This is a genomic window from Gammaproteobacteria bacterium (assembly GCA_013696315.1).
Lineage (GTDB): Bacteria > Pseudomonadota > Gammaproteobacteria > JACCYU01 > JACCYU01 > JACCYU01.
In genome coordinates this window covers 1-43,253 of sequence record JACCYU010000037.1, presented here as the reverse complement: position 1 = coordinate 43,253, position 43,253 = coordinate 1, and the positions used below count along the sequence as shown (strand labels likewise).

At 61.4% G+C, this 43,253-nt stretch carries 43 protein-coding genes; 18 read left to right on the top strand and 25 right to left on the bottom strand.

Annotated features, from left to right (window positions below; all coding sequences use genetic code 11):
• A partial coding sequence (locus H0V34_02395) for an SDR family oxidoreductase (protein MBA2490585.1) occupies positions 1-590 on the top strand: 590 nt, incomplete at its 5' end.
• A gap of 39 nt (positions 591-629) precedes the next feature.
• Here the strand turns inward: H0V34_02395 and H0V34_02390 are convergent.
• On the bottom strand, positions 630-1,433 hold the full coding sequence (locus H0V34_02390; protein ID MBA2490584.1) for a pseudouridine synthase: 804 nt from the start codon (positions 1,431-1,433) through the stop codon (positions 630-632).
• A gap of 198 nt (positions 1,434-1,631) precedes the next feature.
• Here H0V34_02390 and H0V34_02385 point away from each other — a divergent pair, with 198 nt between their 5' ends.
• The gene (locus tag H0V34_02385) at positions 1,632-2,006 is read left to right on the top strand and encodes a PGPGW domain-containing protein (GenBank protein ID MBA2490583.1); all 375 of its coding nucleotides are present in this window, start codon (positions 1,632-1,634) and stop codon (positions 2,004-2,006) included.
• Between the two features lie 27 nt (positions 2,007-2,033).
• Here H0V34_02385 and scpB read toward each other — a convergent pair whose 3' ends face one another.
• The 4 genes from scpB to H0V34_02365 all read right to left on the bottom strand — a co-directional run bounded on the left by scpB (position 2,034) and on the right by H0V34_02365 (position 5,708).
• Positions 2,034-2,675, bottom strand: coding sequence for an SMC-Scp complex subunit ScpB (gene scpB / locus H0V34_02380; protein MBA2490582.1), 642 nt, complete (start codon positions 2,673-2,675; stop codon positions 2,034-2,036).
• On the bottom strand, positions 2,675-3,505 hold the full coding sequence (locus H0V34_02375) for a segregation/condensation protein A (GenBank protein ID MBA2490581.1): 831 nt from the start codon (positions 3,503-3,505) through the stop codon (positions 2,675-2,677). Before H0V34_02375 ends, scpB begins: the two co-directional genes overlap by 1 nt.
• A gap of 277 nt (positions 3,506-3,782) precedes the next feature.
• On the bottom strand, positions 3,783-5,000 hold the full coding sequence (locus H0V34_02370) for a tryptophan--tRNA ligase (GenBank protein MBA2490580.1): 1,218 nt from the start codon (positions 4,998-5,000) through the stop codon (positions 3,783-3,785).
• An 81-nt stretch (positions 5,001-5,081) separates the two neighbouring features.
• Entirely contained in the window at positions 5,082-5,708 is a 627-nt protein-coding gene (locus H0V34_02365; GenBank protein MBA2490579.1) for a threonylcarbamoyl-AMP synthase, read from the bottom strand.
• Positions 5,709-5,862: 154 nt separating this feature from the next.
• Between H0V34_02365 and H0V34_02360 the strand changes: the two genes are divergently transcribed.
• The 5 genes from H0V34_02360 to H0V34_02340 all read left to right on the top strand — a co-directional run bounded on the left by H0V34_02360 (position 5,863) and on the right by H0V34_02340 (position 11,079).
• Complete coding sequence (locus H0V34_02360; protein MBA2490578.1) at positions 5,863-6,492, top strand: septation protein A; 630 nt, start codon at positions 5,863-5,865, stop codon at positions 6,490-6,492.
• Positions 6,493-6,526: 34 nt separating this feature from the next.
• Positions 6,527-6,826, top strand: a complete 300-nt coding sequence (locus tag H0V34_02355) for a YciI family protein (protein MBA2490577.1) — start codon at positions 6,527-6,529, stop codon at positions 6,824-6,826.
• 104 nt (positions 6,827-6,930) lie between these two features.
• Positions 6,931-7,782 (top strand): peptidylprolyl isomerase, encoded by an 852-nt coding sequence (locus tag H0V34_02350; protein MBA2490576.1) that lies wholly within the window; start codon positions 6,931-6,933, stop codon positions 7,780-7,782.
• 279 nt (positions 7,783-8,061) lie between these two features.
• The gene (locus H0V34_02345) at positions 8,062-10,089 is read left to right on the top strand and encodes a sodium-translocating pyrophosphatase (protein MBA2490575.1); all 2,028 of its coding nucleotides are present in this window, start codon (positions 8,062-8,064) and stop codon (positions 10,087-10,089) included.
• 345 nt (positions 10,090-10,434) lie between these two features.
• A complete protein-coding gene (locus H0V34_02340) occupies positions 10,435-11,079 on the top strand; it encodes a LamG domain-containing protein (GenBank protein ID MBA2490574.1) in 645 nt (214 codons plus the stop codon).
• 374 nt (positions 11,080-11,453) lie between these two features.
• Here H0V34_02340 and H0V34_02335 read toward each other — a convergent pair whose 3' ends face one another.
• The 4 genes from H0V34_02335 to smc all read right to left on the bottom strand — a co-directional run bounded on the left by H0V34_02335 (position 11,454) and on the right by smc (position 18,674).
• Entirely contained in the window at positions 11,454-12,065 is a 612-nt protein-coding gene (locus H0V34_02335; GenBank protein ID MBA2490573.1) for an inorganic pyrophosphatase, read from the bottom strand.
• Between the two features lie 75 nt (positions 12,066-12,140).
• The gene (ligA, locus tag H0V34_02330) at positions 12,141-14,168 is read right to left on the bottom strand and encodes an NAD-dependent DNA ligase LigA (GenBank protein ID MBA2490572.1); all 2,028 of its coding nucleotides are present in this window, start codon (positions 14,166-14,168) and stop codon (positions 12,141-12,143) included.
• A gap of 79 nt (positions 14,169-14,247) precedes the next feature.
• On the bottom strand, positions 14,248-15,087 hold the full coding sequence (gene zipA, locus H0V34_02325; protein MBA2490571.1) for a cell division protein ZipA: 840 nt from the start codon (positions 15,085-15,087) through the stop codon (positions 14,248-14,250).
• A 53-nt stretch (positions 15,088-15,140) separates the two neighbouring features.
• Positions 15,141-18,674, bottom strand: coding sequence for a chromosome segregation protein SMC (gene smc / locus H0V34_02320; protein MBA2490570.1), 3,534 nt, complete (start codon positions 18,672-18,674; stop codon positions 15,141-15,143).
• 82 nt (positions 18,675-18,756) lie between these two features.
• Here smc and queF point away from each other — a divergent pair, with 82 nt between their 5' ends.
• The 6 genes from queF to H0V34_02290 all read left to right on the top strand — a co-directional run bounded on the left by queF (position 18,757) and on the right by H0V34_02290 (position 22,409).
• Positions 18,757-19,146 carry an NADPH-dependent 7-cyano-7-deazaguanine reductase QueF gene (gene queF / locus H0V34_02315; GenBank protein ID MBA2490569.1) on the top strand — a complete coding sequence of 130 codons (390 nt, stop codon included), beginning with the start codon at positions 18,757-18,759 and terminating at the stop codon, positions 19,144-19,146.
• A 176-nt stretch (positions 19,147-19,322) separates the two neighbouring features.
• Complete coding sequence (cysZ, locus tag H0V34_02310; protein ID MBA2490568.1) at positions 19,323-20,090, top strand: sulfate transporter CysZ; 768 nt, start codon at positions 19,323-19,325, stop codon at positions 20,088-20,090.
• 79 nt (positions 20,091-20,169) lie between these two features.
• Complete coding sequence (locus H0V34_02305) at positions 20,170-20,571, top strand: hypothetical protein (GenBank protein MBA2490567.1); 402 nt, start codon at positions 20,170-20,172, stop codon at positions 20,569-20,571.
• Positions 20,572-20,586: 15 nt separating this feature from the next.
• A complete protein-coding gene (locus tag H0V34_02300; protein ID MBA2490566.1) occupies positions 20,587-20,949 on the top strand; it encodes a hypothetical protein in 363 nt (120 codons plus the stop codon).
• Positions 20,950-21,103: 154 nt separating this feature from the next.
• On the top strand, positions 21,104-21,805 hold the full coding sequence (locus H0V34_02295; protein ID MBA2490565.1) for a dienelactone hydrolase family protein: 702 nt from the start codon (positions 21,104-21,106) through the stop codon (positions 21,803-21,805).
• Between the two features lie 94 nt (positions 21,806-21,899).
• Positions 21,900-22,409: a transposase gene (locus tag H0V34_02290; protein MBA2490564.1), complete on the top strand. Its 510-nt coding sequence runs from the start codon at positions 21,900-21,902 to the stop codon at positions 22,407-22,409.
• 189 nt (positions 22,410-22,598) lie between these two features.
• On the opposite strand, the gene H0V34_02285 is transcribed toward H0V34_02290, so the two are convergent.
• From H0V34_02285 to H0V34_02275, 3 genes are all read right to left on the bottom strand, one after another.
• Positions 22,599-22,997, bottom strand: a complete 399-nt coding sequence (locus H0V34_02285) for a hypothetical protein (protein MBA2490563.1) — start codon at positions 22,995-22,997, stop codon at positions 22,599-22,601.
• A gap of 38 nt (positions 22,998-23,035) precedes the next feature.
• Complete coding sequence (locus H0V34_02280) at positions 23,036-23,740, bottom strand: hypothetical protein (GenBank protein ID MBA2490562.1); 705 nt, start codon at positions 23,738-23,740, stop codon at positions 23,036-23,038.
• Positions 23,741-23,963: 223 nt separating this feature from the next.
• A complete protein-coding gene (locus tag H0V34_02275) occupies positions 23,964-25,100 on the bottom strand; it encodes a pyridoxal phosphate-dependent aminotransferase (protein MBA2490561.1) in 1,137 nt (378 codons plus the stop codon).
• Positions 25,101-25,233: 133 nt separating this feature from the next.
• Between H0V34_02275 and H0V34_02270 the strand changes: the two genes are divergently transcribed.
• Positions 25,234-26,073: a peptidoglycan DD-metalloendopeptidase family protein gene (locus tag H0V34_02270; GenBank protein ID MBA2490560.1), complete on the top strand. Its 840-nt coding sequence runs from the start codon at positions 25,234-25,236 to the stop codon at positions 26,071-26,073.
• A gap of 221 nt (positions 26,074-26,294) precedes the next feature.
• Entirely contained in the window at positions 26,295-27,848 is a 1,554-nt protein-coding gene (locus tag H0V34_02265; GenBank protein MBA2490559.1) for a hypothetical protein, read from the top strand.
• Positions 27,849-27,905: 57 nt separating this feature from the next.
• On the opposite strand, the gene der is transcribed toward H0V34_02265, so the two are convergent.
• The 13 genes from der to H0V34_02200 form a co-directional block, all read right to left on the bottom strand.
• Positions 27,906-29,309, bottom strand: coding sequence for a ribosome biogenesis GTPase Der (gene der, locus H0V34_02260; GenBank protein ID MBA2490558.1), 1,404 nt, complete (start codon positions 29,307-29,309; stop codon positions 27,906-27,908).
• 69 nt (positions 29,310-29,378) lie between these two features.
• Entirely contained in the window at positions 29,379-30,650 is a 1,272-nt protein-coding gene (gene bamB / locus H0V34_02255; protein MBA2490557.1) for an outer membrane protein assembly factor BamB, read from the bottom strand.
• A complete protein-coding gene (locus tag H0V34_02250) occupies positions 30,647-31,285 on the bottom strand; it encodes a tetratricopeptide repeat protein (GenBank protein MBA2490556.1) in 639 nt (212 codons plus the stop codon). Before H0V34_02250 ends, bamB begins: the two co-directional genes overlap by 4 nt.
• Positions 31,286-31,314: 29 nt before the next feature.
• Complete coding sequence (gene hisS, locus H0V34_02245; protein ID MBA2490555.1) at positions 31,315-32,589, bottom strand: histidine--tRNA ligase; 1,275 nt, start codon at positions 32,587-32,589, stop codon at positions 31,315-31,317.
• 39 nt (positions 32,590-32,628) lie between these two features.
• Positions 32,629-33,786: a DUF4115 domain-containing protein gene (locus H0V34_02240; protein MBA2490554.1), complete on the bottom strand. Its 1,158-nt coding sequence runs from the start codon at positions 33,784-33,786 to the stop codon at positions 32,629-32,631.
• Entirely contained in the window at positions 33,776-34,546 is a 771-nt protein-coding gene (gene pilW, locus H0V34_02235; protein ID MBA2490553.1) for a type IV pilus biogenesis/stability protein PilW, read from the bottom strand. Before pilW ends, H0V34_02240 begins: the two co-directional genes overlap by 11 nt.
• Positions 34,546-35,670, bottom strand: coding sequence for a 23S rRNA (adenine(2503)-C(2))-methyltransferase RlmN (gene rlmN, locus H0V34_02230; protein ID MBA2490552.1), 1,125 nt, complete (start codon positions 35,668-35,670; stop codon positions 34,546-34,548). The genes pilW and rlmN overlap by 1 nt, the downstream gene beginning before the upstream one ends.
• Before the next feature lie 17 nt (positions 35,671-35,687).
• Complete coding sequence (ndk, locus tag H0V34_02225; GenBank protein MBA2490551.1) at positions 35,688-36,116, bottom strand: nucleoside-diphosphate kinase; 429 nt, start codon at positions 36,114-36,116, stop codon at positions 35,688-35,690.
• Between the two features lie 250 nt (positions 36,117-36,366).
• Positions 36,367-36,690 (bottom strand): iron-sulfur cluster assembly protein IscA, encoded by a 324-nt coding sequence (gene iscA / locus H0V34_02220; GenBank protein MBA2490550.1) that lies wholly within the window; start codon positions 36,688-36,690, stop codon positions 36,367-36,369.
• Between the two features lie 147 nt (positions 36,691-36,837).
• Positions 36,838-37,302 carry an Rrf2 family transcriptional regulator gene (locus H0V34_02215; protein ID MBA2490549.1) on the bottom strand — a complete coding sequence of 155 codons (465 nt, stop codon included), beginning with the start codon at positions 37,300-37,302 and terminating at the stop codon, positions 36,838-36,840.
• Positions 37,303-37,353: 51 nt separating this feature from the next.
• Positions 37,354-38,130: a serine O-acetyltransferase gene (cysE, locus tag H0V34_02210; protein ID MBA2490548.1), complete on the bottom strand. Its 777-nt coding sequence runs from the start codon at positions 38,128-38,130 to the stop codon at positions 37,354-37,356.
• 50 nt (positions 38,131-38,180) lie between these two features.
• Positions 38,181-38,909: an RNA methyltransferase gene (locus tag H0V34_02205; GenBank protein ID MBA2490547.1), complete on the bottom strand. Its 729-nt coding sequence runs from the start codon at positions 38,907-38,909 to the stop codon at positions 38,181-38,183.
• A gap of 27 nt (positions 38,910-38,936) precedes the next feature.
• Complete coding sequence (locus tag H0V34_02200) at positions 38,937-40,067, bottom strand: DUF3187 family protein (protein MBA2490546.1); 1,131 nt, start codon at positions 40,065-40,067, stop codon at positions 38,937-38,939.
• Positions 40,068-40,196: 129 nt separating this feature from the next.
• Between H0V34_02200 and H0V34_02195 the strand changes: the two genes are divergently transcribed.
• The 3 genes from H0V34_02195 to H0V34_02185 all read left to right on the top strand — a co-directional run.
• Positions 40,197-41,009, top strand: a complete 813-nt coding sequence (locus tag H0V34_02195) for an inositol monophosphatase (protein ID MBA2490545.1) — start codon at positions 40,197-40,199, stop codon at positions 41,007-41,009.
• A 352-nt stretch (positions 41,010-41,361) separates the two neighbouring features.
• Positions 41,362-42,105, top strand: a complete 744-nt coding sequence (locus H0V34_02190) for a hypothetical protein (GenBank protein ID MBA2490544.1) — start codon at positions 41,362-41,364, stop codon at positions 42,103-42,105.
• Between the two features lie 133 nt (positions 42,106-42,238).
• The coding region (locus H0V34_02185; protein MBA2490543.1) for a glycosyltransferase family 9 protein at positions 42,239-43,253 on the top strand (1,015 nt) is incomplete at its 3' end.

The following is a 43,253-nucleotide window of genomic DNA, read 5'->3' as shown; positions in this document are numbered from 1 at the left end:
AGCTGGAACAGGTCTATGACGAAATCGAATCCGCCGGCTACCCGCAGCCGGCGATTTTCCCGCTGAACCTGGAGACGGCGACGGCCAAGGACTACGACGATCTGGGCGACAACATCAAGAACGAATTCGGCCGGCTCGACGGCCTCCTCAACAACGCCGCGCAGGTCGGCGGCCTGACCCCCATTCAGCACTACGACATCGGACTGTGGGCCCAGATCATCAATGTCAATCTCAACGCGCCGTTTCTCATCTGCCAGGTGTGCATACCGCTTCTGGAACAGGGCGCGGATTCCGCGATCGTATTTTCGACCGATCACTGCACGCGCGCGAACTGGGGCGCTTACGCCGTCGCGAAGCACGGTCAGGAGGCGCTTTTGAATATCCTGGCGGACGAACTGGACACCGATCGCCCGGTGCGGGTCAATGGGATCGACCCGGGGCCCGTACAGACCCACCTGCGTGCGCAGAACTACCCAGGCGAAGACGCGACCAAGCTGCCCATGCCAGAGGACGTAATCGCGCCTTACCTGTATTTCATGGGCCCGGACAGCAAGGACATTACCGGACAGAACTTCAGGTGGGCGCGATAACGGTCACTGCCGCGATCGATCGGCGCGTGACTCTTCGGGTCACTGCGGCCGGCGCCTGCTGTGCGCCGGAGTCGGATCCCTCGCGGCCCGCGGGACGGGCGCGGATTCGTGCGCGTCCAGACCGGCCTGCCCGTACAACGTCCGCAGCTCGTCCGCCGCCAGTTCGCGCCAGCGTCCGGGCCGCAACCACCGGCCCAGGGTCAGCGAACCATAGCGAATGCGAATGAGCCGGCTGACCGTCACGTTCTGACTGTCCCACAGCCGCCTGACTTCGCGGTTGCGTCCTTCGCGCAGCATCACGTGGTACCAGCGGTTGGCGCCACCGCCGCCGGCCTCCAAAACGGTCTCGAAGCGCGCGGGACCATCGTCCAGTATCACCCCCTGCTGCAGTCGCCCGAGCACCTTCGTGCTGATCTCGCCGCGCACGCGCGCGGCATATTCGCGCTCGACGCCGCACGACGGGTGCATGAGCCGGTTCGCCAACGCGCCATCGGTGGTGAACAACAGCAGACCCGAGGTGCTCGCGTCCAGACGGCCCACCGCGATCCAGCGACCCGCGTGCAGGTACGGCAGCCGCGCGAATACCGTCGGGCGCCCTGCCGGATCTTTGCGCGTGGTCAACTCGCCCTGCGGCTTGTGATATGCGATCACCCGCGGGCGCACGTGCCTGGACAGGCGCACGGGTTTGCCACGCACGCGCACCCGGTCACCGTCTCCCGCCCGATCACCTAGCTGCGCGACGTGGCCGTTGACTTTGACCTGTCCTGCCGTGATCCAGCCCTCGATTTCGCGGCGTGAACCCAGGCCCTCGCGCGCCAGCAGTTTTTGTAAGCGTTCTTTCATTTGAATCTGTTAACAATACCGGTGAATTTGTTAACAATACCGGATCGGGAGCGGACAGCGGTGGCACGGATATCGATACGCGCTGTATCGCCCAGGTAGAACCTGTTTTAATAGCCGAGCATCAACCACCCGGTCTGGAACATCCAGGATCGGAAATTTCGGGACACAGTGATTACGGATTACTCAATGGGAAGCCCAATGTACAAACCACAGGATACAGACCACCCACGCGCCGCCGTAGCGCAGCCGGCGCTCAAGCCACAGGCGGCGGCGCACCAGGCACAGGCAGCACCGGGCGACGGACTGTTCGTCACCGGGCTGCGCCAGGTGAGGCGTATTGCGGTGCTGCTCGTAGGCGGTGTGGTGCTGCTGGCGGGTATCATCATGCTGGTCACGCCCGGCCCCGGGCTGCTCGGAATCGCAGTGGGCTTAGGCATTCTGTCGATCGAATTCGCCTGGGCGCGTTCGCTGCTGCACACGTTCAAACAGAAGTACATGGATGCGCGCGAATCCTTCAGCGGCAGGAAAACCAACAAACCGAAGTCGGAAAAAGAGCACCCTCCCGGGAGATAACACGCCTTCGTTCCAGCGTTGTGGCGCTTACTCCCCTTGACCGATTTGTGTGCGCTGCGCGGGCTTGCATGACTCCGCCTGCGATCCAGCCTCGGGCGGAATATCCGAGTCAACCAGATCAAGCTGCGGCTGCGCCTTGTCCAGACCCACCAGTTCAGCGAGCGCCGGCAGTGCGTCCAGCGAACCGAGATTGAAATAATCCAGAAACTGGTGGGTAGTGCCGTACATCGCCGGCCGGCCGGGCACGTCGCGATGCCCCACCACTCTTATCCACTCCCGCTCCTGCAAGGTGTTCACGATGCCGGTGCTGACGGCCACCCCGCGTATGGCCTCGATATCGCCGCGCGTGATGGGCTGGCGATACGCGATCAGCGCGAGCGTCTCCAGCAGCGCGCGCGAGTAGCGCGGCGGCTTTTCTTCCCATAATCGCGAAATCCAGGAACTCATTGCCTGACGCACCTGATAGCGGTAACCGCTGGCCACTCTTTTGAGTTCCACGCCGCGCTCGTCGCAATCCGCCTCCAGCATGCCCAGCGCCTCGCGAATCGCGTCGCGACTGTATTGACCCTGGTCGTCGGCCACCAGTTGCGCGAGCTGCTCGACGCTTAGCGGGCGATCGGCCGCCAGCAGCGCGGCCTCGATTATACTTTTGAGTTTACGCAGTTCCATTACTCGACGCCCGTTGCTGCCGATCCGGAGTCGCACGCGGCGGGTCGCAGATAAATCGGCGCGAACGGTTCGGCTTGAACGAGATCGATCAAGCGCTCGCGGATCAGCTCCAGCACCGCCAGCAAGGTCACGTTGACGCCGGCGCGGCCTTCCTGCGGCGTGAAACAGGCGGTAAAAGCCGTGAATTGCTCGTCCTTCAGCCGGCTCAGCACGCTGGACATGCGTTCGCGCACCGACAGCGATTCGCGCCGGATGTGGTGATGGGAGAACATCTCCGCACGCTGCAGGACTCCTTTGAAGGCGGCCAGCATGTCCTTGAGGCTGACTTCGGGCAGCGGCCGCGGCGCGCTGACCTCGGGCGGCAGCGCCGCGACGTTAAAGATATCGCGCTCCAGCCGGGGCAATGCGTCGATATCCTCGGCCGCCTGGCGAAAGCGCTCGTATTCCTGCAGGCGGCGCACCAGTTCGGCGCGCGGATCGGCCTCATCGTCGATCTCCACCGGCCGCGGCAGCAGCATGCGCGACTTGATTTCGGCCAGCATAGCCGCCATGAGCAAATATTCGGCCGCGAGATCCAGTTGCAAGTCCTTCATTATCTCGACGTATTCCATGTACTGGCGGGTAATGTCGAAGATGGGGATGTCGAGAATGTCGAGATTATGGCGCTTGATCAGATAGATCAGCAGATCCAGCGGCCCTTCGAAGGCTTCGAGGAAAACCCGCAGCGCATCCGGAGGAATATATAGATCGACCGGCAATTCGGTGAGCGGCTCGCCGCGCACCACCGCTAGTGGCGACGGACCCGGAGACTTCACAAGCTTGAGATGCATGCTCTCTTTTTCTCAGGAATGCGCCGGGGAAATATCAATAGGGGCATTGTTGTTGAGACAAGTCTTAAAACACTCAGCGTGACAATACCAAACCTGCCATTTTTGCTGCGACGTTTCGACAGTGAGCGAGCATGGATCAATATAAGTTTCCATAATTTCTAAACCGCAAATGCAACAAGGTCCCCATGCGACATTCAGGGCTGTCTCGCCGAGCGCCGAACCCTTTTTATGCGCCAGCGATTGAACCGACCCAGTATAGCTTTCATAGATACCGAATTTATTGATATCCCAACCCCATCACCCGCCGCACCTCCGTTAGCGTCTTAGCCGCGATGCCGCGCGCGGTCTCGCAGCCATGGGCCACGATCTCACGCACCGAATCCACATCGCGCTCGTATTCCCTTGCGCGTTCCTGGATCGGCGCGAGCTCCGCCTTGATCGCGTCGATCACCGGCTGCTTGCAATCCAGGCAGCCAATGCCGGCGGTGCGGCAGCCGTGCTGCACCCACGCCTGTATCTCGTCGCTGGAATATTGTTGATGCAGCGGCCACACCGGGCACTTCTCCGGTTCGCCGGGATCGGTACGACGCACGCGTGCCGGATCGGTAGGCATGGTGCGCAGCTTCCGTTCAACGTCTTCCGGCGGTTCGCGCAGCTCGATGGTGTTGCCGTAGGATTTGGACATCTTGCGGCCATCCAGGCCTGGCATCTTCGAGTCTTTGGTCAATAGCGGCTGCGGTTCGGGCAGTATTATCTTGCCGGTACCTTCAATGAACCCCAGCAGGCGTTCGCGATCCGCGGCCGATAGATTGACGCTCTCCTCCAGCAGCGCGCGCGCACGCTCGAGCGCCTGCGGCTCGCCCTGCTCCTGATGCGCCCGGCAAAAGGCATGAAATTGCCTGGCTGATTTCTTGCCGAGCTTGTGGGCCGCGGCTTCGGCCTTCGCGGCGAAATCGGGCTCGCGCCCGTACAAAAAATTGAAGCGCCGCGCGATCTCGCGGGTGAACTCCACGTGCGGCACCTGATCCTCGCCCACCGGCACGTGCCCGGCCCTGTAGACAAGAATATCGGCGCTTTGCAGCAGCGGGTAACCCAGAAATCCATAGGTCGCGAGGGCCCGTTCCCTGAGCTGCGCCTGCTGATCCTTGAAGCTGGGCACGCGCTCCAGCCATGAAAGCGGGGTCAGCATCGACAGCAGCACATGCAGCTCGGCATGTTCGGACACGTGCGACTGAATGAACACGGTCGCGGCCCGCGGGTCCAGCCCGGCCGCCAGCCAGTCGATGACCATCTCCCAAACGCTGCTGCCGATCACCCGCGGGTCTTCGTAGTGCGTGGTCAGCGCGTGCCAGTCGGCGACGAAGAAAAAGCAATCGTGCGTGCGCTGTAGCGCTATCCAGTTTTTAAGCACACCGTGATAATGACCCAGGTGCAGACGCCCCGTGGGTCGCATGCCGGACAGCACGCGCCGGTTTTGATTCAACAAGGAACTCAAGGAAGGCCCTGATTTGATTATTATTTAAAGCGGTTCGGGTACGCGCGCATCACGTAGCGTTGACGGGTATAGATCATCAAATCAATAGCCCGCCAGGTCATCGACCGCGCCCCGGCCCTGGCGGATGATCGTCGGCGTGCCGTCGATCAGGTCGATAACGGTGGTCGGTTCAATCCCACAGTAACCGCCGTCGATTATGAGATCCACCTGATGCTCCAGCTGCTCGCGCATCTCCTCGGGTTCAGTCATCGGCAGGTCGGAGCCCGGCATCAGCAGGGTGCTGCTCATCAGCGGCTGGTCGAGCTGCATCAGCAGCGCATGCGTCACGGTATGATCCGGCACGCGGATGCCGATGGTGTTGCGCTTGGTGGTTTGCAGCCGGCGCGGCACCTCGTGGGTGGCCTTGAGCAAGAATGTATAAGGCCCCGGCGTGCGCGCCTTGAGCAGTCGGTACGCGGTGTTGTCCACCTTGGCGTAGGTCGCGATCTCGGACAGATCGCGGCACACCAGGGTGAAATGATGCTTTTCGTCCACGTCTCTGATGCGGCGCATGCGCTCCATGGCGGACTTGTTGCCGATCAGGCAGCCAAGCGCGTAGCACGAGTCCGTGGGGTACACGATCAGTCCGCCATCATTGAGTATCTCAACGGACATTTGCACCAGCCGAGCTTGAGGATTATCAGGATGTATCGCGAAAAACTGGCTCACGGCAGCGCCTCTTTTCGGGCCATGGGAACTTGGCGTCGATTCTACCCTGCCTTGCGTGGTGAACCAATGGCGGCCGCGCATGGCCAAAGCGTGTTCAGCGCGCCATGCATGCGCTACCATAAGCCCAAGTCAGCACGGGTCAACGCCACTCTCAATGAAGTTTCTGTACGATTTTTTTCCTGTTCTGCTGTTTTTTATCGTCTACAAGTTTTATGGTGCCATACCGTCAGGCGTCGTAAACGCGTTCGACGCTCTGCCGCTGCTCGCGCTGATACCCGGCAAGGCGCAGCACGCGATCTATCTCGCCACGGCGGTCGCCATTATGGCGTCGCTGCTGCAGGTATCCTTTTATTACGCGCGTTTTCGCCGCTTCGAGAAGTCGCACCTGATCTCGCTGGCGCTAATCACCGTATTCGGCGGCGCGACCCTGGCGCTGCACGATCCGCTGTTCATAAAATGGAAGCCTACCATTCTCAACTGGCTGTTCGCCGCGGCGTTCTTGGTCAGCCAGTTCGTCGGCAACAAGACCTTGGTCGAACGTATGATGGAACACGCGGTCACGGTGCGCACGGTAATCTGGCGGCGGGTGAATCTGGGCTGGGTCACGTTCTTTCTCATCGCCGGCCTGGCCAATATTTATGTGGCCTATAATTTCAGCGAAGGGGCCTGGGTGGACTTCAAGCTGTTCGGACTGATGGGAATGACCCTGGCCTTCGTGTTCGGCCAGGCGCTTTATCTGTCCCGTTACATGGAGCCCGCCGAGAGTGAGACCCGGGAAAGTTGAGCCCCACGAAAATTAACGTCCAGGATACTTAGCGATGTTATACGCGGTCCTCAGTGAGGACGTCGAAAACAGCACGGAAAAACGCAAAGCCGCGCGCGAGGCGCATATCGGACGGCTGGTGGCGCTAAAAGCGCGCGGTCGCCTGATTCTGGCCGGTCCGCATCCGGCTATCGACAGCCCGGATCCGGGCCCGGCCGGCTTTACCGGCAGCCTGGTTGTGGCGGAGTTCGATTCGCTGGAAGCGGCGCAGGCCTGGGCCGATGAAGATCCTTACGTCGCCGCGGGGGCATATCAGCGCGTGACGGTCAAACCATTCAAAAAAGTTCTGCCCTGACGTCTATCGCCACGTTTTCATAAGCCCGGAATCTCGCGCGGGCGCGTCACACGCCTCGCGCAGTGCATTTGCCGGACCGCCTTTTAATCATCAGGAAAAAAATCATGAATCTAGCGACTGCTCGATGGACATCAACCCTGCTGCTGGGCGCTGTGCTCGTCGCGGGCTGCGATCAGAACAACAGCGAACCGGCGGCGCCCACTGAAGCGGCCGAAGTGGTCGCAACCGTGAACGGAGCCGACGTCACCCAGAGCGATCTCGATGCCTACCTGCAAGGCTTGCAGGCCGCCCAGCCCGGCGTTGTGGCCGACCCGGGAACGGCGCTCAACGACCTGGTCAGATTGAAACTGATCGCGCAAGAAGCCGAGCAGCAAGGTATAGATAAGCGACCCGAGATCCAGGCTGAACTGGGGTGGCAACGCACTAACCTGCTGGTGAACACGTTGATGCAGGAACGCATGAGCGATATGACTTTCTCGGACAAAGACTTGAAGGCCGAATACGAGAAGCAGCTCGCGCAGCTTTCGAATCGCGAATACAAGGCGAGACACATTCTCACCGCCACGCAAGAAGAAGCGCAGGCCGTCATCAAGCAGCTGGATGGCGGCGCGGACTTCGCCACTCTCTCCGAGCAGGAGTCCACAGACTCCTCCGCGCCGCAGGGCGGTGATCTGGGCTGGTTCAGTCCCGAGGCGATGGTGCCGCCGTTCGCGCAAGCGATAAAGCAGCTGGAAAAAGGCACCTATACCAAACAGCCGGTGCCGACGCAGTTTGGCTGGCACGTCATTCTGCTTGAGGACACCCGCGAGCTGGAGCCGCCGACGTACGCGGAAGTGGAGGAACGGCTGTCCGGCATATTGTCCAATCGGGCGTTGCAGGACTACATCAAGTCCTTGCGCGACGAGGCCCAAGTGAACATCAAGCTAAAAACGCAGGCGCAGGATTCCGGAAGCTAGTCCGTACGCAGACGCCGACCGTAGCGAGCGCAAAGGAAGGGGCGCGGCGTACCCGGCCCCACGATCCCCCGTGCCGGGTTACGCTCAGCGCAGCGCCGCTCAACCCGGCCTGCCGCAGCCGCATTATCTTGCGACCCGGGAACCGGGTAGTTTCGGCTGTCACCAAACTTTTTTTACCTGCTGGCGCATCCACCCCGGTGATTTCCCCAACGCCCGAGCCTTATCTGTATAATCCGCGCGAGTTTTATTCGCACAGCCAATAATAGGGGGTAAGAATTCATGTCACTGGGTCTTCTGTTCGCGCTCATCTGCGCGGTCGTCGCGATCGTCTACGGCGCCGTTTCCACCAAAGAAGTCCTGAGCCGTTCCGACGGCAACGACCGCATGCGGCAGATCGCGGCCGCGGTGCAGGAAGGCGCGATGGCGTATTTGAATCGGCAATATACGACCATCGGCATCGTTGGCGTGGTGCTCTTTTTCATCGTCGGTTTTTTTCTGTCATGGGCGACCGCATGGGGATTCGCCATCGGCGCGGTGCTGTCGGGTGCGACGGGCTACATCGGCATGAACGTGTCGGTGCGCTGCAATGTGCGCACCGCTGAAGCCGCGCGCACCGGCTTGAACGAAGCGCTGTCCGTCGCCTTTCGCGGTGGCGCGATCACCGGCATGCTTGTGGTGGGACTGGGGCTGCTCGGTGTCGCCGGCTACTTCGCCATTCTCTTAGGGCTGGCAGACGACGCGGCCAATCTCACACAGATTTTGCAGCCCCTGATTGGTCTCGCTTTCGGCGGCTCGCTGATTTCGATCTTCGCGCGACTGGGCGGCGGCATTTTCACCAAAGGTGCGGATGTCGGCGCGGACCTGGTCGGTAAAGTCGAAGCAGGCATTCCCGAAGACGATCCGCGCAATCCCGCGGTTATCGCGGACAACGTAGGCGACAACGTGGGCGATTGCGCCGGCATGGCGGCGGATCTGTTTGAAACCTACGCCGTCACCATCATCGCCACGATGCTTCTGGGCGCGCTGCTGATGCCGACCGCAGGACTCGATGCGGTCGTTTATCCACTGGTGCTGGGCGGCGTTTCGATCATCGGCTCGATCATCGGCTGCTACTTCGTCAAAACCAGCCCCGGCGCCAAGATCATGAACGCGCTGTACAAGGGCGTGATTGTCTCAGCATTGATATCGCTGGTGGCGTTTTTCCCAGTCACGGCCTGGCTCATGGGTGGCAACGAGTATCTCAGCGTGGCCGCCCTCTGGGCATCGGGGGTCGTCGGGCTGGTACTGACGGCGCTGCTCGTGGTGATCACCGAGTACTATACCGCCACCGAATATTCTCCGGTACGCCACGTAGCTGAGGCTTCCACCACCGGCCACGCGACCAATATCATCGCCGGCCTCGGCGTCTCTATGAAATCGACCGCGCTGCCGGTCATCGCGGTATGCGCCGCGATTTTCGTGTCGTACGCGTTCGCCGGCCTGTACGGCATCGCCATCGCCGCGACCGCGATGCTGTCCATGACTGGGATTATTGTAGCGCTCGACGCTTACGGCCCGATCACGGACAACGCCGGCGGCATCGCCGAGATGGCCGACATGCCTGAATCGGTGCGCGCGATTACCGATCCCTTAGACGCCGTGGGCAACACCACCAAAGCAGTCACCAAGGGCTATGCAATCGGCTCGGCGGGACTGGCCGCACTCGTACTCTTCGCAGACTACACGCATGCGCTGGACCACGCCGGCACGGCCCTGCGCTTCGATCTGTCCGATCCCATGGTAATCATTGGTCTCTTCATCGGCGGGCTCGTGCCTTATCTCTTCGCCGCCATGGCGATGGAAGCCGTAGGTCGCGCGGCGGCATCGGTGGTAATCGAAGTGCGCCGCCAGTTTCGCGAGATCAAGGGCATCATGGAAGGCACCGCGAAGCCGGACTATTCGCGCGCGGTAGACCTGCTCACCAGAGCGGCGATCAAGGAAATGATCCTGCCCTCGTTGCTGCCCGTGCTGGTGCCGGTCGTGGTCGGGCTGCTGCTAGGGCCCAAAGCGCTGGGCGGCATGTTGATGGGTTCGATCGTCACCGGCCTGTTCGTCGCGATATCAATGACCACCGGCGGCGGCGCCTGGGACAACGCCAAGAAATACATCGAAGACGGCGCCCACGGCGGCAAGGGTTCGGAAGCGCACAAAGCCGCGGTGACCGGCGATACCGTGGGCGACCCCTACAAGGACACCGCCGGCCCTGCGGTCAATCCGCTCATCAAGATCATGAACATCGTGGCGTTGCTGATCGTGCCGATGTTGTAAGCGCCACTGGAGAAACGCACGTTAGCGATACGCAGAGCACTTGCATTGAGTCCATGATCGACTGTCAATGCCTGCGCCAGGGAGTATCGCATTTCGCGGCTTGACTATCACGAAAAACCACGTATTCGCGTGGGGTTTTATGGCGCGCTTTGTTTTATTTTCCTGATGCATGTTTACATGAACAAGTGTTGGATGCGGCGGCGTGATATAAAGAATTAGATACCTCGCTAGTGCATGATTGTCTGCACCTGCCGCGCTTTCATCCGAGGCACGGGAACCGAACCGGGTACCTCGTGCGCAACAGGCGCTTTACGCACCGAGACAAGGACTTACAGGAGCAGGCACATGAACATTAAAGCAACTCTATCGATTATGATTACCACGTTGTGCATGCTCTTTCCTCAAATCTCAAATGCTGCGAAGGTGCTTGAGTATCGCTTCAACGACCCTTCCGCGACCCGGGCCGTCGACACCAGCGGCAACAACCTCCACGGTGCTTTTGTGGGCAGCAGCATTCATCTCGAGCCCGGCCGCCCCGGGCACGGATACGCGGTGACCCTTAATGGTGTGGATGATTTTATCAATGTAGGAGACCGCCCCCCGCTGGATCTCCGAAGAAATTACACGCTGATGGGGTGGATCAAGTACTTTGGAACCGGGGAGCGCGCGGCGGAGCTCATGGAGAAGGCGCGCTCGTATTGGTTGAATATCACCATGGAAACCAGGAACCCGAGGGCCGGCGGTTTTTTTGGACAGTGTAACGTTCCTAAATTGAGATGGAAGCAGGTAGACGGCCCGACGGCCATACCCGATGGCACCTGGACTCACTTGGCGAGCACTTACAACGGCAGGCAGTTCAGAATTTATGTTAATGGCAGGTTAGCCAACACGGCTGCCGTGTCAGGCGCAGTTTGCGTAAATAACGAGCCTTTGATCGTTGGCGCCTTATTCAAAAGAATAACCTCAAGAAAAACTTTGTCCTGGGAATGATGGACGACGTTCGCGTTTATAACCACACGCTTACCGGCGCGCAGATTCAGAGCGCTATGTCGCCTTGATTAACACCGGGATGCTTAAGCTTTCGTAGGGATAAGGTAGGGCGTCTATCCCAGCTCCGGATCGCATCTCGGGTATGTGATCCGGGAGCTGAGTATTTCGATTGCGCGGATTCGGGCATGACTACACTGGAGGTGATGGGAAATTCCTCCAGGTAAAGTTCGGCGCCTCGCGGAGATTCTTGAGCGCCTCCTCGACGGATTCTTCCCGTTCGTCGTTCCCGTCTCATGGTTCAGCGCCGCAAAACCGCCTTCTTCAGCCGGAATGAGTACCGCCGTGAGCAACATATCGACGAACGTCACACGCCGTTAGCGCCCGAATTCCTCCTCGTAGTCCGCCATCGCCGCTTCGACCACTTTCATGGCGTGGTCGCAGCCATACACGCCTTCGATGGATATCTTGTTGGGTTTGTTCGGCACCATCTTGTAGGTCGCGAAATAGTGACGCAGGCGATCGATGAGATTGTCGGGCAAGTCCGCGATATCCTGCGCTTCGCCCCAGAAGTTGTCGTTCTCCAGCACGGCAATGATCTTGTCGTCAGCTTCGCCGCCATCGAGCATCTGGATACCACCGAGGACCAGTGAATGCAGAATCACCTCTGAACGGGTGATCTGCCGTTCGCTGACCACGCAGACATCCAGTGGATCCTCGTCGCCGCGCTCGGCCTTGTCGCACAGAGCCGTCACGCGCCGACTGCAATAGGTGCGCGGGATGAAGCCGTACAAGGTCGGCGGGTGGGACGACGTCTGCTGCGGACGATCGACGCGCATATAACCTGTGGTCTTGTCGATTTCGTATTTCACCAAATCGAACTGCGTGATCTCGATATACGCGTTGACCAGCTTCGGAGGGTTGGAACCTGTCTCCAGGCCATGCCAGGGATGCGGGCGCCAACGGTAAAACGGGTCTGGAAACTTCATGAATACCTCCGGGTTGCATGGTGACCGGCGCGCATGATCAAGCGGCTGCCGGAAGAGTGAGGGGCGACAGGAATACTAATCGCTTACCAGGCCCGGCTCAATCAGTGCTTGCGCAAGTAACTCGTGTAATTCATCCGCGCCAAGGATCGGCACCCCTAGCTCCTTGGCCTTGCGGAACTTGGAGCCGGGATGTTCTCCGGCGATTACCGCGGTGGTTTTCTTCGACACGCTGCCGCTGACCTTCGCGCCCAGCGCCAGCAGACGCTGCTTGATGTCTTCGCGCGTAAACCCTTCGATGGTGCCGGTCACCACGTAGGTGCGGCCGGCCAGCGCATCACCGCGGCGCGCGGCGGGTTCGGCATCGGGCCAGCTGACCCCCAGTTCGCGCAGAGTGGATATGACTTTACGGTTGTGCGACTGCTGAAAAAAAGTCGCTACGTGCTGGGCGACAATGGGGCCTACGTCCGCAACCTGTTGTAAGGCTTGCGCGTCGGCCGCCATGATCGCGTCCAGATTGCCAAAATGGCTAGCCAGCGCGCGCGCCGTCGATTCGCCCACTTCACGTATGCCCAGCGAGTAAACGAAGTTCGTCAGGCTCGTGCGCTTGCTGCGTTCGATTCCGTCCAGCAGATTGCGCCCGGACTTCTCGCCCATGCGCTCCAGGCCGGTCAGTTGTTCCAGATTCAGCCGGTAGATGTCGTCAAGCGTGTGGACCATGTCGCAGTCCACGAGCTGATCGACCAGCTTCTCGCCCAGCCCCTCGATGTCCATTGCGCGCCGCGACGCGTAATGTTTGATGGACTCCTTGCGCTGCGCGGGACATATCAGCCCGCCGCTGCAGCGAGCGACCGCCTCGCCTTCGGCGCGGACTACTTCGGACTCACAAATGGGACACCGCGCGGGGAGCTCGATCACACACGCGTGCGGCGGACGGCGGTCTCTGACCACGCCGATGACCTCGGGTATCACGTCGCCGGCGCGCCGGATCATCACCACGTCACCAATGCGCACGTCCTTGCGCTCGATCTCGTCCATGTTGTGCAAGGTGGCGTTGCTGACGGTAACGCCACCCACGAACACGGGGTTGAGCTTCGCGGTAGGCGTCAGCGCGCCGGTTCGGCCTACCGAGAACAGCACGTCGAGAATCTTGGTAAGCTCTTCCTGCGCGGGAAATTTGTGCGCGAGCGCCCAGCGTGGCGCGCGTGAAGCAAAGCCCAGTTCCTGCTGGAAAGCCAGCCGGTCGACCTTGTACACCACGCCGTCGATCTCGTACGGTAACGATCCGCGGCGCGCACCGATTCGACGGTGGTAGTCAAGGCACCCCGCGGCGCCACGCACCACTTCGACGTCCGGCGACGTGCGCATGCCCCAGGCGCGCAGTTGTTGCAATATCTCGCTCTGGCGCCCCGGCAATTCATTGCCCTCGATTTTGCCGATACCGTAACAATAGATCGACAGCGGACGTTTCGCGGTCAGGCGGGGATCGAGCTGGCGCAGGCTGCCGGCGGCCGAATTACGCGGGTTGACAAAGGTTTTCTCGCCGCGCGCGGCGGCCTGCGCGTTGTAGCTTTCAAAGTCCTTTTTTGCGATATAAGCCTCTGCGCGCACCTCGACCAGCGGCGGGTAGCCGGTTCCCTTGAGCCGCAACGGCAGCGCGCGGATAGTGCGCACGTTCTGAGTGATGTCCTCACCCTTCACGCCATTACCGCGTGTCGCGCCGCGCGCAAGCCGGCCGTCACGATACAGCAGGCTGATGGCGAGCCCGTCCAGCTTCGGCTCGGCGGCATAGTCAATGTCGTCGTCCGTATCCAGCAGTTCGCGCACTCGTCGGTCGAACGCCAGCACTTCGGCTTCATCGAAAGCGTTGGCGAGCGACAGCATCGGCAGTTCGTGGACGACCTCGCCGAAAGCCTTGACCGGCTCGGCACCCACTCGCTGCGTGGGCGAATCCTGTGTTACCAGGTCCGGATGTTGCGCCTCCAGCGATTGCAGCTCGCGCAACATACGATCGTACTCGGCATCCGGAACTTCCGGATCGTCGAGCACGTAATAGCGGTGATTGTGGTAATCGAGCTGTTCACGCAAGCGCTGCGCGCGATCCATATCATCAGCTGGTACTAGCACGCCACACGCGCTAAGGTTGCGATGGATCTCTGCGCGCCTGAGCGCCACCACGCACGGGTCAGATGCGACGCTTCGTGGGTCGCACGCGCGCGTGGCGCAGGCCGTGCAACTGGATCTCCTCTCGCAGATGGTCGATGGTCTGATTGCTCAAGGCACAACGGGACTCATCAAGCAGTTCGCCCTCCAGCTCCGCGGCCAGCTGTTGCGCGCAATCGAGCATGGCGTTAAAGGCCTTGAGCCCGTCTAGCGGCCCCGGCAGCTGCATGAACAACGCGACGCCAGGCGTGGTCAGCGACATGCGCGTATCCGCATCGAACGTGCCCGGCTGCACCGCGCTGGCCAGGCTGAAAACTATTTGCCGGCGTCCGTTGCGCTCGATCATGCGATTGTAAATCTGCATGTCGCCATATCCCAGATTCAGGTTCTCCGCGGCTCGGGCGACCGTGTCGCCCCTGAATACCGACGGCCGCCGCGCCACCACGTACAGGCTGATGATCTTGTCACCAATGGCAAACGGTCGCTGCGTCGCCGGGGATCGGGACGGCTGCGGTTCCGTCGACTGCCCGGCTACGGACGACAGCGCCTGTTCCGGCGCGGATTCCACCGGCTGCTTGGATAACGGCGGAGGTTGCGCCGGAACGCCGGGCGGCGGCGCGCCCCGGGGCCACTCGTCGTCTTCCCTGAGCACGTCGCGCAGTTCGTCGAAACGCTCCGGCTCGGGCATGATCTCTTCCCATTCCGCGCGCGTATCGAACGACACGTCATCGGTGTCCGCGCGCGCCTCCGGCTCGTGTTCCCAGCGACGCCGACGCCGCAGTTGCTCCTGGCGACCGAAGAAGTAAATCGCAACCAAAGCGATAATTCCTACAACAAGCAATATCCAGCGCAATTCAGTCACGGTAATAATCCATTTTCAGATACTCGTTCCCCGCGTAAAACATGGCGCAAGGGTCAGCCGGTAGCCATGCGCATGGCTTCATCGACATCGACCGCCACCAGACGCGACACGCCCGGCTCGTGCATAGTAACGCCCACCAGTTGCCGCGCGTACTCCATGGTGGTCTTGTTGTGCGTGATCACTATGAACTGGACGCGCTGCGACATCTCGCTCACCAGCTCGCAGAAACGGCCCACGTTGGCGTCGTCCAGCGGCGCGTCAACCTCGTCCAGCAGACAGAACGGCGCCGGGTTCAATTCAAAAACCGCAAAGATCAGCGCCACCGCGGTCAAGGCCTTCTCGCCGCCCGACATGAGATGAATGGTCGACAGCCGTTTTCCCGGCGGACGGGCCATCAATGCAATGCCCGTGTTCAGCAGATCGTCGCCCGTCATCTCCAGATGCGCCTGACCGCCACCGAACAGGCGGGGGAACATCTCCTGCAGGCGCGCGTTGACCTTGTCATAAGTCTCCCTGAAGCGATGCCGGGTCTCGCGATCAATCTTGCGGATCGCGCTGTCCAGGGTCTCCAGCGCCTGTGTGAGATCCGCGTGCTGGCTGTCCAGATACGCCTTGCGTTCACTTTGTTCCCGGAATTCGTCGATGGCCGCCAAATTGATCGCGCCAAGGTGTTCGATACGTCGGATGAGATTTTCTACCTGCGCTTCCCATTCTTCAACCGTGTATTCACCCGCGGGATCGATGGCGGCAGCGCGGTCGATTTCGTCCAGCAGGGTGTCGAGTTGAAATTCACCTTCCTCGAACTGCTCCTCCAACGTCTGACAGCGCACCGCGGCGTCGCGCCAGGTCATGCGCAGCGTCTCTAGATCCTCCCGCAACCCCTCGCAGCTACGTTCAGCCTGCAGCCGTTGCCCATCCTGCTCGCGCAATTCGGCCTCGATGTCCTGCATACTCGCCCGCGCCGCACTCAGCGCGCGCTCGAGCTCAAGACGCCGCGCCAGCATGCCGGTCAGTTCCTGCTCCAGCGCTCGTTTGGGTTCACCGCCCTGCACGACGGCTTCATTGAGCTGCGTGAGGCGTCGATGGAGTTGCTCGCGCTGAGCCTGCATGCGCGCCAGCCCTTCCAGCGTCGACGCGTGAGTCGTACGCGCGGCCTCCAGGCGCAGGGCCAGGCGGTGCGATTGTTCCTGGTGCTGACGCGCGGTCTCACGCGCCTCCGCTACTGCGCGTTGCAGCGTATCGCGCTGTGCGCTCAACGCGCGGCGCTCGCCGGTCAGCACATCGATCGCGCTCAACGCTTGCGCGCGCCGGGCTTCGCAGCCGCCAAGCTCGGCGCGGACTTGTCCAAGCTGCGTGTCGATTTCGCGGTGCTCCCGCGCAAGCTGGGCGGCGCGCGCCGTAGCCTGTTCCAGCCACTGCTGCTGACGATTGCGTTCGGTCTCGACGTCAGCCTGGGCGCGATGTGCGGCGATGGCGTCGGCCTGCAGCCGTTCACGCAATTGTTCCAGCGCGTGCAGCCGGCTTTCGCTGCCAGCCCGCTCGCGCTGCTGCTGCTCGACCTGCGCGCGCAGTTCCATCAGCTTCTCGCGCAGCGACTTGATCTCGGCCGCGCGCGCAAGTACGCCGCCGTGTTCGTCGCCCTTGCGCGCAACGCGCAACCAGGTGCGACCCAGCCATACGCCGTCCGGGGTGACCACGGATTCGCCCTCGGTCAGCGCTTCGCGGCGCGCCAGCGCGCGCGGCAGATCGGCCGCGACGTACACGCTCGCCAGCAGGCCGTTGATCGCGTCAGGCCCGGCGACATGACCCAACAGCACGTCGTCAGAAACGTTGCGACGCCGCGCGGGCGCGCCGCCGTCAATGTCCAGCAGGTGCAGTGGCCCTTTTTTTAAATCCGCTAGCTTCGCCGCCGCTGTCTCCAGCGCGTTCACGCATACCGCCTCCAGGGTCGGTCCCAGCACGGTTTCCAGGGCGTGTTCCCAGCCGGGCTCGGCGCGAATCCGCTCGGCCAGCCGCGGCGCGCCCGCAAGACCCGTCCGCGCCAGCCACTGCGCGACGTCTTGCGTTTGTTTGTTCATGGCCGCTTCCTGCAAGACTTCCAGAGAAGTCAGCCGGCCGCTCGCCTGCTGCACGCGCCCGCGGGCATCGTCCAGCCGCTGGTTCATGGAGGCGTCGTACTCGCGCTGCCGCCTGATATTCGCCAGCGCCTCGTGCAGCGCCCGTTGCTGTTCATCCAGACAGGCGCCGGCCTCCTCCGCCCGTGCGCGCAGTCGTTCGATTTCGGCTTCCAGCGCGGCCGTGTCGATCTGGTCGCTCTCCTGCGAAAGCTGCTCCGCGCGTTGTTCGAGCTGCGCGCGCTGCCGCGCCAGGTGTTCGGTCCGCGCGCGCTCGACTTGCGCGGCCTGCTCCGGCGACTTCGCGCGCTGGCTCAAATCTTCCCATCGCGCCTGCCAATGCTGCAGCGCCTGCTCGGCGGCGGCTAACACCGCCGTGTGTTGCTCGAGTTCGGCTTTGCCGTTTGTGAATTCAGGCTCTGAATCGGCAATTTCGTCAGCCAGCTGCGCGCAGCGGTGGCGATCGCGATCAAGCTGGACGTCCGCGTTCTCCGCCGCCTGTCGCACCTGCGCGAGTTCCTGCTGCTGACGCTCGGCCAGCGTCCGGTGATGCGCAATGGACTGCTCCACCCGGGAGATGTCGCCGCCGAGCCGATAGTAATCGCCCTGCACATCGTTGAAGGTTTCGTTGGCTTCGACATGCCGCGCGCGCAGTCGCTCGACACCGGCCTCAATTCGGCGCAATTCCGCCACGGCCTGCTCGTATCGGGTCTGGTGCGCGTTGACTTCCCGTTCGGCCTGCTCGGCGTCCCGCGACTGCCGTCGCCAGCGCAGCGCCAGCAGGGCCGCCTTCGCGCGCCGTTCCTCGATTCTTAAAGCCTGATACTTCTCCGCCGCCTTCGCCTGACGCTGAAGATGGTTAATCTGTTTTTCAATCACTTCTCGCAGGTCATTGAGTCGGCTGACGTTTTCGCGCGCGTGACGGATGCGCAGTTCGGTTTCGCGGCGGCGTTCCTTGTACTTCGAGATGCCGGCCGCTTCTTCCAGATACACGCGCAGATCCTCAGGCCGCGCCTCGATCAGTCGCGAGATCATGCCCTGCTCGATGATCGCGTAACTGCGCGGCCCCAGCCCCGTGCCGAGAAAAATATCCGTCACGTCGCGCCGCCGGCAGGCGCCGCCATTCAGGAAATATCTGGACTGGCCGTCGCGCGCGACTGTTCGCCGCAGAGCGATCTCGCTGTATTGCGCGTATTGTCCGCCGACCTGGCCGTCGTGATTGTCGAACACGAGTTCGATGGTCGCCTGCCCCACCGGCTTGCGCGCGTTCGAGCCGTTAAATATCACGTCTTCCATGCAGTCGCCGCGCAGGTGCCGCGAGCTTTCACCCATCACCCACCGCACGGCGTCGATGATATTGGATTTGCCGCAGCCGTTCGGACCCACCACACCCACCAGATCGCTCGGGAAACTGATCGTCGTCGGATCGACAAACGATTTGAATCCCGCCAACTTGACCTTGCTGAGGCGCATGGATGCGCTCCTTCGGTAGAATAAGAAGTGATTTCGATGACTCTGTATTGCAGAGTTCTTTAATGTGACCGGAGTGTAAACGATGCCAGGCCAGCCGCAAACCACGCTGGAGACTTTCGACAATCCGCAAGCCGCGCGCGATTATACGATTCGGATCCGCGTGCCCGAGTTCACCTGCCTGTGCCCGAAGACGGGACAGCCGGATTTCGCGGAACTACGGCTCGAATACGTTCCGGACAAACGGTGCGTGGAATTGAAGGCGCTGAAACTGTACGTGTGGTCCTACCGCGACGTGGCCGCTTTTCACGAAGCCGTGACCAACCAGATTCTGGCGGATCTGGTCGCCGCAATCGCGCCGCGCTTCATGCGCGTCACCGCGGATTTCAACGTCCGCGGCGGAATCTATACTAGCGTAATCGTCGAGCATCGCAAGGCAGGCTGGGAAGCGCCGCCCCGGGTCGAGTTGCCGTAGCGGGTCGGGTTGCTGCAACGCAATGAGTGCCGTAGCATTGTTTATTCGCGTCGATCCAGGCGCGTCAGGCTGGGGACCTGCGCCATCAATGAACACGGGCAACCGCTGGCGCCGCCACTGATGTACCCGGATGCGCTCGGCGGCGTGACCAGGACGAGCCCTTTAATAACGCAAACATGATTGGCCAATTCACCAGCGGGGCGCGCTACGTGACGCGCGGCGTCAAATTGATTACAGAACCCGGCATCCGCCGCTACGTGATCATTCCGTTGCTGATCAACCTTACCCTGTTCGGCGGCGCGATCTGGTTCGGCGCCAGCCGGTTCGAAGCGTTCCTCGACTGGCTGTTGCCCGGATGGCTGGAATGGGCGCGCTGGATACTGTGGCCGCTGTTCGCGCTCACCGCGCTGCTGGTGGTGTTCTACACATTTACCTTAATCGCCAATCTCGTCGGCGCACCGTTCAACGGCCTGCTGGCGGAGAAGCTGGAGGCGCGGCTAACCGGCCAGACGTTGCCCGCGCAGAGCTGGGCACACGTGTTCCGCGCGGGTCTCACCGCCATACTCAACGAGCTGCGCAAGCTTCGCTATCTCGTCGTTTGCACCGTCCCGCTGCTGATCCTGTTCCTGATCCCCGGCTTGAATGTCTTCGCGCCGTTTGCGTGGCTGGTGTTCAGCGCGTGGATGCTGGCGCTGGAGTATGCCGACGCGCCCATGGGCAATCATGACCTGGCGTTCCGCGATGGCCGCCGACTGATGGGTCAGAACAAACCGCTGGCGCTGGGTTTCGGCAGCGCGGTGTTGGTGATGACCAGTATTCCCGTGCTGAATTTCCTCGCGATGCCGGTGGGCGTGGCGGGCGCAACCGCAATGTGGGTAGAGCGGTTGCGCGGCGGCGCGGGCGTCGGCGCCATCCGCGATACCCGGAATCGACCCATTGATTAGGGGCGCCCGTGCAGCGGGTTTTTGTCAGCGCGCATGGCACAAAAGTTGATAGGCTAACTGGCATTTTTAAGGCAGGTTTATGCTGCAAGCCGGTTCTTACTGGTTTATCGTAAGCGACGTTCAAGAGGGCGCCACCTCGCCACAGTCCGCCAGACTGGTTGCCCGAGAATGCTACCGGGGGCATCGAATCGCCAGGCTGAAAAGTGCGCAGAGCGATAATGTGCGCTACTGCCGGGAACTCCGTACCTTCCGCCATAGCATCGACAAGGACATCTACGGCACAAATGTTCGAACACTGCAGCCATTCGATCGGTATCGCTGTATTTACGTGCACATACCGAAGACAGGCGGCGTGTCGATCAGCACATCTCTATTTGGCTCAACCACGGGCAGGCATCGCACCGTCGCCGAGTACAAACAGATCTTTGGTGAGCGCGCCTTCAAAGACTATTTCAAGTTCACTTTCGTGCGTAACCCGTGAGACCGCCTGGTTTCGATGTACCATTTCTACCATAACGGCTGCACCAGAGCTGGGTTGCGGCGCTGGGGAGCCGAGCACTTAAGCCCATATCCGGATTTCGGGTCATTTGTGCGCGGCTTTATCAACCCCGAATCGATCTATGAACATCACATCCTGATTCCGCAGCATGAGTATGTATGCGATGAGGCGGGCCGGCTGGCGGTCGATTTCGTGGGCTACCATGAAAATCGGACCGCCGACTACGCGCAGGTGCGGCAAAAGCTGGGCAATCTCGGCAGGGAGATGATCCACCTGAACAAGTCCAAGCGGCTCGGCTACAGTCATTATTACAGCGATGAGACGCGGGAATCGTCGCGCAGGCGTATCGCAAAGACATAGAACTGTTTAGTTACCAGTTTGAGTCCGACGCGCGCATACCGCAGCGCTCAGCGGCCCATAATGAAGCTGATAAATTACGCTCGATACATGGAAGACGGCGTGCGTGCTGGCGACGTAAACTGACGAATCCTTCCATCGGTATCTGGAGAGCCTTATGAGCGAGATGATTACCTTCAAACGGCCCGACGGCAAAAAGACATCTGGTTATTGCGTCAAGCCGGACGCCGAACAAGCGCCCGGCGTGGTGGTGATACAGGAATGGTGGGGGCTCAACGATCAGATCAAAGGTGTCGCCGACCGCTTGGCAAGCCTGGGCTACCGCGTGCTGGTGCCGGACTTGTACAAGGGCAAAGTCACGGTCGAAGAGGCCGAGGCCGAGCATCTGATGGGCGACCTCGATTTCGCTGACGCTGCCACTCAAGACATTCGTGGCGCGGTGCAATTTCTGAAAAAATCGAGCCCGAAAGTCGCTGTGATGGGCTTCTGTATGGGCGGCGCGCTGACCATCCTCGCGGCCGTGCACGTGAGTGAAGCCGACGCCGCGGTGTGCTGGTACGGCATGCCGCCCGAAGACGCGGCCGACGTGGCGAGGATTGCGATTCCCTTACAAGGCCATTTCGCAGAGCACGATGAATTTTTTCCGGCGAACCAGGTGCGCGCGGTGGAGAAAAAACTAAAAGACGCACAGGTAAATTATGAATTTCATTGGTACGACGCCCATCACGGCTTCGGCAACGAAACCTTGAAACCCGGCAATCCACACGTGCAGAAACTCGCCGATCACTACAATCCCGAGGCCACGAAGCTCGCCTGGCAACGCACGCACGAGTTTCTCGGCAAGCATATCAAGTCGTAAGAGGGATTGGACAACGTGTCGGCAAAGGATTGCCGACCTATAATTACAACAGGAAATGGTAGGTCGCCAATCCTTTGGCGACTTAAACAACACGATGCCTGACTACCGGCGCTATTACCTACCCGGCCATGCGGTCTTTATCACTATCGTGACCTACGATCGAAAATGCTGGCTTACGAATGACGCGGCGGTCAATACGCTCCTCAGCTCAATGCGCAGGGTCAAAACGCTGTACCCGTTCCGCCACGTGGCCCATGCGGTTCTCCCGGATCACCTGCACTGGATGTTGGAACCGACTATTCCGAACGACCTTCCTCGGATCGTTGCCGCGGTCAAGCGAGACGTAACCTGGCATTTTAAGGATAGCGCGCAGACTCCTGCCCGCGTATGGCAGAAAAGGTATTACGACCACGTGATCCGCGACGATGAGGACTTTGCCCGGCATCTGGATTACATCCATTACAACCCGGTCAAGCATGGCTATTGCCGGCGCCCGCTCGATTACCCGCATACCAGCTTCGCCGAGTGGCTAAAGCGCGGGGTTTACACCGCGGACTGGGGAGAAACCGAACCAGATGATTTGAAGAGCATGAATCTGGAATAATGCGATCGGACCGATGTAGGTCGCGAATCCTTTCGCGACTTATTGGATGATTGTTGGCAAGGGATTGCCGACCTACCTGTCACGGCAGTTGCAGAGCCGTAGGTCGCGAATCCTTTCGTGACTTGACGACCGCGTCCTCGGCGATAGGATCAACCGGCGCATGTCGGCGAAGGATCGCCGACCTACGGATTATGGCAGCTGCAACTTCAGTGCTTTGGCGGCCCTAACCAGCTCCTGCGCCGTGAGGTTTCGGCTGTTCTTGTCGATGAACCTGAGCGTCTTCATGTCGAAGTTCGGTTTTACCGAAACCTTGCCGCGCTCCCTCAGCCTGAGGAGTATTTGCCGCAGCAGCGGGTCGCCTGGCGTCGGCGTCAGGTCAGCCGATTGATCGAGTTGATCGAGTTGATCGAACCAGCTTGTGAAGGTCAGCGGGCTTCCCGGTAAAATTGGCTGGTTGCCATTAGAAGCGAACAACCCGAGTTTCGCGCCCGTGCCGGAGTTCAAGCGCGCTAAAGCATTAGTGTTGTCGCGCCGGGCTAATTCGGTGCCGGTAACAGCCAGTTCCGGATGCTTGGCGAGTTGCTCCAAGCGGATACTGGTGTCTAACGCGACATTAATGACTTCCTCTAAATCAGAGAGTGCGGGATCAGAGTGAAGAGCTTCATGCGCGATGATATTTGTAAACAGGAATGGATTTTCAAATTTATACTTGGGATTGAAAACGACGCCAATTGTTCCGTATCGGGATTCCTTATTGATCTCGCAATGCCTGTATCGGAAGGATTAAAAGGATTGGCATCAAAATCGATGGCGAACACCTTGGGCAGGCCTGCGGGCGTCTTCGCGTTCAGAATGAAATTAGTCGCCGGTTCGCCGATAGTGCCCAGCAGGCCCGTCAAGCCCGCCCGCAGCGAGTGATTCGGAATCCGCTGCATGAGGTCTTCGTTATAGAAAAGATTCAGCGCGCGCTGCCGCCTGCTTCGATCATTCTTGAAGTATTGGGTAATGGCGATGTACGCTTCGTTGATGTCCAGCTCATGACCTTGCGCGGGAACCAGCGGCGGCGCGTCCGGGTAAGCGACGGGACTGAAGAGGTTTATGTCGGTGGGGGCGAGGGGACGGGCTCTTAAGGTCTGCTGGGCCGAGGCTGCGTGCGCATCAGGAGCTATTACTCCCCCCGCCCCGAAAACGGCCAACGCCGCGAGCGCCAGAAGCGGCGCCTTTATCTTCTGATGTCGGCAAGGGATTGCCGACCTACCTGTCCAAATTTGTGCCGGCTTATGCTTGAGAGATAAATGGAACCCTGATAGTGAAATGCCTAACGCACGCATGGTTGCTGCCTCCTTAATGTTGTTTTCCGCGCGAAATACGCGAGTTTGCTCTTATATCCTGAACCGGAAATTCCGCACAAGGACTGGAGAACCTTATTGTCGTATTTTTTATGTCGGCAAAGGATTGCCGACCTACGGAAGCTGTCCACATTCTTTCCGTAGTAACCGTAGGTCGCGAATCCCTTCGCGACGTATATACAAACAGTCGGCAAGGGATTGCCGACTACAAAAGCGCTTTTGCCAACCGCTTCACGCCCTCATGCAGATGTTCCATTGAGGTGGTGTAGGCAAAGCGTACGTGCTGCGCGGCGCGGTGGTTGCCGAAATCGATGCCGGGCGCGATGGCGACGCCGAACTCGTTCAGCAGGCGCTCGGCGAAGGCGAAGCTGTCGTCGGTCAGACGCGCGCAGTTCGCGTACAGATAAAACGCGCCGTGTGGCGTAATCGGGATGTCGAAGCCGAGTTCGCGCAGTGCCGGCACAAGGAAATCGCGGCGGCGCTTAAAAGCCTCGCGATGATTCTCCAGAATATCGATGGTGGCGGGTTTAAGCGCGGTAAGCGCGGCGTGCTGCGCCGGTGTCGGCGGCGCGAGGTAAATGTTCTGCGCGAGCTTTTCGATTCCGGGCACGAAGCGTTCGGGCGCGATTATCCAGCCCAGGCGCCAGCCGGTCATGCCGAAATATTTGGAAAAACTGTTGACGACGAACACGTCATCCGACATCGCTGCCACGCTCTGGGGCGAGATTTCGTAGGTCAGCCCGTGATAGATCTCGTCGACGATCACGAATCCGCTTCTCTCACGGCAGTAATCGATCATCGCGCGCAGCTCGGGCTCGGAGACCAACGTACCGGTCGGATTCGAAGGCGATCCCAGCCACGCGCCGGCCACCGATCTGCCCCAGTGTTTTCGTAGCAGGGACGTGTTCAACTGATAATCGCTAGCCGCGTCGACGGGGATGCAATGTGGCTCACCGCCAAACAGCCGCACGAAGTTAGCATTGCAGGGATAGCCGGGATCAGCCATAAGCACCCGGTCGCCGGGATCGATCAGCACGCCGCAGATTAATTGCAATGCCGCCGAGGCACCGGTGGTAATCACCACGCGCTGGGGCGAGATGTCGCAGCCATATCGCTGTTGGTAAAACAGAGCCACCGCCTCGCGCAACGCAGGCAGGCCGGCTGCCGGCGTGTAGTGCGTGTGGCCATCGTGAAGCGCGCGCACGCCGGCTTGCACGATAGGCCGCGCGGTGGGGAAATCCGGCTCACCGATCTCCATGTGGATGATGGATTTGCCCGCCGCCTCCAGCGCCTGGGCGCGCGCCAGCAACCGCATCACGTGAAAGGGACGGATCTGGCGCATTCTCATCGCCATGCCGGCCTCGGGCGCGGGGTACGAAGTCATGCGCTTATGGTAGCATCCCCTCCAGAAAATCAACGCCTGCAGCGCCCGCGGCTAGCGGGCGAAGCTGAACCATCAACCCCTATAGAACCTCATGTACATCCTGACGCGCCACGTACTACTGTTGTTATCCCTGCTCGTCATTCCATTTGCTTTGCCGGCCGCGAACCTGCCAGAAGCACTCAACGTCCCGGGCGGCGTCGCGCTGGAATCGGTCGAGGCGCGCGATCGCGTTCCGCCTGAAGTGAGCTTCGCTGACGGACGGGTAGCCGTGGTCGAAGACGGTGAAGACTTGATCGCGGTAGTGGGCATCCCGCTCGACACGCAGCCCGGGGAACAATGGCTGGATATGCGCTGGCCGAACGGCGTGCACGCGCGCCAGAGTTTCATGGTCGAGCCGAAAAACTACGAAACGCAATATCTTACGATTACCGATGAACGCAAAGTCGAGCCCCTGGCGGAAGACCTGGAACGCATCTACAGGGAACAGGCCATTACCTCCGAAGTACTGGCAACCTGGACGCCGCGGTCGCCAGATTTCGCGTTTTCTAGCCCGGTCGAGGGGCCGATCAGCAGCGTGTATGGCCTGCGCCGGTTTTACAACAATCAGCCGCGCAGCCCGCATAGCGGTCTGGACATCGCCGCCGCCAAAGGCACGCCGATCCGGGCGCCGGCGGCCGCGACCGTGATCCACACGGGCGAATTCTTTTTCAGTGGCAACGTCGTGTACTTGAGCCACGGGCAGGGCCTGACCACCATGTACGCGCACATGACCGAAATCAAGGTCGAAAAAGGCCAGCAGGTGAGCAAGGGCGACGTCATCGGCACCATCGGCCAGACCGGGCGCGTCACCGGTCCGCATCTGCACTGGGGCGTTTATTTGAACAGCACGCCCGTCGACCCTACACTGTTCCTGGGCGAAACGCCGCCATAACGGCGCATGGCGCTCGCTTCAGGCTGAATTCAACATCGAGGCACCCATTTCGCTGTCGCGACTGATTTTTGAATTCCGGCACAGTTCGCGCGGAATTTGCGGTTATAATGCCCGACGAAAGGGGTGATTCAGGCTACGGAAGGCAACAGATCGGCCACTCCGTGCGGCTGCAGTGCCGTCGCCGACAATCGATTTATTAAGGACATCTACGAGGGACATCCATGCGACACGCATTTCATGTAACCGGCAGACTCGCCGGCGCGTTTATGCTGTTCACGAGCCTGGCGGCGCACGGCGCCACCATGCTATCCGATGATTTTAATGATGGCAACGCCAATGGCTGGACGGTGGTCAAGGACTCCTCCGACGCGCCGGCCTGGCAAGCGGTCAACGGCGGCTACCGACAGGCGAACGACGTACGCGGGTACGTACAGAGTTTTCACAGCGGCAGTTACGCGTTCAATCAGAGCGGTCTGAATTTCACGGATTACGAAGTCTCCGTGCACCTGGCGCCGGTCAGCACCCACAGCGTCGGCGTAATGTTCCGATACACGAACAACAGTAATTACTATCGGTTCACTATCAACCGCAATCAGGGCTTCAGCCGCCTGGAGAAGCGGGTTAACGGAAGCTTCACGACCCTGGCCTTCGACGGCCGCGGGCCGGATTTCAGCCAGCCGCACGTGGTGACCATCAATGTTCTCGGCAGCAATATTCTGGTGTATCTGGACGGCGAGGCGCTGTTGAGTGCGCAGGATACGAGCCTGACCACCGGCACCGTGGGCCTGTTCGCGCAAGGCAATGCGGTGTTCGACGATGTGGTCGTAAACACTACCAGCGCCGCGTCCGCATTGATTATTTCCCGACCGGTTTCTTATTCGGTGGAAACCAGCGGCGCGCTGGATGTCGCGGCGGTCGCCAAAGGGGTGCCGACCGGCGGCGGCGTACGTTTCAGCCTGGACAACGGCGTCTCGTTCACCGACAAGACTTCGCCTTACGCGGGTAAGTTCTCTGCGGTCGCAGCCGGCGATCACCTCGTAAGCGCCGTTATCGTCAATGGTGCCGGCCTCGCTTTGCCGTCACCGCTGGCGCAGGAGACAAATGCGGTGGTGGGCGCGAGAGGCCGGTATTTCGTCGCCATGGGCGACAGCATTACCGTCGGCGCGTATGACGACGTCGCCGGCGATGACGACTCGTCCGATGGGCGCAACGTCAGCCATGGTTTCACCCCCATCCTCAACGATCTGCTTACCGCGCAGCTCGGGCTGCCGGTAACGGTTTTGAACGAAGGTCATGGCGGCACTACGTCGGGCACCGGGGGTCGGAGCGGCGCTTCACGGATCAACTCCACCAAGCTGCGCCACACCGAATCACAGTACTGGCTGATCATGTTCGGCACCAACGATTCCAAGCGCCCGATTCGCAGCGGCAAAGGTCTGCTGCCCGGCGCCAGCGGCTACAGCGGCTCGTTCAAGGACGCGATGCAGCGCATCATCACCAGCCTCAAGCAGTCGAACAAAATTCCGATACTCGCCAAGGTGCCGTTCATCCGCAACGCACCGGTATCGCAGGACCGGCTGATCCAGGACTACAACCTGGTGATCGATGAGCTGGTGGCGGCAAATGCCATCACCGTAACCCCGCCGGATTTTTATGGCTATTTCAAACAGAACCCCGGCCAGCTGCCCGACAATATCCACCCCAACGGGGCGGGGTATCAGGCAATGGCCAATCTATGGTTCCAGTCGCTGGCGGGCAGCGGGATTCTCAACTAAGCAAATACCGCCCATGCAAGAATGTTCACCGGGCCCGCGAGCGATCGCGGGTCTTTTTTATCCGCGTTTTACGCTACGTCCGGAGCGCCGACCGTGGCTTTTATCATGCGGCCGGGCGCCGGCGACGCGGCCCGCGTAGGGATTCTCGCCCGTCTTGAACACCAGCCGCACCGGCGTGCCGCTCAAACGCAACGCCTCGCGAAAGTAATTCATCAGATAGCGCTTGTACGCACCCGGCAGCTTGCCCGTCTGGTTGCCGTGAATCACCAGAGTCAGCGGATTGTTGCCGCCCTGATGCGCGTAGCGCAGCCGGATTCGTCGGCCCGCGACCAGCGGCGGCTGGTGAACTGAGGTCGCCTGTTCCAGCAGGCGTGTCAGTATCGGGGTCGATACATCGATCATCGCCGACGCATGTGCGCGCCGCACGGCATTCATCAATTTGCCCACTCCGCTGCCGTGCAGCGCGGAAATCATGATACGTTCGGCGAAGTCCACGAAGCTAAGCCTTCGATCCAATTCGCGCCGCACCCAGCGCTGCTGGTCCTGATCCAGGCCGTCCCATTTGTTGACGGCGATCACCAGGGCGCGCCCTGTCTCCAGGACCAGCCCCAGCAGGCTCGCGTCCTGTTCAGCCACCCCCAGGTGCGCGTCCAGCACGGCCACGACTACCTGGGCGGAGTCAATGGCCTGCAGCGACTTCATCACGCTGAACTTCTCGATCGCTTCCTCGATGCGGCTGCGGCGGCGCACACCCGCCGTATCGGCCAGCACGTAGCGCCGACCATCGCGCTCGAACGGGATCGAGATGCTGTCGCGCGTGGTCCCCGGCTCCGGTGAGGTCACCACCCGCTGTTCGCCGAGCAGGCGGTTGACCAGGGTGGACTTGCCGACGTTGGGCCTGCCGATCAGCGCGATACGGATGCCGCCGCCGGCCACATCCGCGCGCTTCGCTTCGGCGTCATCCTCACCAATCGGAAACCTGGCGAGAATGGCCGCCGTCAGCGCTGCGAGACCATGCCGGTGGGCCGCTGCGATCGCGATCAGCGGCGCGATGCCGAGACGGTGAAATTCAGCACTGACCTGTGCGGCGTCCAGACCATCGACCTTGTTGACCGCGACCAGCAACGGGCGCCCCGCTTTTTTAAGCTGACTGGCAATGTTTTCGTCGGCGCAGGTCAGCCCCGCCCGCGCATCCACCAGCAGCACCACCGCATCCGCCGCGTTCACCGCGACCAGCGTTTGTTCCGTGACCGCTTTATCCAGCGCCTCCCGTTCGCCTTCGAGCCCGCCGGTATCGATCACCCAGCACTGGCGCGGACCCAGCGTCGCCAGACCGTAATTGCGGTCGCGCGTGAGACCGGGCGCGTCCGCCACCAGGGCGTCGCGCGTGCGCGTAAGCTGATTGAACAGGGTTGACTTGCCGACGTTCGGACGTCCGACCAGTGCGATGGTAGGTCTCATGACCGCGGTGCGTGGGTTGTTACACGCGGCCCCGCCGTCATCGGCCCCCTGCTTCGCGGCGCGCCGCGATTACGGCGGCGATGACGCGCCTTCCTCGGGAAACGGCTCCAGTTCCAGCGCCTCCAGCCCGTCCTTTTCACCCCGGGAGTCATCGACTGGCGGCTGCGATTGCTGTTGCTCACTTTGCAGCGCCGCGATGACCCCGCCGCGGTCCAGCACGTAAGCGGTCTCGTTGGTTACGACCGGCGTCGACAGGATGCCCGCACTGGCGATCGTGGTGCGCGCGACGAAGCGGCCGTCGTATTTGGACAACCAGTGCACATAGCCTTCGAGATCGCCGACCAGCACATAGTCGTCGATGGCGACCGGCGCGGTCACCTCCCGGTATTCGAGGTTGTCCTGCTCCCACAAGGTCGCGCCGCTGATCCGCTCTAGCGCCCAGATGTAACTGTCCGCATCCGTGACATAGACATTTTCCGCATCTACGTCCAGGCCCATGTGCGACGAAATCTCGCGTGACCACAGGGTGCGCCCTTCGCTCAAAGTTACCGCCGCGACGCTTCCCTGAAAGCTCGCGACATACACGATACCGTCGAGCACCTTGATCTCGCCGTCGATGTCCGTCAGCCGCTCCAACTCGGAGCTGCCGGTAGGATTGGAAATGGTTGTTGTCCAAAGCACGTTGCCGCGATCGGCCGACACCGCCACGAGCTTGCCGTCATCGAATCCCACCACCACGCGACCGCTGTCCATCAACGGCCGGCTGGCGCCACGCAGATTCAGCACCGGCGTCGTACGCCCGGTCTGCCAGAGAATTTCGCCACTGGCGACGTCCAGACCATGCAGGCGGCTGTCGGCAGTGCGCACCACGATGACCCCCAGATCGGGTTCGGACAACGCCACGACCTCGGCGCCTAGCTGTTTGCGCCAGACCTCCGTGCCGCCGCGCTGCCGCAGCGCGATCGCCGCGCCGTCCTCCGTGCCCAGAAACAGCAGGCCGTCGCCGCGCTGCAGACCTGCGATAACCCCGTCGTCCGAGGCGACTTGCCAGATCGACTCGCCATCGCCGACGCGCAGGGCGCTCACCGTTCCTTTCGCATCGACGACGTATATCCTGCCGCGCGCGAGCGCGGGCTTGAGTTTAAGGTATCGCTCGTCCACACCGCTGCCGGCCGATTGATGCCACTTGTCTTCGACGGATAGTGTGGAATTTACTTGCTTGAGTTCGGCCGGCACGCGCGTCTCTTCCACCGTGCCGCAGGCGGTGGCGAGGATGATCGACAGCAGGGTCGCGCAGCATGGTGCAAATTCAAGCCACCGCATTCCTGCACCGCCGGTCATGATGCGGACTCCGGCGCCTGACCCAGATTCTTGCGCTTCATGCGCAGGTATTCGGTACCGCCGGCGGCGGCCGACAGCGCGCGATCGTACGCTTCCCTGGCCGCGTCGAGGTTGCCTTTGGCAACATAAGCATCGCCGCGAATCTCTTCGACCAGCGATGTATACGGGGCCGGGAAATCACCTTTGACGAGGGTCAGCGCGGCGTCGTTATCGCCTTGCGCCACTCGCACTCGCGCGAGCCTCAGGTTAGCCACGGCCTGAACCACTTCCTGGGAACTGTGCTCGGCCGCCCAGCGTAACTGCGCGGCGGACGCTTCCAGATCGCCAGCGTCTGCCTTGACCTTGGCCAACGACAGCGCTGCCAGCGCGGCGTATGGCGTGGAAGGATAAGACTCCTGCAGAACCCTGGTGGCCGTCTCGATCCCCTGCGCGTCGTCGCTGAGCGTCGCCGCGCGTAACTGCGCGTAATGCACGGACGCCGCGTTGGCCTGGCCGTTCTGATATGCTGTCCAGCCGCGCCAGCCGACCAGCGCACCGACGCCGATGATGACGCCGGCTACGACCGAACGCCCGTTTTCACTCCACCAGCGCTTCAGCGCTTCGACCTGTTCTTCATCGGTATGATATGAAGCCAACGATTGCTCCTGAACACTAATTCTGTTGATTATAGAGAGGCAGAGCGTGCGAGTGCCTGCCTTAGCAGACGCGGTGAATCGCCAAGCGCCACCGCAGCTTGCGCGCGATCTTCACGCAGATACTTGATCGCCACGGTGTTCGCGGCCATCTCGTCTTCGCCGAGGATCAATGCCAGTCGCGCGCCCGCCTTGTCGGCGCGCCTGAGCTGCGCTTTCAGGCTTGCGTCGCCGCCATTGACGATCAGCCGTATCTCCGGCAGCTCGTTTCGCAGCCGTTCGGCCAGCGCCAGACCCTCACGCGCCGCCGCCGGCCCGACCACGCAGAAGTATACATCCGGCATTTCGGGCACAAGCGACTGTGTATCCATGAGATCCAGGATACGCTCCAGACCCATAGCGAAGCCCGCGGCAGGTGTCGGGCGACCACCCAGCTGCTCGACCAGGCGATCGTAACGTCCGCCCGCGCACACGGTACCCTGCGCGCCCAGGTCGTCGGATATCCACTCGAACACCGTGCGCGAGTAATAGTCCAGTCCGCGCACCAGTCGCGGGTTTGTCTTATAAACGATGCCGGCGCCATCGAGCAAGCCGCGCAGCTGTTCGAAATGCGCGGCGGACTCACCATCCAGCGCATCCAGCAGACTGGGCGCGCCGGCGATCACCTCGCACATCTCCGGGTTTTTGCTGTCCAGCACACGTAGCGGATTATCATCCAGACGGCGTCTGGATTCCGCGTCCAGCACCTGCGCCGAGAGATATTCGACCAGCTTTTCGCGATACGCCGCGCGCGCCGCGCTGGTGCCCAGCGAATTGATCTCCAGCCGCAACGCATCGAGCCCCAGCATCCGCCACAGGCGCGCGCTCATCGCGATTAGTTCGAGGTCGATGTCCGGTCCCGCCATGCCGAACGTCTCCGCGCCGGCCTGATGAAACTGACGATAACGCCCTTTCTGTGGGCGTTCGTGACGGAACATGGGCCCCGTGTACCACAGTCGCTGCTGCTGGTTGTGCAGCAGTCCGTGTTCGATACCGGCGCGCGCACAACTGGCCGTGCCCTCAGGCCGCAAGGTCAAGCTGTCGCCGTTGCGGTCCGCGAAGGTGTACATCTCCTTTTCGACAATGTCCGTGACCTCGCCGATGGAACGCGTAAACAGCTCGGTGGGCTCCACGATGGGCAGTCGGATCTCCTGATAGCCATATGCCGCGAAACATTTCCGGAAGGTGGCTTCAAGGTGCTGCCAGGCGGGGCTGCGCGCGGGCAGAATATCGTGCATGCCGCGGATCGACTGAATGCGTTTGGGCATGCCCTGTATTTTAATGACTAGGATTTACTGGCGCGGGGCTTATTGGCCGGCGCTGGTATCGACGGTAAACCGCGCGGTTTCGTTGGTGCGCACAAATGGTGAAGAGTCGAACGCTTCGTCGTTAATAGTGACCTGTACGCTCGACGCACGACCCAGCAGCACCTCGAACGGCGCCTCGCCGGCCACGCTGCGCGCCTCCCCGGCCGACACCATGCCGTACATCAGCTGTTTGCCGCTGGCGTCCGTGACTTCCGTCCAGGAGTCGTCCCGATAGCGCAGAGCAAGCTGATCATGCGCAGCGGCGGCCCTGGAGCCCGCGTCATCATCCGGCGGAACCTGGCTGTCGTCCCGCGTGGCGGCCCCCGCCACGGTCTCGGCTGATTCAGGCGCACGCGCGTTGGCTGAATCCGCTATTGCCGCGTTACCGCGCGAGCCGGTATCCGGATTCAGCCGCGCCGCGGGCGCTTCCAGACTCGCGGCGTCTGATTCACGCGGCAGTGCGGCGCCACGGCCGTCGGTCACTTGACGATCTCCGGGTAGCTTATTGTTCCGGGCGATAGCGCGATTCTGGTGCTGACCGGTGATGCTACTTCCAGCTATACGGTTCTCGTCCGCGGCGCGGTTGCCCCCCGCCTGCTGGCGTGCCGGATCGCGCTCGATTTGCCGCGGCCTTTGCAGCGCCGACCCGTCACGAGTCCCGGCACGAGTAAGCGGCCGCGATTCGCTCGCCGCGAGCGCGGCCTGATCGATGCTCGCTTCCTTTGCAATTTCCCGCTGCTCCGTGCCCCACCACAGCGCGGACAACGCCACCGACACCGGCGCGACCGCACCGGCGCTAAGCCCTACGGAAATGGAATTCGGCGGACCTTCGTTGACCGCATCGGCCACCCGCAGCTCGTGCTCGCGGACACCGAGCGCCTGGTATTTTTCGATGATCTTCCGCTCGGCGATTTCCAGCGCGCGGGCATAAGTACGCAAATATCCCTTGACGTACACAGGCGCCGGCAGTGCCTCGTGGTCCTCGTCTTCCAGCGCGACCACGATCTGTGTCGGCAGGCATAACAATTTGGCCACATGCTCCAGGCTCATGCCAAGGCGCGTGCGTGCGGACTTGAGCGTCTCGCCCGCGCCGGCGGGCTGAAGCGCGACGATTTCCCCATCGGTTGGCGCAAGTGTTCGCGCCGGCTCAGATTCCATGCCGTTCCATCTCGGCCACGCGGGCGGCTTGCCGGGACTTTGGATAATCCTGTTGCAGGCGCGCGGCATAGGCGCGGGCGGCATCGCGGTTGCCAAGCCCGGACTCGGTTCGTACGGCGAGCAACAGAGTGTGCGCGGTGTGGCCAGCCGCCTGCGCGTACCGGCGCAAGTATTGCCGGGTCTGCGCATAGCGCTGCTGGTCGTAGGTCAGCCGCACCATCTCGTAGAGCGCGGGGATGAACGTGGCATTTCTGGCCAGCGCCCGGCGAAAGGCGTCTTCCGCCTGTTTCTCGTCCGACGCCTTCAGCGCGCAAACACCGGCGTTGGTGAGCGCGGTCTCGGGCTGCTCATAGAGCGGATCGTTCAGCGCCTTGTTGAACCCCGTCTGCGCTTCCGACAGCCGGCCCCTGTCGCACAGAAAAGTGCCGTAGGCGTTGTGCGGCAGGGAATCACCCGGATCGAGAGCAAGCGCGTGAAGAAAGTGCTGCTCCGCCAGCTTGGCGCGGTCAAGGCGCATCTGCAGCAGCGCATACGTCCAGTGCGCCGTGGCGAGATCGGGATCCTGTTCCAGCGCGCGCTGCAGTTTCACGCTGGCGAGGTTCAGTTCGCCCCGGCTCAGATACTGCGCGCCGAGACTGACGTTGATGGAGGCCGCCTCCTCGTTTGGCTCCACGTAGGCGCCTGACCCTGAGCCCGTCGAGGCGCAGGCGCCGATTGCCAGCACCGCCATCGATAACGCTAACGCGCGCACCGTATGCATTATGCGGGCGCGCCCTGCTCGCGGCCGATGCGCGCCGCCAGCCGGATGAAATGTTGTTGCCGATGGCTGCGGTCATGCACGCGACCGGCCAGCTGTCCGCAGGCCGCATCGATATCATCGCCGCGCGTGCGGCGCGTGACGGTCACGATACCGTGGCGTTGCAGCACGTTCCGGAAGCGATCGATGGAGGCATCATTGGAACGCCGGTAAAGTGCCGCGGGAAAAGGATTGAACGGAATCAGATTGACCTTGGCGGGGATGTCGCGCAACAGACGCGCCAACTGCCCGGCCTGACTTTCCGAATCGTTGACGCCGTCCAGCATCACGTATTCAAAAGTCACGACCGCTTTGCGGTCTTTATCTTTGATATATCGCCGGCAGGCCGCCAGCAGGGTATGAATCGGATACTTGCGATTGAGCGGCACCAGCCGATCGCGCAGCGCATCCTCTGGCGCGTGCAGCGACACAGCCAGGCTCACGTCGATGCGGTACCTTAGCTTGTCCAGCGCGGGCACCACACCAGAGGTGCTCAAGGTGACCTTGCGCTTCCCTAGTCCGTAGGCGTGGTCGTCAATCATCAGGTGCATCGCGTCGACCACGTTATCTAAATTCAGCAGAGGCTCACCCATGCCCATTAACACCACGTTGGTCACGCCGGCACTGCAATCCGGCCGCCCCTGCAATGCCCGCCGGGCGAACCACAACTGTCCGATGATCTCGGCGGCGCTCAAATTCCGATTGAAGCCTTGCCGCGCGGTCGCACAGAATGTGCAATCCAGCGCACAGCCGACTTGCGACGAAACGCACAAGGTTCCGCGGCCGGGTTCGGGTATAAACACGGTCTCGATCGCGTTCGCGTCATCGAGCCGCAGCAGCCACTTGACGGTACCATCCGCGGACGCCTGCTCGTCGACGCACTGGGGCGTGGCGATTTCCGCTGTTTCGCGCAGCCGCGCACGCAGCTTCAAGCTCAGGTCCGTCATAGCGTCAAAGTCGGTCACGCCCTGGCGATGAGCCCACTTGACCAACTGCGTGGCCCGAAACGCCGGTTCGTTCAAGCCCTCAAAAAATTCTTCCAGGCGCGGGCGTGGCAGGCCCAGCAGGTTCAGCTTTGTGGCTTGCATAGTGCCTGCTACGGGGCTCACCGCGTGCGCCGGCAGATGTCGGCCACATCGAAGAAGAAATCAATCTCCGTGCGCGCGGTCTCCGCGGCGTCCGAACCGTGCACCGCATTTTCCTGGATGCTCGTTGCCAAGTCCGCGCGGATGGTGCCAGGCGCGGCGTCCTTCGGATTGGTGGCGCCCATCACTTCGCGATTTTTGGCCACCGCGTTATTCCCTTCCAGCACCTGCACCATCACCGGCCCCGACGTCATGAACTTCACGAGATTCTTAAAAAACGGTCGCTCGCTGTGCACCGCGTAAAAACCTTCGGCCTGTTCGCGGTCCAGGTGCAGCATTCTGGCCGCCACCACGCGCAAGCCGGCGCGCTCGAAGCGACTGTAAATTTCCCCGATCGCATTGGCGGCGACGGCGTCGGGCTTGATGATGGAGAGGGTTTGTTCGGCCATGCATTGACTCCACGGAATCCAGCGGTGTGAAACGTGTGCTTTGTGTGTTTCTTATTGTAAAGCGGGGTTATCGTGCAATCGTTATTGTACAAGCGGCTTATTGTACAACGCGGGGACGCGCGCTCGCAGCGCCTCGTTTCTTTAATTTGTTGCTTTAGATTTTATAGCGGGTTATGCGACTGGCGCTTGAACGGCCGGTCCCGGTCGTCTTTGTCATCATTGCGCATAACCGGCAGGGCCGTTCACACGCTCAGACGTGAAAGCTTTCGCCGCAGCCGCAACGATCTTTTTCGTTTGGATTCGTAAACCTGAAGCTTTCGTTGAAACCTTCCCGCGCAAAATCCACGACCGCGCCGTCCAGGTAGCTCACACTGTCGGGATTGATGACCACTTTGATGCCCTTATCCTCGAACACCGTATCGCCCGCCCGTACGTCGTCCGCGTAATCGACCACGTAAGCAAGGCCTGAGCAGCCGGTTTTCTTGACGCCGACCCGCAAGCCCACGCCTTTTCCCCGCTTTTCGATATAACGTCTGACGCGGCTGGCCGCCGCTTCGGTAAGTGTAATCGCCATCGCTTGAACACCTCGTTAATGCACCTGCATGCATAGTTAATAATTCAAAGCCGCTTATGAGGCCGCGAATCCAGGTTTATTTGGACATTTGCCGGCGCCACTGGTTTCAGGAACGACTCGCACCATGCCTGGCACGCGTGGAAACGGTCATTCGACTGCCGGGCTGGGCACCGCGCGCAACCTGGGCCTGCGGGCGCGCGGCAGGGTGCCAAACACATGTTCCCGCGTCAGCAGATCGGCAAGGCTGATGCCGGCGAGAAAATCCGCGACCCCCTGGTTCAGCGCGTCCCACAGATAATGCCCAGGACGACGAGTTGCGCACCACCCACGCGCCTTGTTGCGGCGCCGGCATCGATCGCTGCGAGCGTGTACAGCCGCAACAATCTCCGCCAGCGCGATCTCGGCAGGCGGGCGTGCGAGCCAGAAATCATGTTCCACCCCGGCGCTGCGCATCAGCAACCCTCGCGCGCACAGGCGCGCCAGCAGTTTATCGAGGTAGCCCCGCGATATCGCCTGCTGCCGCGCAAGCTCCGACAACGGCACCGGCTGCACCGCGCGGGCCAGGTCCAGCATGGCGGCTATGGCGTAGCGCGTGCGGTTGGTCATATCCATGTTCAGGCTCCTTTGAACGCCAGGCCGCGCTGGTGCGAAGCCCGTGACACGTCAGCTGTTCCGATGCGCGGTCTGCTTGGGCTCGACCGGCTCGATATGCTGCTCGATTTCCGGCAAGGGCGCGTCGTCCAACACGCCGCCGAGTTTCTTGACCTCGTGACAGGTTTCCTCCAGCTTTCTATCCAGCAGATGAATATGATCCAGCATGCTGTTGATCGCGGTCGCCACCGGATCCGGCATGTCCTGGGTGGTGCCATACGCGTCGAAACCCATCTTGCAGGCGATCTCCTGACGGCGGCGTTGCAGTTCGTCGTGGCCGGCCGATACCGCGCGGCCAGGAATCCCGACCACCGTCGCGCCCTCGGGTACGTCTTTGAGCACCACCGCGTTCGAGCCGATGCGCGCGCCCGAGCCGATCACCACCGGCCCCAAGATCTTGGCGCCGGCCCCGACCACGATATTATCGCGCAAGCTTGGATGACGCTTGACGTGCTCCCAGCTTGTGCCGCCTAAGGTGACGCCGTGATAAAGCGTGCAGTCATCGCCGATCTCGGCGGTCTCGCCGATCACCACGCCCATGCCGTGGTCGATGAAAAAGCGTCGCCCGATCCGCGCGCCCGGGTGAATCTCGATACCGGTCAAGCCCCGCGCCAGATGCGAAAAAAATCGCGCGATCGACTTGAATCCGCGCCGCCACAGGGCATGGTTCAGCCGGTGCAGCCACAGCGCGTGCATGCCCGGATACGCAACAATGATGTCGATCAACCTGCGCGCGGCCGGGTCGCGCTCGTATACGGAGTTGATGTCTTCTTTCAGCCGCTTAAGCATGGTTCCGGGTAGCCATAACTTGATGCCCGCACTATAACATACAGCGGATTTCAGGCCGGCGGACGGGCGCCTGTGGCGGTAAGGATGCCGCGCAGAATATTCACTTCGTTGCGGGTCGGGCGAGCGCGGTTGAACAGACGTCGCAGCCGGTGCATTAGGTGGCGAGGACTGGCGGGGTCTAGAAAACTCAGCGCGATCAGCGTGCCTTCAAGGTGCGCATAAAATGCCTCGAGTTCCTGCGCCGGCGCGGGCATATCTTCCGGTCGCGCAGCTTCGGTTGCGCGTGTGATCTGCACGCGCATCAGCATTTCATAGCAGAAAACCTGGACGGCCGCGGCCAGGTTGAGCGAACCGAAGCTTGCATCGCAGGGAATCGTCGCGGCACAATGACAACGCGCCAGCTCCTCATTGGTGAGCCCGCTGCGCTCGCGGCCGAACACGAGCGCGCTCTCCCCCGTGCAAGACTCGGCCATGAGACGGTCGGCGGCGCCACGCGCGTCGAGCCCGGGCCAGGGAAGGCTACGCGGCCGCGCGCTGGTGCCCACAGTGAAAGTCGTATCCCGCAGCGCTTCGTCCAGCGATGCGCAGATAGTCGCGCCGTGCAGAATATCCTCCGCGCCGGTGGCGCGGGCAACGGCGCTCGCGTCGGGGAAATACTTTGGCCGCACCAGATACAGCCGCGCAAGGCCCATGGTCTTCATGGCGCGCGCCGCGGCGCCGATATTGCCGGGATGCGAGGTCTCGACCAGCACAATGCGGATTTTTTGCAAAGCCTGCATCAGTCAGCGCGCGACGCGACGCGCCCCCTAATTTATGGGAGGGTTGACGGGATTGCCCGGCAGCAGCCAGCTCACACCCAGGGTTGCGGCGATGTCCTGCGTGTTCTCGTAATTGCCGTAATTCCGGGTGATCGAGAAGTCGTAGGCGACGTTGCCGCGCCAGTGGCGCACACCTAAGCTCGCGAGCAACTCGTCAGTGGCAAACGGTCCGCTGCCGGTCTTGAAGGCGGTCTTGCTCCAGGACGTTTGCAACACCGTCGCGGTGTGGCGCGTGAAGCCGAATTCATAGGCCACGCTCGCCTCCGACGCCTGGCTTCGAAAGGCGTTCGGGAACCGCTTCGCCTCACCCAGCCATTGGTGCGCCACACTCAGGTACAAGCCATGCCGGCCCAGTTGTTTCTGTAGGGTGAGCTGGAGGCCGTAATCCACGGCACCACTGGACACATAGTTATCGGCATCGCCGACCGGAAGCTTGACCGCGCCCTCGATAATGGCGAACGCCTCGTTCGCGAATTCAGAGGCGAAACGCACACCCAGCACGGGATCACCGACCTGCACGCCGGAGGGCGCATCCAGCAGCACCAGGGTGTCGCCGCTGTGACGGATAACGGCCTGGTACTCGTTGTCCGCGACCAGATCCCGCTCCGCCGACGTGAAGCCAAACGCCTGATGGAAACCGTCGATTGCGTCATCCAGAATGCCCCCGCCGTAAAAAAGCAGCGGCAGGTTGACGTAACCCGTCCAGTGCCGGTCATGCACGTAGCGCGCGGTCAGATCCAGCGCGGTGATCTCGCCATCGAAGTAGAGCACATCGCCCGGTGTGGCCAGCAGCGCCTGTACGTCCTGCGCCGTGAGCGTCCTGGGTTGTCCGCGCGCGCGAAGATAGTTCTTGACGTTTTCACTCTTGACGAAGCTGTTGGCGTGCGTAAGTCGCGCATCCAGATCCCAGCCGGGCCGCTGACCGGCGGCGGCCGGCGGCGGCATAAAGTCCATGCGCAACAAACTGAATGGAGAGAGGTTGCGGGTCTGCAGCGGCCCAATCAACGGCCACTTCGGCAGCGCGTCCCGCGCACGGGCCGGAACTGCATGCAGCACGGCCACGAATGCAAGCGCCCAAGCGAACAAAGCGTAACCGCGACGGGGCGCGTGGATATTCACGAACGACAAAACTTTGTAGTCAGCGCCTGACGAACCTCTTGCGTTGATCGATAACCCATTGAACTTCGCCGCCGCCTTACAAAGCCTGATGCGTCTGTTATTCTACGTATCCCGCCCAAGATACGTGCCATGCAACCCCTGCTCAACATCGCGATCGCCGCCGCTCGCGCCGCCGGCCATATCATTATCCGTTATATCAATAGAGTTGACAGCGTTTCCGTCGCCGGCAAGCGGCGTAACGATTTCGTCAGAGAGGTCGATCGCTTAGCCGAGCGCGAGATCATTAACGTGATCCGCCGCGCGTACCCCAGGCACGCGATCCTGGCGGAAGAAAGCGGCGCGCACGGCGACGACGAGTACCGATGGATCATCGACCCGCTGGACGGCACCACCAATTTTCTGCGCGGCTTCCCGCACTACGCCGTGTCGATCGCGCTGGATCACAGGCACAGGCCGCAGCTGGGTGTGGTCTACGATCCATTCAAGGAGGAATTGTTTACCGCCTTCCGCGGCGCGGGCGCGACCCTTAACAGCCGTCGCATCCGTGTCAGTCAGGCCGCTGGACTCTCCGGCGCGCTGCTGGGCACCGGCATTCCGTATCGTCCGGATCAGAATCTCGACGCTTATCTCGCCACCCTGAAAGCGCTGCTGCCGGACACCGCCGGCGTGCGCCGCGCGGGCTCGGCCGCGCTGGATCTGGCTTATGTGGCCTGCGGACGCCTGGACGGTTTCTGGGAATTCGGCTTGAAACCGTGGGATTTTTCCGCCGGTGTGCTGCTGGTGCAGGAGGCCGGTGGCATGGTCGGCGACATGTCGGGCGGCCAGGATTTCGTGAATACCGGCAATGTCCTGGCGGCGAGCCCCAAGCCATTCAAGGAGATGGTGCGCGCGCTACGGCCGCATCTGGCCGACGTTGCGAAGGTTCACCGAAGCCCGGCTTAGACGCCCGCCCGCGGTCCGCGCGGGCTTAGGTTGTTTACTCTGATGGTTTAACCATCGTGATGCCGCAGGTCGCAGCTGTGACTGTCCGCGATGGCATATCCGCGTCATTCCGCCAATAGGCGTGTTTCGGCTTAAGTATTTGCCGCTGATCGCGGGGTTTAACTCCACCTACGTCATAGCGCCAATGGACGCTCGTGTGTAACTGCCAATCACTGGCGGCATCAGCATCACGTCAGCCATGACGTCCCTCGCTGGCTAACCCGAACCTGGAATGGACGAATGCCGTTAACGGGCAAAGCGTAACTGTGGTGAAGCTATAGTATTAACTGTAACAACGAACGGAGAACATCAAATGAACGAAGTGCACTTATTTGGCATCGGGGTAAAAAAACGTTCTAATGCTAGATCGTTTCGTCGTCCCGCTAAATCGATTGCGTTGAGCACCATGTTATGCCTGGTCAGCGGCATGGCGCTGGCTGGAGGCAAGCCCTGTCCTGAGCCGGAGCTCGAAGACTCCGAAATGTACGCCGTCTTCAACAGCACTGATGTTGATGCGCAGTTGATCCTGGCCGGAGGACTTGAAGACGGACTGACGAAGGTCGAGATCACAGGCCCCGGGGGCATGGTTGATATCGATGCAGAGTTCGAAGACGGGCGCAACATCGGTCAGGCCGATTTTCAGTTCGATACCCCGGAGCCCTCACTTGCGGAACTTATGCGAGCGTATCCGGCGGGCCAATATCGATTTTCCGCAACGACAACGTCACACTGCACGCTGCGAAGTTCGGTAAAGCTGTCATATCGGCTGCTACCTGCGCCTGTGATTGCCTTCCCGACGGAGGACAGCTACGGAGTTTCGGCAGCAGGATTCACCGCGCTGTGGGAGGAAATACCGGATGCCGAAGCCGTACGATTGGCAGTTGAAGAAGAAGAGTCAAGCATAGCGCTGGTGGTCGATCTACCTGGAGATACCACAAGCTTCGACGTACCTGCTACGTTCCTGAAACCCGGGATCCTGTATACGATGGATGTGATAGCCATTGCCGACAACGGCAATCAAACCGTATCGGACGTTCAATTTACGACTGTACCTTGAAGAAACCCTCGGATTAGGTCAACGCTTTGTTAGGGACATACAGGGATGTTTATGGCATACAGGAACGTATGCCGTCGCAGGCGCGTGCCGTCTTTCTCGATAGTCCATCACCGCCGACTTACCGCCACTGGAAATGAAACTCCCCTTGGTTACGCCGCCCGAATCGATCTGCCTGCTACGGCTGTCGGCCGTCGGCGATGTCGTCCACGCGGTGCCGATCGTGCGCACCGTGCAGGAATTCTGGCCCGCGACGTCGATCACCTGGATTGTCGGTCAGCCCGGCATGAAACTGGTCGGCGACCTGGACGGCGTCGAGTTCATCACGTACGACAAGGGCGCTGGTTCGAAAGGTCGACGAGACGTGCGGCGGCGGCTTGCCGGCCGACAATTCGATGTGTTGATTCACACGCAGGCGTCGCTGCGCGCGAACCTGGTGAGCGCCCTCGTGCGCGCGGACGTACGCTTGGGCTATGACCGCGCGCGCGCCAGAGACCTGCAGGGCTTGTTCATAAATCAGCGGCTGCCGCCTGACCCCAGACAGCACGTAGTGGATAGCTTCTTCGACTTCCTCAAGGTGCTCGGCCTGCGCGATCGCGTGGTGCGCTGGGATATTCCGATCGCGCCTGCGGACCGGGAATTTGCCGAGTCGCATCTGCCGGGCACGCAGCCCACCATGATCGTAAGTCCCAGCTCTACGCGCTCGGCTCGCGCGTGGGCGTCGGAACGTTACGCCGCGGTGGCGGACTACGCTATCGAAAAACTGGGCATGCGCGTCGCACTTTGCGGCGGGCGCACCGCCGCGGAGCGGGAGTTCGGCGCCGCCATCACTAGCCACATGCGCAACACGCCGATCGATCTCATCGGCAAGGACACCCTCAAGCAATTGCTGGCATTGCTCGAACGCGCCGACGTGCTGCTGTCGCCGGACTCGGGACCGGTGCATATGGCAACCAGTGTGGGCACACCGGTAATCGGGCTTTATGCCGCCAGTAATTTGCAGCGTACCGGCCCGTACCTGAATAGTGAATGGTGCATCGATCGCTATGACCTGGCGGCGCGACGCTACCAGAATCGGCCCGCCCGCGAGTTGCGCTGGGGAAAGAGGCTCGAATACCCGGGCGTTATGGATCTGGTCACAGTGGACGATG

Coding starts and splice junctions, on each gene's coding strand:
- H0V34_02390 (MBA2490584.1), bottom strand. CDS start 1,433: ATGAAAGAACGCTTACAAAAACTGCTGGCGCGCGAGGGCCTGGGTTCA.
- H0V34_02385 (MBA2490583.1), top strand. CDS start 1,632: ATGTACAAACCACAGGATACAGACCACCCACGCGCCGCCGTAGCGCAG.
- scpB (MBA2490582.1), bottom strand. CDS start 2,675: ATGGAACTGCGTAAACTCAAAAGTATAATCGAGGCCGCGCTGCTGGCG.
- H0V34_02375 (MBA2490581.1), bottom strand. CDS start 3,505: ATGCATCTCAAGCTTGTGAAGTCTCCGGGTCCGTCGCCACTAGCGGTG.
- H0V34_02360 (MBA2490578.1), top strand. CDS start 5,863: ATGAAGTTTCTGTACGATTTTTTTCCTGTTCTGCTGTTTTTTATCGTC.
- H0V34_02355 (MBA2490577.1), top strand. CDS start 6,527: ATGTTATACGCGGTCCTCAGTGAGGACGTCGAAAACAGCACGGAAAAA.
- H0V34_02350 (MBA2490576.1), top strand. CDS start 6,931: ATGAATCTAGCGACTGCTCGATGGACATCAACCCTGCTGCTGGGCGCT.
- H0V34_02345 (MBA2490575.1), top strand. CDS start 8,062: ATGTCACTGGGTCTTCTGTTCGCGCTCATCTGCGCGGTCGTCGCGATC.
- H0V34_02340 (MBA2490574.1), top strand. CDS start 10,435: ATGAACATTAAAGCAACTCTATCGATTATGATTACCACGTTGTGCATG.
- H0V34_02335 (MBA2490573.1), bottom strand. CDS start 12,065: ATGAAGTTTCCAGACCCGTTTTACCGTTGGCGCCCGCATCCCTGGCAT.
- ligA (MBA2490572.1), bottom strand. CDS start 14,168: ATGGATCGCGCGCAGCGCTTGCGTGAACAGCTCGATTACCACAATCAC.
- smc (MBA2490570.1), bottom strand. CDS start 18,674: ATGCGCCTCAGCAAGGTCAAGTTGGCGGGATTCAAATCGTTTGTCGAT.
- queF (MBA2490569.1), top strand. CDS start 18,757: ATGCCAGGCCAGCCGCAAACCACGCTGGAGACTTTCGACAATCCGCAA.
- cysZ (MBA2490568.1), top strand. CDS start 19,323: ATGATTGGCCAATTCACCAGCGGGGCGCGCTACGTGACGCGCGGCGTC.
- H0V34_02305 (MBA2490567.1), top strand. CDS start 20,170: ATGCTGCAAGCCGGTTCTTACTGGTTTATCGTAAGCGACGTTCAAGAG.
- H0V34_02300 (MBA2490566.1), top strand. CDS start 20,587: ATGTACCATTTCTACCATAACGGCTGCACCAGAGCTGGGTTGCGGCGC.
- H0V34_02295 (MBA2490565.1), top strand. CDS start 21,104: ATGAGCGAGATGATTACCTTCAAACGGCCCGACGGCAAAAAGACATCT.
- H0V34_02290 (MBA2490564.1), top strand. CDS start 21,900: ATGCCTGACTACCGGCGCTATTACCTACCCGGCCATGCGGTCTTTATC.
- H0V34_02280 (MBA2490562.1), bottom strand. CDS start 23,740: ATGCGTGCGTTAGGCATTTCACTATCAGGGTTCCATTTATCTCTCAAG.
- H0V34_02275 (MBA2490561.1), bottom strand. CDS start 25,100: ATGCGCCAGATCCGTCCCTTTCACGTGATGCGGTTGCTGGCGCGCGCC.
- H0V34_02270 (MBA2490560.1), top strand. CDS start 25,234: ATGTACATCCTGACGCGCCACGTACTACTGTTGTTATCCCTGCTCGTC.
- H0V34_02265 (MBA2490559.1), top strand. CDS start 26,295: ATGCGACACGCATTTCATGTAACCGGCAGACTCGCCGGCGCGTTTATG.
- der (MBA2490558.1), bottom strand. CDS start 29,309: ATGAGACCTACCATCGCACTGGTCGGACGTCCGAACGTCGGCAAGTCA.
- bamB (MBA2490557.1), bottom strand. CDS start 30,650: ATGACCGGCGGTGCAGGAATGCGGTGGCTTGAATTTGCACCATGCTGC.
- hisS (MBA2490555.1), bottom strand. CDS start 32,589: ATGCCCAAACGCATTCAGTCGATCCGCGGCATGCACGATATTCTGCCC.
- H0V34_02240 (MBA2490554.1), bottom strand. CDS start 33,786: ATGGAATCTGAGCCGGCGCGAACACTTGCGCCAACCGATGGGGAAATC.
- pilW (MBA2490553.1), bottom strand. CDS start 34,546: ATGCATACGGTGCGCGCGTTAGCGTTATCGATGGCGGTGCTGGCAATC.
- rlmN (MBA2490552.1), bottom strand. CDS start 35,670: ATGCAAGCCACAAAGCTGAACCTGCTGGGCCTGCCACGCCCGCGCCTG.
- ndk (MBA2490551.1), bottom strand. CDS start 36,116: ATGGCCGAACAAACCCTCTCCATCATCAAGCCCGACGCCGTCGCCGCC.
- iscA (MBA2490550.1), bottom strand. CDS start 36,690: ATGGCGATTACACTTACCGAAGCGGCGGCCAGCCGCGTCAGACGTTAT.
- H0V34_02215 (MBA2490549.1), bottom strand. CDS start 37,302: ATGGATATGACCAACCGCACGCGCTACGCCATAGCCGCCATGCTGGAC.
- cysE (MBA2490548.1), bottom strand. CDS start 38,130: ATGCTTAAGCGGCTGAAAGAAGACATCAACTCCGTATACGAGCGCGAC.
- H0V34_02205 (MBA2490547.1), bottom strand. CDS start 38,909: ATGCAGGCTTTGCAAAAAATCCGCATTGTGCTGGTCGAGACCTCGCAT.
- H0V34_02195 (MBA2490545.1), top strand. CDS start 40,197: ATGCAACCCCTGCTCAACATCGCGATCGCCGCCGCTCGCGCCGCCGGC.
- H0V34_02190 (MBA2490544.1), top strand. CDS start 41,362: ATGAACGAAGTGCACTTATTTGGCATCGGGGTAAAAAAACGTTCTAAT.